Here is a 57496-nt window from a genome sequence, read left to right as displayed (position 1 = left end):
AGCTGCGGGCATTCCCAGATCTCAGCGGGGGTGTGGGCAGCGGCCACGGGATCAGCGGTGGTCAGCCAGATCCCCTGGTACTTCCAATCGTCAAGGGAGTCCACGGTGTACAACAGCAAAGCCGCGCGGCCATCGGACAGACCCGCACCTTGCATGGCGTAGCGGGCGCCATTGAAGTGGAAGATGAAGGGATCGCGGACTGCGGTCACCAAGGGATCGGAGGGCATGGACGCGGCAACGTGCCCGTCCTGCTCCCACGTCACCAGATCGGCAGAACCCCGGGCAATCACCACTTGTGAGTGGCCGCCGTGGTCCTTGACGCCGGAATAGCAGGCAGTGGGCACGCCATCGTCCAGCGTTACGACGCCCGTCCAACAACCCGCAGAATCCGGCCCGCCGGCCTGCGGCGAAAGGGCCACGGGATGCTCCTCCCATCGCACCAAATCAACGGAGCTCATGTGCCCCCAGGTGATCTGCGAGTGCCTCGCGGACAAAGGGTTGTACTGGAAGAACACGTGATACCGGCCGTCGATGCAGCTGATGCCGTTGGGATCGTTGATCCAGCCCTGGGCCGGCCGCGGGTGAAAGCGCGGGAACGCGGGATCCGGGTGTGTGGCAGCAGCAGCCAGGGAGGAAGAGAATGCAAGGTCCGTCAACGGAACCCCTTTCAAAAGCGATGAAAAAGAACCTACTTGCCCGTGCCGGCGGTGAGCCCGTCCTGCAGCGCGCGCTGGCCGAACATGAACACCACCAGCGCGGGAATCATGGAGAGGACTACGCCGGCAAGGACCACCGAGATGCTTCCGGTGCCGAGGTTGCCTTGGAGTGAGACCAGGCCAAGCGGCAGGGTGAAGTTCTGCTCGGAAATGGTCATGATGAGCGGCCTGAAGAACTCGTTCCAGTGGAAGTTGAACGCCAGGATGCCCACGATCGCCAGGCCCGGCATGGCCAACGGCGCGTACACGGAGCGGAAGGTCCGCCAGGGTGAGGCGCCGTCGATCGCGGCCGCTTCAGCGAGCTCACCCGGCAACCCCATGAAGTATTGGCGCATCAGGAAGGTGCCGAACGCCGTCGGGATGGCCGGAATGATCAGTGCCAGCAGCGTGTCGGAAAGTCCGACGCCGCGGATCAGCATGAACACGGGCACGATCGTGACCTGCGCGGGCACCATCATGGTGGCCAGCACGATCGAGAACAGTGCACCGCGTCCGCGAAAGCGAAGGTGTGCAAAGGCGTAGCCGGCCAGGGCTGCGGTGATCATCTGCCCCACCGCGATCAGGCCGGTTACCAGCGCGCTGTTCACTACCAGCGCCACGATGTTGAGCTGCTTGAAAACTTGCTCGTAGGACGTCAGGTCCGGGTTCAGCGGCAGGAACGCCGGCGGCAGCTGGAAGGATTCCGACGGCGGACGCAGCGAGGTGGACAGCGTCCACAAAACCGGTCCCAGGACAAAGACGGACGCGATCAGCAGGACAACGACGCGGATGGCCACAGACCAGTTGCGCTTCTTCCGCGTGACTAGAGGTGCCGTTGTGGTGACACGTTCTTGGATGGTGGTCATGGCGGGCCTCACTGGTAGAAGACGAATCGTTTGCTGAGCCGGAACTGCGCGGCAGTGATGGCCATGATGATCAGGGTCAGGATCACGCCGATCGCTGAGGCCTCTCCGAACTCCAGCCGCTGGAATGCGGACTCGAAAATGACCATGACGGCTGTCCGCGTTGAATCACCGGGTCCGCCGCGGGTGAGGACATAGGGCTGGTCGAACACCTGCAGCGCGTTGATGATGGCCATGACCGAGGCCACCAGGGTGGTGGGGCTCAGCAGCGGCAGGGTGACAAACCAGTGCTTGCGCCAGCCGGTGGCACCGTCGATCGAGGCCGCCTCATACGTCTCCACCGGAATGGAGGCGAGTCCACCGATGAACAGCAGGAACGAGAACCCGAAGTTCTGCCACACATAGACAAGAATCACGACGGCGGCCGACCCGGTTGGCGTCGTCAGCCACGGGACCGCAGGGATGCCAATAAGGGAAAGCAGCCAGTTCACCACGCCGAATTGCTCGTTGAAGAGGTACCGCATAAAGATCGATACCGAGGCTGCTGAGAGGATCAGCGGGAAGAAGAAGGCGGAGCGGAAGAAGACCCGGAGCCATGACGGAAGTTTCTCCTGGACCATGATGGCCAGGCCGAGTGCCAGTCCAAGCTGGAGTGCCACGGCCACCACCACGAACACGATGGTGTTCAGGAACGAAACCCGGACGGTGGGGTCCTGGACTACCTCGGCAAAATTGTCGAAACCCACGAACGTTGGCGCTGAGATGATGTCCCAGCGGAAGAATGCGAGCGCAATCGATGCGACGATCGGCAGCAGGGTGAAGATGCCCATGCCCACGATGGTCGGTGCCAGGAAAGCCCACGGCAGCCAGCGTTGCTGCACGCGGCCACGCTTGGAGACTTGTCCGTCTTTGTGGGCGGCCTGGCGACGGCCCGGCTCGCTCCCCGTGCCCGTAGGCGTACTGGTTGCGGTGCTCATGGCTGCCTCCTCAGGGCGAGTTCGAGGTCACGCTGCATGGAGTTGAGGGCGTCCTTGAGTTGACGCTCGTCTCCACTGACCGCCAGGCTCACGTTTTTCATCAGGGCGGTTTCGACGGCGGCCTGCTGGGGTGGCGCCGGAATGGGACCTGTGGTGGGGAACTTGTCCAGAGTGTCGTAGAAGACCTTCCAGTTCCGTGGACCGGTTCCTGCGTAAAGCTGCTCGTTGACCATGGAGCGTCGCGCGGGTGTGGTGTTGGGCGTGGGGAAGACGATCTGCATCGCTTCGCGGCTGGAGCTGAACTTCACCCATTCCCAGGCTGCGTCCTTATCCTTGGCGGTTTTCATGATCGCGTAGCCGGCCGTGCCGAACTGGTGGCGCTGGCCCCGCCATTTCGGGAAGAACTGGACGTCGAAGTCGTCCTTGGTCATCCCCGCCTCGTGGAGGCCTTGCACCCAATAGCCGCCCGCCGGCGTCGTACCTATCCTGTTGGAGGCGAAGAGGCCGATCAGTGCGCTGCCGCCGCCTTCCTCCGGCCGGACACCCAGTCCATCCTTGACCAGTCCGCGGAGGTAGTCGAAGGATTCGAAGACCCGGGGATCGTCGGCGTTGGGCTCCAGCCATTGGTAGCCGCCGGAGCGGAGGCCTCGGGAGGGGTGGTTGGCGTAGAAGCCGTCCCAGAGCCATTCGCCGCCCGGGGACTTGGTTTCCTTCAGAAAGCTGGTGTCGTTGGCGTAGAGCCACGGCACTACGCCGCCGAAGAGACGGTTGGTCCAGTAGTACGGCGTGAAGTCCTTGGGATTGGCCTTCTTCATCGCAGCGAGGGTGCTGCGGAAATCGGTGTGCGTCCAGTCGTCGGCAGGGCGTTCCAGGCCTGCCTTAGTGAGCGCGGTGGTGTTGTAATACATGTTCGCGGCATTCCAGTCGATGGGGAGCTGGAAAAGGCTGCCCTTGTACATGAACGCTTCCACCAGGCTGGGGTGGACGTCTTCGAAGTACTCCTTCATGTGGTCCGCGTCCCGGCGCAGGTACTCGTCCAGGGGATGGGCGAGCTTTTCCGCGAAGAGTTGGGCGCCTTCGGTTGCCACATACACCACGTCCGGCGGAGTGCCCGCGGCTACCATGGTCAGGATCTTGGTGAAGAAGTCCTTCCAGTCCACGGCCTGGATCGCCTGGACCTTGACCTTGATTTCGGGGTGGACTTTGGCAAAAGCGTCAATGACCTTCTGACGGGCTGCCGCATCTGCCGCGGTGCCCATGATGGCGATGCTGAGGCTGTTGTCTCCGCGGCCGGGGATGTCAGCACCGGTCAAGCGCGGCCACGACGCCGCGGTTACTCCAACAATCCCGGCGCCGAGGGCTGTAAGGGCACTTCTGCGTGTGAACTGACGCAAAGCCCCATTGGTTCCCGACATGTAGCTTCCCTTCCCTAACACGTGTTAGGAAGCTTAAGCCAGGACCTAACACGTGTCAACCGTCACGTGAATGTTGCAAGAATCTCACTTTTGTCCGCCACGCTGGGGCGCCACTCACACGGGCCTTCCAGAGAACTGTGGCACCCTAGACAGAATGAGTTCCCAGCAATTCCGCACCAGCGGGAGGTCGAGCAACCGGCCGGTTCACAAGCCCACTGCAGGCGTAGGAACAGGATTTCTCTTCATCCTGGCTACCATCGCCAGCATGGTGGGCCTGGCCGCGACGTACTACTTCTTTGTGCGCACCACCATGGGCCAGTTCATTGACGAGTCGGCACTGGTAGAAGCCACCGTTTTGGGCGGAACAGCAGGCAGGGCCTCCACGGAATTCCTGGACATGCTCCCCATGATGTCCCTTGCCATCGCTGCGATCATGGTTCTCTTCGTTACCATCGCCCGCCGCCGCTGGAAGGCTGCCGGCATCGCCGTTGCTGCATGTATCGCAGCAAACGCCGCCACGCAGATCCTCAAGTTCCTCATCCCGGACCGGCCCGATCGCGGCGTCCAGACCTTGGAACTGAACTCGCTCCCCTCCGGGCACACCACCCTTGCCGCCTCCGCCGCGGCTGCGGTGTTCCTCATGGTTTCGCCACGATGGCGCCCCTTGGCCGGCTTCCTCGGCAGCACCTTCGCCGTTGCAACCGGCGTCTCCACCCTGATCAACCAATGGCACCGTCCGGCCGATGTGGTCGCAGCCTTCCTTGTGGTCGGCGCCGTCATGCTCCCCGCCGGCTGGCTGATCCTCCGCACGGGCAGCAGTTGGAACGTCTGGAAAGGCTACGGCGAGCACTGGGCCGCGTCGCGACTGTGGGTGTGGCTGACAGTGATCGCCTTGGTGGTGGCAGGCGTTGTGGCCGCGTACTCACTGCTGCAGGTCATGCCCGGCCTGAGCACCGACAGCACCATCGACTACTTCTGGGCCGGCACCGCCTTCATCGTGATCGCCGGCTACCTCTCGGCCTTCGGCGGCACCTGGCTCTTCGGCCTGGCCGCCCGGAAGAACTAGAACCTCTTCACGCACGACGGCGGCGCACCCCCGTGCGCCAACCGCACCACACCAACCACGACGGCGGCGCACCCCCACGCGCCCACCGCACCAGTGGTTGCGGGAGCAGGGAGCGTCAACGGGTGCGAAGTGTCAGGAGCCTAGTCCTCCGGGCCGACGGAATCGAAAAACTTGGGCTCCCCTGGAGAAGCGGAGCCGTGCACCCTGGCCTGTTCCTGAATAAAGTGCCGGTCCTCATCGGTGAGCTGCGTGCCGCCGTGGGCGTCAACCGCACCCCCCTCCCCCGTCTCGCCATTAATGATGGCGGTGACGGTCCGCGGCACAATCATGGTTCCCGGATTGTCGATGAGCCACTGTCGCGTGTCCGGCGAGAGTCGGTCCCAGAATTCTTTGATGTGCACAACAATCAGCACTGCCCTTCATTGGTCGGGGGTGGATTCGTGGAGTGCGCCGGTGCACCGGAGTGATGCCCGGATTGTCAGGGCCGCGTGCCCTCTTCAAGGCTAAGCCCGGTCGGGGCGATCTTGACCGGCCCCGGCCAGATATTTGACCAATGAGGTCGACGCGCCGCCCACCATGGGTTACAGTTAGTCCACTCGATGGACTAACGATGGCACTTCCCAGGAGAACCCCATGTCTTCCACCCTCAAGCCCGCCTCAAACAGCAGAGCTGCTTCTGCGCACATTCCCGGGTCCCGGGACCTCGTGGTCGATTTCATCCGCGTTGCCTGCATGTTTGCCGTGGTTGCCGTCCATCTGCTGATGATGGGAATCAGCGTGGACCCCGCAGGCATTGGCGTAGGCAATCCGCTGACGTCCCTGAGCTGGTTCGCTCAAGGTACGTGGTTCGGCCAGGTCATGCCGCTCTTCTTCGTGGTTGGTGGCTTCGCCTCGCTCACCTCATGGCGGAGCTTACAGCGCAAGGGTGGTGACGCCGGAGACTACCTGCGGAACAGGGTGCTCCGGCTGGTTCGCCCCACGGTTGCCCTCTATGCGTTCCTCACGGTTGCGCTGTGGAGCGCGACGGCGGCGGGCGTGCCAGGCGACCTTCTTTCGGTTATCGCCTCGGGCGCCGGAGTTCAGCTGTGGTTCCTTGCTGCCTACCTGATCTGCCAGGCAATGGTTCCCACCATGGCGAAGCTCCACGGCCTGGCACCCTACCGGACCATCGCGGCGCTGGCCGCGGGCGCCGTCGTCGTCGATGTCCTTCGCTTGGGCTTGGAGCACAATCAGTGGGGCTTCGACTCCAATCCGATCGGGCTGCTGAACATGGTGTTTGTGTGGGGACTTCTGCAGCAGTTGGGCTTCTTTTACGCGGATGGGTTCTTTGACCGCTTTGCCGGCTGGAAGCTGCTGTTGGCAGCAGTTGCTTGCTATGGGGCGTTGGTTCCGCTCACTTACTCGGGTCCCTACCCTGTGGACATGCTGACCAGCCAAAACCCGCCGATGTTCCCGCTGGTGCTGGTGGGCCTGGCGCACGTTCTGCTGGTGAAGGCCGTGTATCCGGTGTTGCAACGCTGCGTGCAGGTGGGCTGGGTGCAGAAAGTCATGTTCGTCGTGGGCAGCCGGGCCATGACCATCTACCTGTGGCACCTGCCGTTGATCATCGCCATGTTCGGGATCGCCTTGGTTCTGCGACTGCCATTCCCCCAGCCCGCCAGCACCGAGTGGTGGCTCAGCCGGCCCCTGTTCTATGTTGCGGCGTGGGCTCTGGTGCTGCTTGTTTCCACGCCCCTGGTCAGGTTGGAGCTGGCCGGCACCGCCTTGGCTCCGGGAGCTTCGCGCCCCTCCATGTGGCGCATTGCAGTCGGAACCATCCTGGCGATCATCCCGCCCTTCGTAGTGATGCGGCAGGGCCTCGATGTCACCAATGCGACGTGGGGCATGGTCCTGTTGGTGATCGCCGTGGCTCTTGTCACCGGGAAAGTCCCCAGCCGGTCATGGAAGTCGACGCATCCTGCCGGACGCACCGAAGCCTGAGCAGCGCGAAAAAACAAGCCTTCACCAGCGCGCTCCTGCGGGGTAGATTCTGCGCTACCGCACCCGGCCACCCAATTACCGGGTCCCCACAGGGAGATGCATGAAATGCATACAAGGCAAAAACCACGCATTGAAACCCGAACCTCTGCCCTCGCGGCAGGAATGGCCACCGTCGCCATTCTTGCCGTAGCAATAACGCCACCCGCCCTGGCTGCCAAAGGGACGGACAGCCAGGCCCTCCGCGATGCCGTCACCGCCCAGGCGATAGTTGGCCACCTCGAAGAACTCCAAGCGATTGCCGATGCCAATGGCGGCACGCGATCAGCAGGGACCACGGGGCATGTGGCTTCGGCAGAGTACATCGAGCAGCAACTGAGGGCGGCAGGCTACGTGCCGCAACGCCAGTACTTCGAATATCTTAAGTTCAACCTGGCCAGTGAATCCTTCGCGCGGGTTACACCTACCCCACGGACGTACACCGAGGATGATTTCGCGGCAATGTCCTACTCGGGTTTCGGTGATGTGACAGCAACGGTGACTCCAGTGGACATTAATCTCACGGGTGACCGTGCGTCTACCAGTGGATGTGAGGCTGCAGACTTCAGCGGGTTCGTGGCAGGAAACATCGCCCTCATCCAGCGCGGAACGTGCCCCTTCAACACCAAGGCCGCGAACGCCCAGGCCGCCGGGGCCGCGGGCGTCATCATCTTTAACCAGGGCGACGCCGATGACAGGCTGTCGCGGCTGGATGGAACGCTTGGTGCTCCGACGGCCGACAACCCCGAAGTGACCGTGCCAACAGTAGGCACAAGCTTCGCTGTGGGCGAGGAACTGGCCGGCCTCACCGGGGCCTCGGTACGGATCGTGGTTGAGGGCACTACGCAGCCGATCGAAACCTTCAACGTCCTGGCAGATACAGCCGGCCGTGCAGACCGCACGGTGGTGGTGGGAGCCCACCTCGATTCCGTGGCTGAAGGCCCCGGAATCAATGACAACGGTTCCGGGTCAGCAGCCATCCTTGAGACGGCCCTCCAGTTTGCTGCGCTCAGAATTTCCCCCGAAAACCGTGTTCGCTTTGCCTGGTGGAGCGGCGAGGAAGACGGCTTGATTGGCTCGGACTATTACGTCTCCCAGCTGAGCAAGAGTGAACTGAAAGCCCATGCCGTCAACCTCAACTTCGACATGGTGGCTTCACCCAACCCGGTCCGGTTCGTCTACGACGGCGACGGCAAACCGCTTGGGACCGCTGGCCCCAACGGCTCGGCGGTGATCGAGAAGGTGTTCCTGGACTACTTCGCATCCCAGGGCCTGGCAACGGAGCCTACCGAGTTTGATGGCCGGTCCGACTACTTCGGATTCATCGAAAACGGTATTCCGGCCGGAGGCCTCTTCACCGGTGCCGAAGAAATCAAGTCAGCGGAGCAGGCGGCAATCTATGGCGGCACGGCAGGGGCCGCCTACGATCCCTGCTACCACCAGGCATGCGATGACATCACCAACATCGACACCGCGGTGTTGGAGCAGATGGCCGACGCTATTGCCCACTCCACGCTGGTCTTCGCGCAAACCCAATCCGCGGTGAACGGCACCGCTAAGGGCACGGGCAACCTGAAGCTCGAGTTCAAGGGCAACCAGGCAGTCCGCTAGTCGCTCTGGATCGATACGACAACGGCCGCGGCGCAGCCCTACGGGGTTGCGCTGCGGCCGATTGCTGTTCGTGCTTTTCGGGAAAGACCTAAGCTTCAGTAGCGGCCTTGGGTGGAGCGGTATCCAACACTCGACGCTTGACGTCCTGACGAGTCGTTTGGGTCTGGAAGCCTGCAGCAGCAAGGCCAGCCCGCCAGTCTCCGTGGCAGGTCGACAACTCTTCGAAGACGGCCCTGATGAGTTCTTTGGGCGGGGGGATGTGTCCATCTCCAGTCTCAGGCCCCCACCGGTCCATCAGCATGAAAAGATTTTCGGAGTCACCAACCACATCAACAAACGGCAGTTGGTGTTTCTGGATATGGAACCAATCCTTGGCGTTCTGGATTAGGCCCACGGTGTGGCTGAAGCCGGCAGAGTACGCCGGAATCAGGTTATGAGCCACGCTGGCCGGCAACTCGGACATATCCTGGCCGTCCATCTCCCAGGCATACTTCATGTAGCGCTCCACCGCGCCCGGGTAAAAGCGGGAAATGGATGTCTGCGGATTGACGGCGAGCGCCAGCGATGTGGGAAAGAACCTCGACAAGGCCAGGCTGGCATAACCACCCGCGGAACTGCCGAAGAACACCAGGTTGTACCCGCCAGTGTCTCTTACAACGCGCCGCACAACATCGGCCAACGTCTCCTGTAGGTCCGGCTGCTCCTTTGAGCCCGCGTACCAACCCAGATTGAAGTCAGCGGATTTACGCAAGCTGGGGTCTGAGATGAAGATGCGGTTGACGGGTAGGCCGGCCGTAACTCCTTGTCCCAGGAACCACGGGAGTCGGACGTCTTTTTCTGCCGCTCCGTGAAAACACACCAAGGTGGTATCGGAGTCGGCAGGGATGTTCAGGATCTCAAGCGGCAAGCCCTGGTGCTGGATCTCAATCTGCCCTGCTGGAACCTCGTCAGCGGAAAGGAAAGTCTGGAGGTCCGGGAAGCTGGCGGGTGTCGGAGTTTGGACAACTGGGTTTTCTGGCACCACGGTAGTCTAGCCGCGACGGCCAAGGACCCCGGAATTCCGTCCCCCCTCCAAGCCTGTCAGTAGTTCCGCCGGTGCTTCAACCTTGGAATTGCGACGGCGAACACCACTGCCGCTGCGAAGCCCAGGACGCCTGTTGCCCAGATCCCTGCTGACAGCGAAATGGCGGCCGTCAGCCCGGAGAGCAACACCGGTCCCCCAGTCGCACCCGAGTCGGCGATGAAGCGCCATATGCCCAGGAAGTGGCTCCGCCCGTTGTCCGGGGAGAAGTCGGCGCCCAGGGTCATAATGAGTCCGGAACTGATGCCGTTGCCGAACCCGATCAACAGCGCAACCAGCAGCAACGGCACAAACCCTGCGGTGAAGGGAATCAGGATCAGGGCCGAGCCCATAATCAGCGTGGATGGGATGGCCACCCACTGCCTGCCCTTCCTGTCCATGAGCTTTCCGGCTGGATAGAACACCAGCATGTCGATCGCACCGGACAGTCCGAACAGCAGTGAAGCGTGGGTCGCATCGAGCCCCAAATGATCCGCCCACAACGGGATGACCACCTGCCGCGAGGCCCGCAGGGCGCTCAGCAACAGGATCCCGAATCCCACGGACAGGAACACGCCCGCATGGGAAACCGCGACGCTCCGCAACGTGGACGCCGGAGGCCGGGTGCCGCCGTCGGACGCTCCGGGAGACACCAGGTCCGGGATGGTGAGCGACAAAGCCGCGGCCGCCATCATGCCCGCAAAGCCCACCCAGTAGGCGCCGCTGATCCCTGCAAACTGCATGACGCCGGCACCAACAAAGGGTCCAATGAAGATGCCGATCCTGGTCACGCCTCCAAGGGTGGAGAGCGCGCGGGCCCGGAAGAGAACCGGGACCGCCTCAGTGAGGAACTTCTGCCGAGCCAGATTGAAGACGCTGGCTGACATACCCACGAGGGTCATGGAGACCGCCAACAGCCACAGGCCGTCGTCAATCTGCGGTGCGAACGCTGCGGCACCCAGCGCGATGGCACCCAAGGCACCGGCGCCAACGATCGACCATCGTTCACCGAACTTCTCCGTGATGATCGAGGCCGGAATGTTGAAAATCCAGGAACCCAGTCCGATCAGGGTCACGATCAAGGCCGAGACTGCGACGGACGCCCCAAGGTCACGGGCCGAAAGGGCAATAACGGGTAAGACCGCCCCTTCACCAATGCAGAAAAGCAGCGCGGGCCCGAAGGCCGGCAAGGCAACACTGCGGAGGCTGAACGTTGGGGTCGTCTGGGTCTTGGTCATCCCTTTCATCCTAGGACTGCCGTAACTGCAGTCGGGCCCAGCATTACGTTCCTCAATGCGCCCCCGGCCGGCAGTGCGGCCCGCAGTTGTTGCGGCTCCGGGAGTCGAAGCCGCAACAACTGCGTACGAAGTGGAATCACCTGCCCCGGGTTACCGCAGGCTGGCTGCCTTCCGGCGTCCACCTGCTGCCAACACGAGCCCCATCAGGAGCATGGCTCCTGCCCACAGAACAAACGTTCCGTTTACTCCGGTAGCCGCCAGTGCTGTGGAACTTCCGACGGCGGTGGAGACTGCCGCGGGCATCGCACCCTGGGTGGAACCAGCGGCGACAATTGTGGCTGCTTGGGTGCCGACACCCGCCGTAACGATCCCGGGGTTACCACCGGGGACGAGGCCACTGGCAGGCGGGTTCACTGCAGGAGGGCTAACAACCGACGGGGTCACAACCGGCGGGTTCACTGCAGGAGGAGCAACAACGGGAGGGGTCACAACCGGAGGCGCAACAACCGGAGGGGTCACAACCGGAGGAGTGACAACCGGAGGATTCACTGTGCCGGTCGAGCCACCACCGACACCCACCGCGGTGGACCCTACGGTGATCGGTGCGCTAATCGGAACGATCACCTGGGTACCGGAGAGGATTCCGCCGTTGCCGGAGGTTGTGCTGCCACCGGTCGTACCGGCAGGAGCACTACCACCACTGGTGCCAGCGTTCGTGGCTGACGAATCACCAAGCACGCCAGCAGACGTGGACCCCAAGTTCACCGGAGCAGTAACCGGGGCAACCACCTGCGTACCGGAGAGAATTCCGCCGTTGCCGGAGGTTGTGCTGCCACCGGTCGTACCGGCAGGAGCACTACCACCACTGGTGCCAGCGTTCGTGGCCGACGAATCACCCAGCACACCGGCAGACGTGGAACCCAGTTCCACCGGAGCAGTAATCGGGGCAACCACCTGTGTCCCCGAAGCAACCCCATCCGAGCCACTTGTCGATGCACCCGAAGAAGACCCAGCGGGAACAGCAGGAGCGGCAGGGGCGGAGGAACCGGAGGTAGCTGCAGAATCGCCAGCTATTCCCACGGCAGTGGCTCCGATGTTAACAGGGACCGATATCGGAGCCACTACCTGAGCGCCGGATGCAATTGACTCTCCCCCCGACGTGGTTGCCTGCGCCGGCGCTTGAGCCGGTGCAGGAGCTGGTGCTGGATTTGATGCCGCTGGGACAGTGGTGGCTGATGAATCCCCCAGAACACCGGCAGACGTAGACCCAACCGTGACGGGCACCGTTACCGGCGCCACCACTTGGGTTCCCGAAGCGATGCCGCCGGAACCGCTTGTCCCGGCGGCCGGCGTCGAACCTGTTGCCGCTGCCGGCGCGGCAGGTGTGGCTGAGCTCGTCGCAGTGGAGCCCCCCAGCAGACCCACTGACGACGAGCCCAGGCTTATGGGCACCGTGACCGGGGCAATGACTTGCGTCCCGGAGCCGATGCTGTTGGAGCCATTGGTAGTAGCGGAAGGCGCCTTGCCCGAACCTCCTGCAGTTCCCGGCGTGGACGCCGTAACTGCTGAATCCCCCAACAGTCCCAGAGAGGTGGCGCCAGTGGTGATCGGCGCTGTAACCGGCGATATGACTTGTGTACCGGAAAGGAGTCCATCTTTCCCGGAGGTGGTGTCCGCAGCATTGGCCGCGGTTGCGCTGAGGACAATCATGCCCCCGGCAAAGCACGTGCCGAGGAGGCACTTGCGTAGGGTCGTATTCATTGTGATCTTCTCCTGAAGGTCTTGTTCCCGAAGGCGTCCGTTGACGGATCGCCCGAATTGCCGTCGGCTGCGTGCTGTTGCGCAGCGGGGCTGGGGAACTAGTCAGGAGATGAGCCGGGATCAAATGAGACCGGCTTTGGATGCTGTTCATCGCTGACCTCAAGAAGGCCGGCGAGGGAATCTGCTGGGATGATCAATGCGCCATGAAGGAAGGCGGCCGCGGGGCTGGGCGGACCATTCTGGGAGTTGCCGGACCCCGCTCCTGCGAGGGCGGCGGGAACTGCACCTGGGCCGGCCGGCAAGCCTACGGGGGCTGCAGGCTCCTGGGTCGAACGGACTTCGACCGCATGTTCCGTGCCCGCGGAACCCAACGTGCGGGAAATGGACTGCGACGGTGCCAACGTGCTGGCTGAACCCAAAGTACTGATTCGAGCAGTGGGTTCGGTTCCCGCAGCTGCACGCTCGTCGACAACGCTTTCGAGCGCTGCCGGCACGTGCGGGGAACCGACTACGGCAGACTCCGGAAGGATGCCCTCGCCTGGTGCCGCGTCTCCTGACGGTGCTGCCGGCGGCACAGTGACGGTGTCCCCGGGCAAAGGTGGAAGGGCCGGCACAGTCGGCGAAATGACGGAGCCGGCCGGGGGAAGCCCTTGGTCAACCACATCGTCCACTACCTCGATGATGGGCTGAACGATGGGCTTGGTGATGTCGGTGACGGGTTCCAGGGCAACAGTTTCCAGTGCATCATTGACCGGCGGAACAACTGCAGAGACTGCCTGGTCCACGGTTCCGGTCACTGGCACCAGTGCGGTATCCACAACGCTTCCGACGGTCTGCCCTGGAACCACCCGGTTGACTGCCGGCACGGCTCCGACGATTTCGTCTACAGCCCCTCCCACGCGCTCCACGGTTGGCGTTACGGCTGGAACAGGAACGGAAACCGGCTGTGAAGCCACCACTGCTTTAAGCGGCGAAGGCAGCGGTACGTCCGGGACCGGAATGCTGATGGTGGAAGCCGTCGCTTGGGCAACAGTTGCTTGTTGAACAGACCCGACGGCGTCCGTAGCCGCTGCTGTAGCAGCACCCACCGTCTTGGTCGTCTTGGCGATGGTGCTGCTCACAGTATCGGTCATTGAGGATAGAGCGGACGACGTGGAGGACGTTATCCCGCCAAGAAGTGATTGGTTATCCGCGGCCCCAGAGTCAGCGCTGGCACCTGTTGCGGAGAGTGTCATCCAGAGTGCCGTTCCGGCTCCAGCGATCATGACAGAGCGGAGAATGGTGGTAGCACGCGGGAATACGCGTGTGCCCTTCATCTCGACACCCCCAGGTAGTCGCGAACCGAATGGTCGCCTTCATCCTAGGACGGGAGTCACCGAATAGTCCATGGCCGGGAGTAAACAAGTGACAAATTTGTAAGGAACCTTGCTACGAAGGATATGAACCTGTTTTGCCTGGTCCAAAGTCGGGGGCAGCCAGCGATGCCCGTCCCTGAGCATTGGTTTCCTGAAGCCTCTTGATGAACCATCGCGACTGTTCAGGGCCATAGGGCAGGACTGGGATGGCCTTGGTGGCATCTGACGGCATGTCCCGAATGGACTGCGTGGCTTGCCGGACAGCAGTGCTCATGGTGTCTGCCATGGTCTTGACGAACTCGTCACTGGCGGGCTTGCCATGACCCGGGACCAGGAACTCGTAGCGGTGGCGGAGGGCCGAGATGTGGCGCAAGGCGTCTGCCCACTCTTCAGGGTATGAGTCCTCGAACGACGGATGCGCCCCCTGCTCCACCAAGTCGCCCACGTAAAGAGTGGTGCTGGTACCGACCAGGAGGTCACCGTCGGTGTGCGCCCGACCCAGGTAAAAGAGCGTGGCGGTGATCCCACCGAGGTCGACAAGCACGGGCTGGTCGTGGACCAGGGCGTTGGGAACAACGACGTCGACGGCGTCACCCTCCCCCGCGGCCATCTCAGGTTCGTTGGTGGCTACGAAACGCCGCTGGTTGTCGGCGTCTTTCTCGATAGTCGCCGCACAGTTGGCGTGTGCCCAAAACTCGGTGACGCCGTCGTCCGCGAAAACGGCGTTGCCGAAGAAGTGGTCGTAATGGGCGTGGGTGTTCACAACCACCAGCGGCAGCTGCGTCTTTTCGCGGACTGCGGCGAGAATCTCCCTGCCTTGGCGAGGGCCGCAGCCGGTGTCAATGACCATGGCAAGTTCAGAGCCCACCACGAGGCCGGTGTTCAGTAAAGACCCCTCGGTTTCCAGGACGTAGTTGTTGGGACCGAGTTCTAGCCAAGCTGACAATTGATTCTCCGTTTACAGTGCAATCCGGCGATGTTCAGGCCTCTACTCTACCCACGGAAAGCTGGGAGGGAGCGGAACATAGGACGGAATCGCAGGCAGGTACCTGTTCAAAATTTCTCGCTGTTCAATGCCATTGAACGAGTTAGAATATTGAACATGGATACAGGCTCGATGTTCCACTCCTTCCAAGAGGTGCTCCGCGAAAGAGGGTGGCGGGTTGATCTGGGTCCGCCGAAGACCAGCGCAGATCTTCCAACCTATCTGCTGTTCTTTTCGCTCGATGGACTCGCTTTCACCCAAACCTGTATCGAAATCGCTCAATACCCCCTGCCGATCAGCCTCATCACGAAGGTTGCTCGCGATGCAGACGCCGACTTCGTACTGGCCCCCAAAATCGGGCCGACCACGAGTTCGGAACTTCGCAGACTCTCCATCAACCACGCCGATCTCACTGGACGGCTGAGTCTTCGTTCTCCCGGCGTAGTACTTGAAGTTGAAGGCCTCCCGGGGGGCAACTCGGATGGGGTGTCCAAAGCCTGGCTTCGAGAGCACAATAAGGGCCGCAGCATTGACCTCACCTCAACGAAAACTGCCCAGCTGGTCTTTTGCATACTTAATTGGCCCAAGCTTCTTGCTGCACCGTCCAGGCTCATTGCTGATGTCGCCGGGGTCTCCCTCGGACTCGTCCCGCGCACCCTCCGCCACCTTGAAGAAATCGAGATGGTGCATGGCCGCCGCTGGATGGGTTCGGGACGGTCAATCATCGCCCACGCTTGGCTGGCTGCCTATCGCAATAGACTCGGTCCGTCGCTGCACATAGCCACAATGGAAACACCGCTTCTTGAGGTTTTGGAGGCCAACACGACTCTCGGAGGGGGATTCGCAGTTCCATGGCTCATCAGGCCGCGCATAGGAGCCGCCTACGTTGCTGAGCTCAGTGACGATTTGGTTCGAGCTTCCAGACTTAGGAAGAGCGAATCGCCAAACGTCGAGGTACGCAAAAAATTCTGGAGAAGCCCGCCAGCCGAATTCCTCGAAGGGCCACATAGAGCCGGCGAACAAAACACGGCGCCGCCCCTCCTTGTGTACGCCGATCTAAGCTCATCACTCGATCAACGTGAACAGGAGGCAGCCCGTGTTTACCTCCAAGAGGAACCTGAACTTCAGTGGCTACGCGGCGGCTCACTTTGATCCGTTGGGCTTGGTTTTAGAGTCCATAATCCAACAAACAGACGTAACCACGGACGACTTCATGGTGGTAGGGGCGGAGGCGCGGAACCTGCTTCATAGAAGCTTCGGGAAGGACCCTGTCAAGCTCAGTACCACGAGCGACATTGACGTCGCACTGACCATGCAGTCGTGGGCTGGCATCGAAAATCTAAGTACCACTTACGAGCTTCTGGACAGTAGCAAGTCAGCGATCCGATTCCGCGTCGAGAACGTCCCCGTAGACGTCATTCCCTTCGGAGTACTGGAGCAACCCAGCGGAGTCGTCCAGACTCCGAAGGGCGACCAGGAAATTAACGTCTTGGGTTACAGAACGGCGTTCAAGGCCTCCGAATGGTTCATTCTTCCAAAAGTGGGCGCTGTGCGTGTCGTGGACCCATCCTTCTATGTCGTCCTGAAACTGGAGGCTTTGGCCGACCGCTCCAAGTGGTACAAGACGAAGGATGCGGAGGACATTGGAACAGCACTCACCTGGTTGGTTCCGACGGCGACCGATGAAACCCACATCTACGACCACGAATTCGATCTACTCGCTGCTTACGGTCATGACATGTCGAAGACTCTGACTGAACTGTTCGGGAGGCATCTGGCATCTGTTCTTGAATTCCAAGAACACGCCAGGCTCATGGACAAGGTCCATGGTCTCGACGTTGACCGGTTTGTCAACGACCTTCACCGCGGACTGTTCCCGGAAATGCTAATCGACAGGCGTTCCGAAGCCGTCGACCGATTCTCGGCGCTGACGAAGGGCCTGGGCTATTAGCGAAATACCTCCGTCGGCGCCAATGGCGCCGACGGAGGTATTTCAGAGGATTGCCGTCATGATGTTCCATCCGGATCCCACCTGAGTGGCATAGATCCAGCCGCCGGATCCGTTGCCACCGTAGAGAACCAGGTCCCCGTTGCTGGCGCGGCCCAGAAGGTCCACGGTGCCGTCTCCGTTGAAGTCGCCGGGAGATTCGATGGCGGTCATGATGTTCCATCCCTGGCCGATCTGGCCTCCTGCAAGCCAACCACCGGAGCCATTGCCCGGGTAAAGCAGAAGCGCTCCGGAGCCGTTGCGCGCCACAACGTCTGCCTTGCCGTCTCCGTTGAAGTCACCCACACCTTCAATGGCCGTCATGACGTTCCAGCCCTGGCCGATCTGGCGGGCAGGAAGCCAACCACCCGAGCCATTGCCCGGGTAGAGCCACAGGACGCCGGCGGAGTCGCGGGCAATAACATCGGCCTTGTAGTCCCCATTGAAATCTCCGGGAGCTTCAATGGCCGTCATGACGTTCCAGCCGGATCCGATTTGTCGGGCAGGAAGCCAACCGCCGGATCCGTTGCCCGGGTAAAGCCACAACCGACCGCTGGAATCGCGGGCCAGAACATCGGCATTGCCGTCGCCGTCAAAGTCACCGGGAGACTCGATAGCGGTCATTGAATTCCAGCCCGAACCGATCTGACGGACGCCGAGCCAGCCGAGGTACCCGTTGCCCGAGTACAGCCACAACCGGCCGCTGGAGTCGCGGGCCAGGACGTCGCTGCGGGAGTCGCCGTCGAAATCGGTGATTTTCCTCCTGTTGACCGGGGCACTGCCACCGTACGTGGCGAGTGCTTTATTCGCATCAACTAGGCCGGCACCGCAGCCGGCAGGGCATCCCGCCGGAAGTGGCCGTGAGGTGGCTTTGAGTTGCTGCTCTATCTGGGCGGGTGTGAGGCTGCTGCCCTCGGCCGAGATCAGCAACGCCGCCAGCCCGGCAACCTGGGGAGCCGCCATGGAGGTTCCCTGCATCCAGGCGTAGGCAGATCCGGCGCTGGCGGTTTTTCCGAAGTTGAAGGTAGACAGGATTCCGTTTTCGGCAGCCTGGCTCATGTCGCCGCCAGGGGCGGTGACGTCCACTGCACTACCGTAGTTTGAGTACTGGGCGCGGGCACCGGAGGCGTTGCTGGCGGCCACGGTGATGACGTTTTCGCAGTTGGCCGGGCTTGCATCGGCAGCGGGACGGTTGGAGTTTCCTGCCGAAACCACAACGGCAGCGCCAGCGTTACGTGCAAAATTAATGGCGTTTTGGTACGTAGCAGAGCAGGGCTTGATACCGCCGAGGCTCAGGTTAATGACACGGGCCGGGTTGGGGTTGGCCGGCGCTCCGGTAACAACTCCGCCCGCGGCCCAAATGATGGCGTCCGCGATGTCGGAGGTGTAGCCGCCGCAATAGCTCAGCGCCCTGACGGGAAGGATCTTCGCATTCGGTGCAACACCGGTGACGCCTTGACCGTTGTTCGCAACAGCGGCGATGATCCCGGCCACATGGGTGCCATGCCAGGACGAGTTCTGAGCCGGACTTCCAACCTCGCACACGCCGGCAGGCTCCCAGTCACCCTGATCGGTGGGGTCCGGGTCACGGCCATCGCCGTCCCGTGCGTCTTCGGCGTAGGAGATCATGTCATAGCCGGGCAGGACGTTCGCATCCAGATCCTCGTGCCGGGTGATCCCACTGTCCACCACGGCAACAACAACGTTCTCGCCCTTGACGTAATCCCAAGCCCCCGCGGCATTGATGCTGTTCGGACCCTTCAGGTTCCACTGCTCGGGGAATCCGGGGTCACTCGCATCAGCGGTGGGATGCATGATGTCATCGGGCTCCGCGTAGGAAATCGATGGATCCGTGCGCAAAGTTTTGACGAATTGGGCAGATTCGGCGGCCGAAAGCGACTTGTCCAGTTTGATGACATGTCCGCCAGCGGCGTTCAGGCGGGAGGTCTCCGCCACAGCGCCAAGGGCGGTGGCGGCTTTGCCTGCAACATCGCGCACTGCTTTGTCGGCGGACTGGGCTGTTGCATCCTTCATTCCCACAATGAACTGATCCGTGGGAGATTCGGGGGCGGGCTTCAGAACCTGGGGCCCTGCTGGAACAATGTCCACGGTGTCTGCTGCGGCTGGCTGGACCGCCAAGCCACCACCGATCAGAAGAGTAGTGAGCGCCAGACCTGCAGCTCTCAGGGACCGGATTCGGGTGTCATTTACCATCGGGGCATCCTTGGGACATCGCAACAAACCCTGAGCGGCTGATTGCGGGCAACTGGAGACCACCAGTTGACCCCCAAGGAATTGTAAGCTGACTCCCGGCTTTAAGTGGTAAGAATCGCAGTTTGTGACTGTGCCGGCGAAGCGAGGCCCATAAAGCCGAGGCTTCAGACACGGCCCTTGACGATGGCGGCGATCAGTTCTTTGCTGCAGCCGACGGCCGCAGCCAAGGCTGCGTAGGACCAGCGGGCCGGGTCTTCCTGGCGGGCGCGGCGAATAAATGCATCCCGCTGCTGCCGATGCCTTTCCGCGAGCGCAAGGGCATCGGCAGCGCGGCGGTGATGCTCGCGGGCCTGTTGAATGCTTGAGTCAGATGACACGGGCCGAAAAGTCGCTCAACAATGTGGGCAACGACGCGTCGAAGCCGGCAATGTCCAGCATGCCCGGATCGGAAGGATCGGCGATGCTGAAGTCAGTGGACGTCAATCCGACCACGGCCAGCCGGGCATCAATCCCGGACCATTCCCGGTACCTGCGCAGAGCCTCATGTGGATGAATGTGTCCTGCCCACGTCTCGTTGTCCGTATAGATGACGAACGTGTCCACCTTGACCTTGTTGGCCATGGCCCACAACATCGGGAGGGCACAGTCGGTACCGCCGAACGGCAGCCCTGAGATCGTGTTGAGAACGTCATCCAGCCTCTGCCGGGACGAAATTGGCAGCGGCGAGATCCCATCCAGTGGCACATTGCGCTGGAACAGACCTTTTTTCGCATTGCTCGAGTTGGACGTAAAGCCGAGAGTGGTGGTCTTCGGCTCCGTTGCTGCTGTCACCAAAGCCATCGCCGCCGAGACTTCCCGGGCTGTAATTGGCAAACCCGAGACGGGCATGGTCATTGAGCCTGATACGTCCAAGGCGAGCAACGTCCGCTTGTTGGCAGGCGTTACGGTGGCAAAGGAAGCATAGAAGGCAGCGTCAAGGGCATCAACTACCTGTCCCACCGGTTCCCACGAGGACTTTCCGCGTGCAGACGAGCCAGAAGCGTAGGTACGGGCAGCCACCAGCACATTGACTGGATGGACCCGGGCGTTACGCAGCCTGGTGCTGTCCGTAAGCTGGCCGGTGACGGCGTCGAGCGTTTCGGACATCGGCGCCAGGAGGCCGAGGCGCGTCAGCCGAGGTAGCTGCCGCATCAGTGCCGTCTGCGGGATGCCGTTATTCAGAAGCTTGGTCCACACAGCCGGTTCCCTCAGGGCAGCGTTTGGCAGCATTTCCCATGACAACTGCGGGTAGTCCTCCAGAAGGGCGACCCATTCGGTGGGCGTCGAGGCAGCCTGAGCCTTCTCGAACCCCTCAATGATCTGCGGGCCATCAGTGCCGCGGCCGCAGATCCAGTCGAAGAGCTGCTTCCGGTCCGCTTCTGCTGTAGAGGGGTGCGCCAGGCGTAGAAGGTCCCTATGCGTCCAGCCGCCGCGCTGCCTGTACTTCACAGCCTGGTAGGCAACCTCGTCCACTGGCTTGGCGACGTACCAGTCAGCAACTGCGCGGCGCAGGCCGCGTCCCCAGCCCCTGAACTGCTCCACATATCCGGCGAAGAGGAACAAATGGGTTCCGGTACGGGCCACCTTGGACAGAGCCGCCAACGCGAGCTGCCGGCCATCCGGATCGCCCAGAGCCGTGGCAGCTGCCAGGCAGAAGAGTGCCGGATTGTTCCGCGGTGCGCGCCCGGCCGTGGAGATCGAGACAACCTCGTCCACAAGTTCGGCGGTCCTTTCGCGAGCCCATCCGAGAACGACGTCGGCGTTTTCCACCGTCAGGGCGTGCTCGGAACCGTAGTATGTGCCGCCGTCGGTGCCAAGTACCAGAAAGCGACGCAGGCGCTCCAAGGGCGCAACTGTGAAGGCATGACCGCCGGCGCTGTTGGGAACCTGGCGTGAATCAGAGGGCTGCGACTGGGGCGTAGCCCGTAGGTTAATTGCGCTTAGTGCATCGGCCACAGTAATCCTCCCATTAGTGAAAGTGGCGGCGGGCATGTTTGTGAGTCCCGGGATGCCCAGCGCTCTACCCATCTGAGCTACCGGAGCGAACTCCGGGCGGGATTCGAACCCGCGACCTTTGGGTCCTATAACAGAGGTAACCGAGTCTCTCCGGCCCGCCGCCACTTTCAGTTTCGCGCGAGTGGACGTGTTGGTAACCGCCGGATCTCTTACCGCCCCGACAAGTCAAGGCGGCAAGGGCAGGGATCGAACCTGCAAACCAGTTAACCGACAATTTCCGGCCCACTCACTAATGGGAGTGTAATGCATTACACCCCTGCGCGGAAGGGGCAAAGCGAGGTAAATCGGAACGGCCGGAAGGCCCTACCCAATGCGTTCGAACACCATGGTCGCCTGAATGCGGTCGCCCCCGCCGATCACGCCCTTACTCCCGCTGCTGGCCGTGGTGATGGTGTGCAACCGGTAGCCCTTGGCGGCTTGATCGTTGATGGCCTTTTCCAAAGAGGGAAGATTGCCGGAACCGGCGCCCCACATTTTCTCTTTCAGGATCACTTGGAGAACGACGTATTGCTGCATTTGCACCACTTCCTTCTTTGCTGGCCAGCCAACTCTTTAGTGGCCGGTTGCGTGTTGCTGGATGGTTGCGTGCAAGGCTACTCGACGCCGGTGGGGAACCTTGGGCTTTCACCCCAGTTCGCGCAGCTTTGCCGTCATTTCACCACCAACATCACCGGTGTTGACAGTGCCCTTGGGCTCGAACAACAATGCCTGGACTTCGTTTTCAGCCTTGGGGCAGTGCTCAATTCCTTTGGGAACCACATAGACATCGTTCGGCCCGAGCTGCACGTCGCCGTCACGGAGCTGAATGGTGAGATTGCCGCTGATGACCATGAACAGTTCATCTGTATCCGGATGGGTGTGCCAGACAAATTCTCCCTGGATCTTCACCACTTTTACGTCGTAGTCGTTGATGCTGGTCAGCCTGTGCGGCTGCCAGTGCTCAGAGATCGAATCAAGGGCGGTATTGATGTTGCGAACCAGATTGGTCATGTTAGTCAGCTCTTTCTTGGGGGTCTTCATTCCGGGCGCCGGGTTTTTTACGCATGCATTCGGGCGCCCTTGACGATCCGGTCAACAACATTCTTGGGTCCACGAATGGCGATCCCCACCAGATCCAGATCCCGGGCAGCGACGGCTGCCACGGCTGCGCGGTTGGCCTCATCGTGACCCGTGGAAAATAGGTCGCGCGTGTACAGTGCGACGGGAATTTCACGGGAAATTGCGCGTTCCCGGGCTGCGGCCAGAAGTTCTGATCCAGCTGCGAGAACCAGGACCGGCTGACGAAGCATGGGAAGGTAGCTGTTGCCGTCCCGGTCCTGGTAGGGCTCCCCTGTCAGGCCAGGGGCACTGGTGGCAATGGCGCTCATGAGGAACGCTGTCACGTTGAGCTCTTGCCATGGCAGAAGGTCCTCACTGAGGACCACCACTACCTTTGTGTCGAAACGAACGGTCGCGGGAGAAGGCGAATCGATGACTGCGGTTGAGTTTTCGTGCATGAACCCAGCATGGCGGCCAACGGGAAGGGCGGTCTTGTACATTTCTTGCATGGGCAACTCAGTACACGCATGGCATCCGGCAGTGCCGTACGTGCGCGAGGTGCTGCATGCCACATTCGAGGACCACAGCTACCCGTCACATACCCATGAGGACTGGACGGTGCTCCTGATCGATAAGGGCGCGGTGACTTACGATCTTGGCCGCACCGAGCATCACGCAGTTCCCGCCTCAATTACCCTGCTACCGCCGCATGTCCCGCACGACGGACGCTCCGCCGTCGGGGGTGAATCATTCCGCAAGCGGGTCCTCTACATGAGTGAGGACTGGCTCCCCGCCAAAGCAGCAGAAGCCGCAGTGGCACAGCCGCTGATGGTTGACCCGCAGACAGTGGCAGCCGTGACCGGCATCCACGCCGCACTGTCCTTGCCGGCAGATGCAATGGAAGCCGAATGCGGCGTCCTCGCCCTTCGGGACACCGTGCGTTCGCACTTGGGAACGCCGTCGTCGCCCGCGCGCGACGCTCCCCTGGCCCGCAAGCTGCGGGAGATGCTGGATGACCGGCTGCTCGACTCATTCACCATTGCAGAGGCCGCTCAATTACTGGGCGCCCATCCCAGCCACCTGGTGCGCGCGTTCTCCAAGGCGTACGGCATCGCCCCCTACCGCTACGTCACGGGTCGCCGCGTGGACCGGGCCAGACGCCTGCTGCTGGATGGCCGCCCGGCAGCAGAAGCAGCCGTCGAGGCGGGCTTCCACGATCAATCCCACCTCACCAGGCACTTCCGGCGTGTTCTCGGGACGACTCCGGGAGCATTCACCGCCTGATCGCCGACCCAAGGTCCGCGGGTCCAAGGTCCGCGGGCCAAGTTCCGCCGGCCCCCACTAGAGGCGCTAGGACCGGTCGTGAAGCGTCACGTGGTAGCCGTCAGGATCGGCGAAGGTGAAGGTGCGGCCAAATGGGCCATCGATTGGCGCCGTGACTATGGTGTGCCCATCGACGAGCAAAGCATCATGGATGGCTTGGACATCAGTGGCGTGCAGCCAGATTGAGGCACCAACACCCGGCTGGTCAACCGACGTCAGGTCCGTCCCGGGGGCGATGGTACGGAGGGCGAAAGCGATCGGCTTTGTGTCAATCACGACGGCGTGGGGCGGGCCTGCCTGCGAGCGGACAAGGCCGAGGTACTGCTCATAGAACGCCTGAGACGCGTCGAGGTCGCGCGTCTGGAGGGAGATGAAGTCGGGGCCTGTAACGGGCATGTGATGCTCCTTTGGTTTCCGTGTCAGTTATCTGACACATCAAAGCTATGTCAGAATACTGACATGAGTCAACGCGGGATCGACCTCACCACCTCGCTGGGGTATCTGCTGAAAGAAGCATCGAGTGCCTTGCGTGCCTCCATGGAAGCGGCCCTGAGGCCACTCGGGATGACGATCACCCACTACTCCTGCCTGGAACTTCTTTCACAACGCCCGGGCCTGTCGAACTCTGAACTGGCCCGGGGCGCGTTCGTCACCCGCCAGTCCATGAACGTGCTGCTCCAGGCGTTGGAACGCGACGGCGACGTAACCCGCCCCGAGGAGGCACGCGTAGGCAAAGTGCTTCCCACGCAACTGACACCGCTGGGCCGTCAGAAACTGGAAAAAGCGAGCGCCGCGGTCCGGGCTGTCGAGAACAAGATGCTCGGTGGTATGGCCCCCGACGAACAAGCCACCGCTTTCCAGGCACTGCAAAGCATGATCCAGTCCCTTCGTGACGAGACCCAGGATGAAAAACATGAGCATCAGTAGAACCATCCGGCTCGGCGTCGCTGCCATGGCAATCGTGGCGCTGCTCAGTGGCTGCACCACCGGGAACCAAGCCACAGACACCCAACCCACCGCCGCGCCGACCTCCGCGGGCACGGTCGCTCCGCGCTCAATGTCCAACGCGGAGGCAGCAGTAGCCCAGATCCCGGGCGCCCAATTTGACGCTGCCCGCGCTTGGGACGGCACCACCGCCTATGTCATTGCAACGCTCTCCGTGACACCCGCCTTCACCGGAGACCCCGCGGCTCTTATTGACTACTCGCTGGCGCAGCTCGCTTCCCAGAACGAGCTGGACCGCGGACGCTTGGTCCGCTTCACCTTCGAAGGACCCGGGCAGGACACCGGGACAACCAAGGCGTTGTTGGCGACGCTGAACATCGACTCGGCAGAGTACGGCGGCGGGTCCTCCTTGGAGCTTGCCAACCAGGACTTGGATGACCGGTACGGCACCTGGCCCGCAACGGTTCCCAGCCTCCCGGCGTCGCTCATTTCATATCGCTGAACCCGACGCATGGATTGCTGTGCCCATCGCAGCCTCCCCTCTTCGCGTCTAGGGTGGATATGCCCCGGGAAAAACCCGGGACAATTTGGGGGATTTAATGCTCAGTACAGATTCACGACGTCGGCACCACCGGTTGCTTTCAGGCACCGCTGTGGTGGTGCTCGCCGCAGTTACGGCCGGCGGGCTTGCCGGGTGCAGGGTTGTGAAGCGGCCGGCGCCACCCTACCCCGAAGTCGAGTGGCAGGGCGCTGCGCCCAGCGGACCCCTTGAAGCCGACCCTTGGGTACAGGCCACGAGGAAGTTTCTCGAGGCTGAGGCCGTGGCCCGCAACATCAACGATTTCTCAATTCCCGAACTCGTCCAGACGGCCAGCAGGGATGTACGAAGCCGCGCAGCCCGGCCGGCATTCGAGGACGTCAAGCAAAGACGACGCCCGGACATTCTTCCCGGACCAACACCGTTCTTGCCCCTATCGGTGACACCGGACTTCAGGGGCAATCCTGACCGGGCGGCGGTAAGGGGTTGCCGGGCATCTGAATGGTCATCGGAGAAGGGCGACGTGCCCGCCGAGTTGAAAGGCTTCGGCGTGGAGTACCGTATGGAGCGCCTGACCGATGGCACCCTGCGCGTTGAGTCCATAGCGGGGATCGCCGACTCGGAATGCTCGGGGGTCAGCCTTCCCATGGCCTTGTTTGTACCGGCGCCGGAGCCCTCTGACGTCACTGACGCGAAGGACATTGTTATCGCTGAACGCACCGACCTCGATCCTGCAGGCAAGTGAGGGTAAGACGCCCACGCATGGGCATTGCCGTCCTGTTGCTGTGCTCTGCACTGTTGGCTGGCTGCACAGTGCCCGGCGACAATTCCGAGCCTCGTCGCAGCACCGCCGAGGCCGAAGCCGAGATTGCCAAAACACCCGGGGTAACGGCGCGTATCGGCAGGGCCTACGACGGATTTACCCCGTACCTTTCGGTGAATGTGGAGCTCTCCGAGGCTTTCGCCGGTGATGAGGCAGCGCTCCTGGACCAGGCCTTGGCCCAGGTATGGTCCCAGGACGAGGATGCCCCGGAGAAATACGTCACGTTGGGCGTGCACGGGGCGGGTCACACGGCCGCAACAACTGCGGCCGCCCTTGAACGCCTGGGGGTCGGCTCCATCGAGTACGCCGGCTCAGCAGTCAGCTTGATGGGTGCGGATCTGGAGGCCCGATACGGCGAGTGGCCGGGTTCCGTACCGAGCGCTTCGGCTGTGCCGAGCCCTTCGGCTGTGCCGAGCCCTTCGGCTGTGCCGAGGGTGGGCCAGGAGCTGGTTCAGGGGACTCCGCGGGCGGGATAGGGCAGTTGCAGGATCCCTTAATTCCTGGGGCTGCGAACCGGCAAGACCCTTGCGATTCGGGTGACACTTGACTCTGACACTGTGGAAGGCGGGAGAACTGGGAACATGTTATCCATCGGAGCTTTCGCGCAGATCGGGCAGGTGACCCACAGGATGCTGCGGCACTGGGACACCGCCGGTCTGCTGGTGCCAGCCCACGTTGACGAGTTCAGCGGCTACCGATCATATGATCCCTCTCAACTTGAGCGTCTGCATCGAATTGTTGCCCTGCGCCAGCTTGGCTTCGGCCTCAACGACATCTCGTCGATTCTTGACCAGGGCGTCGAGGCCGATCGCATCGCAGCGTTGTTGCGGATTCGCCGCGCAGAGGTTGAGCAGGAGTACAGGATCGCTGCCGGCCGACTCGTGGACGTGCAAAGGCGGCTCCATTTCATCGAGAAAGAGAATCACATGTCCCAGATCGAAATCATTGAAAAGCCCCTGCCCGCTGTCCGCCTCGCGGCCCGCCGCGCTGTCGTGGCGGACCAACCAGAGGTGGCAAATGTAGTGGGTCCGGCCTTTGACGCCGTTTCCCGGATCATCGGCGATGAGCGTGGAACCCTGGAGACGCCAGTGGCGTCGTATGAGACGGTCGAAGAGGGCCTGGAAATCATCGCCGGCTACGCCTACAACGGACCCTCGCGCGACGGCATCGAAATTATCGACCTGCCTGCTGTTGAAAACGCCGTCTGCGGCGTCCACCTTGGCTCCATGGAGCACATTGCAGAAAGCTGGCAGGCGCTCCACGCTGAGGTCTTCGCTCGAGGGCTTGTCCACTCAGGTCCCTGCCGCGAAGTATACGTTCGAGCGATTTCAGAGGATCAGTCCGACTGGGTGACCGAGTTGCAGCAGCCTGTTCGGCGGGACTAAGCCTCCTTCTTGTGACGGTCTCTTAGGACTCCGGTGCACTCCTAGGTTTCCGGTGCGCTTCCGGGCTTTTCCTCGCCAACCCAGCGTTCCAGCGCGATGATCGCCTCGCGCAGGGCGTAACCCCTATCGGTCAGCGCGTACGCCCGGGTGTTGTGGCGGAGGGGCAGTCGGGACAGCACTCCGGCGGCCTCTAGCTCGCGGAGTCGGGTCGCGAGCATGTTGGTAGGCACTCCGAGGTCGCGCTGCAGATCGCCGTAACGCTGTGGCCCGTCAAGCAGCCGCTCAACGATGAGCAGAGCCCACCGCGCTCCGACAATGTCGAGGGCGGCGGCGAGTTTGCTCACGCGGTCGGATCGGAGTCCGGCTTCATCCAAAACGGCGAGTAGTGGTAGCCGTCGGGGTCATCGAACTGGCGCTGGTACATGAAGGGATAGTCGTCGGTGTCACCGATCCGGCCGCCGGCTGCGCTGGCACGTTCGATGAGTTCGTCCACCGCTTCCCGGCTGTCGAGGTCGAAGGAGACAGTGACCTTGGAGGGGGTGTCGGGTCCGCCGACCAGCTCCTCGGCGCCGCCGACGCTTGCGTACATCTCCCGGCTGCCGAGCATGAGGTACTGCTCGGACGCGATCTCAAAGCATGACACGTTGTGATCGGACATTTTGGTGTTCAGGGTCCAGCCGAGGGCTGTGTAAAACGCGGTTGCGCGGTCGACGCTGTCAACGGGGCAAGTTATAAAGAGGCTCATGCGGTCATACTTGCAAAATGCAAGTGCCCCGTCAAGACCCTGGGAAAGCGAACCCGGCGCGGCAAATGAACTCTCTGCGGAGACCGTTGCCGGACCGTGAACCGGACAACCATCACTGCAGCACGGTTTGGATCCTTTTCAGGTTTGCAAGCCATGCCACATAGTCTTCGTCGTCCTCACCGAGTTCCGCCCAGACATCGTGCCCATCAGCCTCGGGGTCCGCGATGATGTCCTGAATGGCATTCGCAGCGCGCACATTCAGCGCCGAGGGCGGAGTCGGCCTGCCGGCAGCCCACTCGGCCACGTCAGGATGAACCTCAATGTCGCCATAGCCGCTCAAGAGAGCCAAGACGGCGCCGGCGGCAATGATGCTCTCCGTGGTACCACCCTCAAGTGTTTCCTGAATGAAGGGAAACACGTCCGGCGCTTCCTTGAGATCACCAAACCAATCGAGGGCATCGTCATTGCCGAAACTTCCCGTGGACCAAGCACCCATGCCAAACTCCTCTCGTCGTGAGTCCATCATGACCGAAAATGTCCTCCGATCGGATCCCCGTCGATGTCTCACCTAGATCACTTCACCGCCGGACGTTTGAACGCCTCAGGCCCGCCCAGCGGGCAACCCAGAATGGGAGGCCCGCCTCTGGGGAGGGAGGGGAAAATGCTCGGGGGATCTGAGAGACCGTCACACCCGGACCCGGGGGATGTGAGAGACCGTCACACCCGGACCCGGGGGATGTGAAAGACCGTCACACCCAACCCCGGGGGACCTGATGGAGCGTTTCGCCCAAACCCGGGGGGGGACCTGAGAGACCGTCACGCCCGGACCCGGGGGATGTGAGAGACCGTCACGCCCGGACCCGGGGGATGTGAAAGAGCGTCACGCATAGACCCGGGGGAATGTGAGAGAGGGCGCCTGGGTTACATGTCCGCGAGCGCTCCACCGGGGTTCTCGATTGCGTCAGCCACGTACCGGAGGAAGCCGGCAGCGGTTTCGCCGTCGCATACGCGGTGGTCGAACGCGAGGGTCAGTTCGGTGACCTTGCGGACGGCCAGCTCGCCGTTGACCACCCAGGGCTTGTCGATGATTCGGCCTACGCCCAGCATCGCAACCTCGGGGTAGTTGATGATCGCGGCCGAGCCGTCCACACCGAACACGCCATAGTTGTTCAGGGTGAAGGTGCCTGAGCCCAATTCAGTCGGGGTCGCCTTTCCTTCACGGGCGACGGCGGTGAGCCGGCGGATCTCCGCGTCCAGTTCGCGGGCGCTCAAGCCATGGGCGTTCCGAACGGACGGGACCACGAGTCCGCGGTCGGTCTGGGCTGCGAAGCCGAGGTTGATACCGTCGAAACCGACGATCTCCTGCGAGCCGTCCGAAGCGGTCTCAAAGCGCGTGTTCAAGGCCGGGTACTTTTTTAACCCGGCCGTGACAAAACGAGCAATGAACGCCAACAGACCAGGGGTATCGTGCGGTGCGCGCTTCTTGAGCTCGGCCCGCATCTCCAGCAGCGCGGTCGCGTCCACATCCACCCAAACGGTGGCTTCGGGGATCTCGGAACGGCTGCGGGTCATGTTCGCAGCAACAGCCTTGCGGACGCCGCGAACCTGTGTCCGGGCAGAAACAGTCAAACCAGTCCGGCCGTCAACGGAACCGGCTTGATCCGACGCGGAAACGGAAGCAGCAGACGTCACGGAAGCAGGCTCCGAAACACGGGAGGGAGCTGCGTCAGCAGGGGCAGACTCAGGCGCCGTAATAGCAGCCTCCACATCCCTGCGCATGATCAGCCCACTGGAACCCGAACCCTCAATTGCGTCGAGGGAGACACCGTGATCCCGGGCCATCTTGCGCACGAGCGGTGAGATGACTGCACTGAGCTTGCCAGGAATACGCGTTCCCGCCACGGAAGGCTCCATCACCAGCCCAGCCACTGCCACAGGAGCAGAAACAGGAGATTCGACGACGCCGGCACTCGCCTTACGCGGTCGGGTCCGGCCACCGGTCACTCCCCCGGGCGTTCCGTACCCGATGAGCACATTGCCCGAGCCGGCCTTCTCCTCGGTCCGATACGTCTCGGCAGCAGCTTCCACGTCAGACGAAACGTCAAGACCCGACGACACCGGCGAAGGATCCACAGACCCAGCCGGAGCAGCAACAGGAGCGGCAGCGGGCGAACCAGCAGAAGAACCCACTCGAGAAATCGAGATCAGCGGCTTGCCGACGTCGAGCGTTTGACCGGCTTCACCGTGCAGCTCGGCAACGGTGCCGGCGTAAGGCGAGGGCACCTCAACCATGGACTTGGCGGTCTCAACCTCGGCGATGGGCTGGTCCACCACGATCTCGTCACCCACGGCAACGAGCCAGTTCACCAGTTCGGCCTCGGTGAGTCCTTCGCCGAGGTCGGGCAGTTTGAAGACCTGCATATCTGAGCTCATGGTCAGTCCTCCCATTGAAGATCGTCAACGGCGTCGAGGATGCGGTCGACGCTTGGCAAGTAGTAGTGCTCCAGCTTGGGAGACGGGAACGGGACATCGAAGCCCGTGACGCGAAGGATGGGCGCCGCAAGGTAGTGGAACGCGCGTTCCTGGACGCGGGCCACGATCTCGGAGGACACGGAGGCGAAACCGTGGGCTTCGGCGATCACGACGGCGCGTCCGGTCTTGCGAACGGACGCACAGACTGTTTCGTCGTCGAAGGGGACGAGGGTGCGGACGTCGATGACTTCCAGGGATCGGCCCTCCTCGGCGGCGGCAGCCGCAGCAGCCATCGCGGTGGGGACAGACGGACCGTAGGCGATTAGGGTTGCATCCGTGCCGGGACGGGCAACAGCCGCGCGGCCCTCGGTGGAGGTACCGGCGTCGTGCTCTGCCCTTAGTGCACCCAGGTCCACCTGATCCTTGGACCAGTAAAGCTTTTTGGGTTCCATGAACATGACGGGGTCATCGGAGTCGATGGCTTCGCGGAGCATGCGGTAGCCGTCAGCAACGGTGGCCGGGGTGTAGACCTTCAGGCCGGCGGTGTGCGCGTAGTAGGACTCGGAGGAGTCACAGTGGTGCTCCACTCCCCCGATGCCGCCGGCGTAGGGGACTCGGATGACCATGGGCATTTTGAGCTTGCCCTTGGTGCGGTTGTGCATTTTGGCTACGTGGCTGACGATCTGTTCGAAGGCCGGGTAGGCGAAGGCGTCGAACTGCATTTCGATCACGGGGCGCATGCCGTTGATGGCCATGCCCACGGCCATGCCAACGATGCCGGACTCGGCCAGCGGGGTGTCGAAGCAACGCTGTTCGCCGAATTCGGCCATGAGGCCGTCGGTAATGCGGAAGACGCCTCCCAGCATGCCGACGTCCTCGCCGAAGACCAGAACCGAGGGGTCGGCGCGCATGGCATCGGCCATGGCGGTGTTCAGTGCTTTGGCCATGGTGAGGCTCTGCGGGCCGGTGGCCTCGGCAGTGGCGGCAGCGGAAGCGGCGGCGCTGGCTGTAGCTGCGCTGACGTTGGCGGTGGCGGTGGTGGTGACGGTCATTTTGCGCTCTCCTCTCGTGCGAGTTCGCTGGCGAGCAGCTCGGACTGTTCTTTCAGCTGCGGGGTTTGCTTGGCAAAGACGTACTTGAAGAGGTCCAGAGGCTGGACCGGGACTTCCTCGCCCAGGCCCTCGCGGAGCTGGGTGGCTACGGCTTCTGCATGCTCGGCGATCCGGTTGCCGGCTTCGTCGTCGAGGAGTCCCTTGTCCGTAAGGTACGACTTCATGCGCGTCAGCGGATCCTTGGCCTGCCATTCGGCAACTTCGCTGTCCGGGCGGTAGCGGGTGGCGTCGTCGGCGTTGGTGTGTGCCTGCATGCGGTAGGTGTGGGCTTCGATCAGCAGCGGGCCGGAACCGTCGCGCGCCAGCTTCACGGCGCGGTCCATCACGGCGAGCAGCGCGACGAGGTCGTTGCCGTCAACGCGCTCACCGGCCATGCCGTAGCCAACAGCCTTGTGGGCCAGCGACGGCGCCACGGACTGGTGGCTGAGCGGTACGGAGATCGCGTACTTGTTGTTCTGCACAAAGAAGATCACGGGTAAATGGAAAACGGCGGCGAAGTTCAATGCCTCGTGGAAGTCGCCTTCGCTGGTGGCGCCGTCGCCGCACATGGCCATCACCACCGTGTTTTCACCCCTCAGCTTGGCAGCGTGGGCTACCCCCACGGCGTGCAGCAACTGGGTGGTCAGCGGGGTGCACTGGATTCCTACGTTGTGTTCTTTGGGGTCGTATCCACCGTGCCAGTCGCCACGGAAGATGGTCATCACCTCAACGGGGTCCACCCCGCGGGTCATGACGGCGACGGCGTCCCGGTACGTGGGGAACAGCCAGTCACCTTCGCTAAGGCACATGGCAGCTGCAACCTGGCAGGCTTCCTGGCCGTGGCTGGAGGGGTAAACAGCCATGCGGCCCTGCCGGACCAGGGCAGAGTTCTGGTCGTTGACACGGCGTCCGACGACGAGTTGCTCGTAGGCGGCCATCAATTCGGCGTCGCTTGGCGTGGGGTATTCGTGGCCGGGTTCGGTGCCTTGCTCGTCATGGGAGCGGAGGGTGCCGTCCGGATTAACCATCTGAATCTGGTGCCGGGCGGGAAGCATGTAATCCTCAACGCTGATGCCGAATTTTGTCCGAACGTCAGCAGCTTGGTCCTCTACAGCCGTTTCCGGCGCAGAGTGGTCTGCGTGGATCGTCATTGGTCCGTCCTTCTCTAGCCACTATGTGCTTCCAGTATGTTCCTTGGCTCTCTTTCGTATCCAGCTTTAGCCCAAATCATGGAAGCACTTGCGGTGACTGGGTATTCTGGAAGACGAATTGTAATTGTGAGCTGGGTTACGCGCCTGTGCTGTAGACGAATTGGAGAGCCAATGAGCGAGGCCGAGGCAGAGCAGACTGCCGTACCGCTGGACAGCGTGGACCGGGACATCATCCGGGAACTGACCACCGATGGGCGCATGTCCGTCACGCAGGTTGCCGAAAACGTCCACATCAGCCGCGCGCACGCCTACACCAGGATTGCGCGGCTCACTGGCGAAGGGGTGCTCACGAAGTTCACGGCTCTGGTGGATCCCATCAAGGCCGGCCTGCGGTCCTCCGCTTATGTGACGTTGAAGGTTCAGCAGCACTCGTGGCGCGAGCTGAAGGAACAGCTGCGCGCCATACCCGAGGTCCACCACATCGCCCTGGTAGGAGGAGACTTCGACGTCATCCTTTTGGTCCGGGCGACTGACAACATCCACCTCCGGCGTGTGATCTTCGACCAATTGCAGTCCATGGACGGAGTGCAGGACACCCAGACTTTCCTTGTCTTTGAGGACGTTGATACCCGCTAGGCGCCCTTGGCCGTTCCTGACTGGGAGGGAGCACCCATTTACGAACCTTAGACTGTCCCCGTGCCCCTCAAAACTGCCCCCGCCACACGTGTCATTGGCATAGTTGTGGGGGCGTGCTTTCTGGCAGCGCTGCTCTGGCTGATCGCTGCCTTCCAGTTCTTCTACAACCCACCACAGGCAACGCCACACCGAACAGACGCGATCGTTGTGCTGGGCGGCATGAGTAAGGAACGGCTGCCCGTGGCCCAGAAGCTGCAGCATAAACTGGATATACCCGTTCTGGTTGTCTCAACCACAGGTTTGGCCGGCAATGTGGAGGGCGACGCGCTGTGCGATGAGGAGTCGGGCGATTCCGACCTGGTGTGCTTCCGTCCTTCGCCGCTCAACACCAGGGGTGAGGCTGAAGCGCTGCGGACATTGATTGCAGACCACGGATGGAAGTCCGTGACCGTGGTGACGTCTGAGTACCACGTGATGCGCGCCGGCACACTGATTGAACAATGCACGTCCGCCGAGGTGCAGATGGTTGGGTCCCAGCCCGAGCTATCGGCGGGCGCCTGGCTGGACCGTTTTGTGGTTGAAACGGGCGGGCTGATCGACACGTGGGTGCGACCGGAGTGCAATCAAGGGTAATTCCTGGTCCGCCTACTGGCCGGGGACTACCCGCCGGGCGGATGTGACAAGGGCCGTAAGACCGCATGCAAAGCCGCCGTTTTGTTTGTCAAACGGCATCAAGTGTCTTGCAAAGTTTTTGGGGACTTGAAGGTTTTGGTCAAGCTATTGAGTTTCCGGGATACAACAAACATCCTTTTGCCATAGGTCCAAGGTCTCACCCTACGAGCCCAAGGATCCTCCGTGGCCACTTTTAGAGCAGAGCCGACGACAACCTTTCCTCCACGCAGGTCCCGTCACCTTATGGCGAGCCTTATGGCAGCCGTAATTCTGGTGTTCGGCGTCCTTCACGCGTCCCCGGCCCAAGCTGCACCAACTCCCGTTTATCCCATCAGCGGTTACTTCATCTACGGCAGTACGAGCGACGCAAATAACCTCAAGAAGCTCACAGACATAAAATCGGTGGGGGGTGACACAGTTATCACCTTCGGCTCCCTGCTAAAGCCCGCAACGTTGTCTACCATCCCAGCCGGGTGCACAATCTCAGGCGCCAACTGTGCCAAGGCTGCTGCTGCCGGTGTCAGCGTAAACCGCTACTTCACCTACTCAGACAACAGTTCGTGGGGGTCACCTGCCCTGCTGTGTGGGCGCGACAAGACCTTGACCAACGGCACCACCAGATACACGATACTGCTGCTGCCGAGCGAAGGAAGCGGTTGCAGCTCCCCTTCAAATACCTATGACGTGGTCGTAATAACGGGCGGACAGTCTTCAATCTCGATATCACTCGGAAAGATTGCCACAGAGCTGGGCATGAAGTATTACGCCGGCCTGCCCGCGCCGGTCAAGCGAACTGACATTACATACCTACCAGATCTCTCCTACCAGGCAACGTTTTCGCTTTTCACGGCCCGTTTCCTGCTCTATCAAGACAAAGTTAATGACGTCCCCGGTCTGGCAGGTTTTTACCACCATACGGAGATGCCACTCAGCAATGGAGCCGTATGGGATGCCGTCTTGAAGGTATACGAAATCCAGAACTCCAGGATTGCTCAATACCAGCCAACTCGTTCGGCACTGGTCAGCCCATACATTGACTCACGCAGCGCCTTTTCCGGCAAAGTCACGGTTGATCAAGCACGCGAAGCAGTCCGCAACATTGCCGACACCGCCGACGGCGTCGATCTCGCCATCGCTGTCCAAGACGGCATGGGTACCGGCAAGGGTGCAGCATTCTTCGGAAGTGAGTCCGGAAACAGCGTGGACCAGTATGCCGCCGCGATAGTGGGCAGCGGCACGTGGGGTGGCAAGTACTTGGCACCATCACGGGATTACTTTGCGGCCATGGCCGAAGGTGTTGAGGGTACCGGGGTGGAGCTGTGGGCGAATCTGGAAGGAATGGCACCTGCGACTTCGCAGAATCCCTGCGACAACAGCCTGCGCGGTCAGACAACCAAGTCAAGAATGGACAAACAACTCCAGCAGTTGGGCAACACCCCGAGGAAGGTCATTTCCTTCATGTGGGATCCATACTTCACCTGCAGTGGGACGTACGCCCCGATGCTGGAGCGGCTGAAGACAACCAGCAACACTCCCGTGATTACGGACTCCATTTTTTACGGGAACGGCGACGTGCTGGTAACCGGGCACAACCTGAGTGGCGGGACGATACAGGTTAAATGGACGGATGCATATGGGAGGGTGTTCGACAAGACCGTAACCGCTACGAGCTACAACGCCACGTATGGCAAGCAAGTAGGAATCAACCCACTTCTTGAATCTGTGACAGCAAAGCTTGGCAGCACTTCTTTGGGCTCGGGCAAGAACTACTTCATCAACGTGACCAATGGCTCGGGGGTGAAAAACGACGCCCTCTATTCTGATCGGGGTTGATGTTGCCTGGGCGGCCGCCCACCGTTCCGGTGGTGCGGCCGCCCTCGCCTTCAGACTCAAGTTGGGCTCCTAACGGGCGGCATTTTGAGGCGCTGGTCAGATGGTCGGATGTGCCACTGGAGTCCCCGGATGCAAGAATTGACTGTGACCCTGTCTCGTTTCAACGCACCTGAGGAGTGATGAAGTGACGAACTCTGCTTCCCGAGCAGATGCCCTTTCGCCTTCGCCGCGCCACATGCGACGCCGTCGTTTCAGGGGGGACGTTCCGGCCGCGCTCCTTCCCGGGCACCAGCCCAGGGAAGCAACAGCGGCACGTACGCGGCCCGCTGTTGCCAATCAAACAACTCAGGCAACTCAAACCACTCAAGCAGCTCAAGCAGCACCGTCGCCCCGGCCCGCGGTCAAATCATCTGCACGAATTGCACCAAAGTCTCCCCCGACCCCGTTCAAAGACCCCGATCTTCGTCGCAAACGACTCGTAGCCCTCGCAGTTGTGACGCTTGTCTCCCTGGCGATTCCTATTCTGGCTCTGACCTTGATGTTTGGTCGCTAAGCAACAAGTTGCGTCATACGTAATTAAGGACCTCGACGGACGGTGCGATAGCATCGGCTGGTCAGCCACTGCCTTTCTCGGGGGAATCCATGCCCATCGTCATGCCAATTTTCGGTACACGTCCGGAAGCCATCAAAATGGCTCCGATCGTCACCGCCTTTCAAGAGTCTGAAGACTTCGAGTGCGTGGTGACCGTCACTGGTCAGCACCGTGAGATGCTGGACCAGGTCAACGAGTTGTTTGGAATCGTCCCGGACCACGACCTGAACATCCTGCAGCAACGTCAATCGTTGTCCGCCATCATGACCCGCACGATTGACGGCCTGGACAAGCTTTTTGCGGCGAACAAGCCCGACGCAGTCATTGTCCAAGGTGACACGACTACATCCACAGCCGGGGCCATCGCTGCCTTTTATCACGGCATTCCCGTGGTGCACGTGGAGGCTGGACTCCGAAGCGGCGATCTCTTCTCGCCGTTCCCTGAAGAAGCAAACCGCAAAATTACGAGCCAGATTTCCAGCCTGCATCTGGCCCCGACCAGTGTCAGCCGTGCCAACCTGCTGGCTGAAGGCATTTCCGAAAGCGACATCGTCGTCACCGGCAACTCGGTCATTGATGCGCTCCTGACCACAGTTGATAAGCACATCCCGTTCTCCGATCCGCAATTGGAAGAGCTGGCGGCCAGCGGCCGACGAATCCTTCTCGTCACGACCCACCGCCGCGAGAACCAAGGCGATGCCATGCGCGGCGTGGGACGAGCTTTGGCCCGTATTGCAGAAGCAGAGCCGGAACTCGTGATCGTACTGCCTGCCCATAAGAACCCTGTGGTTCGCGAAGCAGTTCTGCCGGCCTTGGAAGGCAAGAAGAACGTCATCGTCACTGAGCCCCTGGCCTACGGCGAATTCACCCGGATGCTCTCCTTGGCGCACATCGTGCTCACAGACTCCGGTGGAGTGCAGGAAGAGGCGCCGAGCCTCGGCAAGCCGGTTCTGGTCATGCGCGACAACACAGAGAGGCCCGAAGCGGTCGACGCCGGAACAGTAACGCTTATCGGCACGGACGAAGAAAAGATCGTCAAGGAAGTCGACCGGCTCCTGAACCAGCAAGATGCATTCGACGCAATGGCAAATGCTGTCAACCCCTACGGTGATGGCAAGGCTGCTGAACGAACAGTTGCTGCTGTGGCCCAACTCCTCGGGAACGGTTCACGCATTCCTGACTTCGTAAGCTGATTAATTGCTGCCCTGGCTGGGAATCCCAGCCAGGGCAGACGCCTATCCCCTAAGGGGGTAGCAACTTTTGCCTCCGGGCGGCTTACATGCAAAGCCCCGCGCTGCATGTGACACCTTCTCCTGGCGGCGCTCACCTAAGATAGTGCTCGAATGTGGCCGTTCAGGGCAGATAGCTCGACTATGGCGTAAGGAATCGCATGACCACCCACACAGTAGATCTCGACGTCGTTCGTCGCCAGACGTTCGGAGAGATGTTCAGGACGAGGTCAACGGACCGCGCACTGGCTGACGAAATCATCGGTGGCACGCTCAGCATTCGTCCGCACCCTGCGTGGAATTTCGAAGATGGCGTCGACTGGAAAGCAGATCCGTTCGGGCAACGGAATTGGCGGGCGCAACTCCACATGCTGCGGTGGCTGGAACCGGTCCGCCGGATTGCCCTGGCTGGAGACCGCGAAGCACAGGCGTTTTGGCTCAAAACATGCAAATCTTGGATTGAAGCCAACCCTCAGTCGGATCCCAAGGTGAGGGACCAGCAGGGCAACTTCGTCAGTTATGCGTGGGCTGACATGGTGGAGGCACTGCGTGCAATGGTCCTGACTTTCGGCCTGCCGTTGATCCATGAGGGCGAAAATCAATGGCTGATCGAGTCCATTCACGCGCACGGCCTATGGCTCGCAGACTCCAAACATCTCGGTCATTCAAATCATGCCCTGCACCAACATCAGGCTCTCTTCGTCATCGGCTCAGCTTTCGGAAACGCGGAATGGACCGAACTGGCAGTTCAGCGCCTCTCGAGCTTGTTCGAAGAAAACTATGACGAACAAGGCGTAAATATCGAAGGGGCGATCGGATACCACAAAAATAATCTTGTGTGGTGGGAAGAGGCCTTCAAGCGCCTGGATATGGAAGGCGTGCCTCGTCCTGCGTCTGCTGAGAGACTGAACCTCGCCTACCTCGAACTCGCGCATGCGACAAAACCCGATGGCACTTTCGAATTGATTGGTGACACTGAAGCCACCACTCCGGGCGCTTTGTCGTCCCCTGAATTGGATTACGTTAAGTCGGAAGGTGCTACGGGACAACCGCCCGCTGAGCTGACCAAGATCTACCAGAAGGGGTATGTCTTCGGACGCAGCGGTTGGGGCGATCACGAACGTGACTTCAAGAAGGAAACGTTCTATTCCTTGTCCTTCGGCAAGGCCAACCGCGTACATGGTCACCAAGATGGCGCTTCCCTGACCCTTCACTCAAACGGGCACCCTTGGCTGGTGGACGCCGGTAAGTACGCATACAAAAAAGATGCAATGCGTGACTATTGCCTGTCCAGGCTTGGACACAACGTGGTGGAAGTCGAAGACAGGGTATATAACCCCAAGGCCGAAGTGGCCCTTAGTAGATCATTCACCAGCGATGAAGTTGACGACTTCACTTTCACGGATTCCGGGTATAAGGGCGTGGAATTGAAGCGCCGAGTGGTCTACTGCCGTGGCGGCGAGTTTTTTCTCGTCATAGACAACGTCTTCAGTGCCGATGAAGTCTCAGCCAGGCAGCGCTGGCACCTTGACACTGAGACTGCGACGGAGGACGTTCCGGGCGGCCTGCGTTTGGACCGCGACGGCGGGTCTGCCTTCCTTCTTTGGAAGGGCAACGCACCCGCCATCTCTACGGTGAAGGGTTCAGAAGAACCCTTCGACGGCTGGATGTCCAGGAAATGGATGGAGAAACTGCCAACCCAAGTCGTGTCCGCGACGCAGAGCGGACGTCGCTTCCGGTTCATCACAATCATTGCTGCACCTCAGTCGGGCAAGTTCTCCGTAAAGAAAATGGATGCCACAGGGGGTCGAATAGCGCTGAGTGCGCTCTCGGGACGCTATCAGTTCAACCTGATCGTGGAAGAAGACCGCGCTTCGGTATCCCTCGGGGAGGAAGGAACTATTTCCTCCGAACTGGATGACGTGAGGTCGGCTTGGCTCAAAACCATGGACCTTTGTCGCGACGCAGAAGTAGTGTGGGCAGCTCCCAAACCAGATGACGGGCTCTTCACTTCGAGGTACTGGGGCCGGTTGAAGGCATGGGTTACCCAGCAGGACAACACTCGAAGTGCGCGTCTGGAAGCTCTAACCATCCTTCTCAACATCCTCCTGGACGCCCCGGACAACACAAGTGACGATCAAGGTTTACGCACTGGCATCGTTGATCTCCTGGGGAACGACCTCACCGGGGAAATCGAGCTGAACAACAGCGCTCTGGGCGTGATGCGTGAACCATTGATTGCTTGGACGGGCCTAGATCTTCGTTCAAAGACCTATGGCCGCCAAATCCAGACCATCAATTCCCCGAGTGAGATCGGATTCGAGGACGGCGAGAAGTCAAAGATTTACTCCGCCAATCTGGGAGGCCTTGTCCTTCCCTTCGCAGTAGGACGGGGGCCGTCTGATCTCCTTTCCGTCAGGTTCCACGGCGCGATCAACAGGACCAAGACGACATTGCCTTTCTTCCAAGGACTGACCTCCGAGCTCATGGAAGGGGGAAACCACGCCGTATTCCAAGATCCATCGCTGGACCTCAACAAGAACATGACCCTCTCCTGGTACCTCGGCGATGGCAGCATCAACGTCCATAGGTTCATGGCCGAGTGCATCCGAGAGCTTCAGCGCGAAACAGACGCCACGCGTATCCTCTTGTCCGGCAGCTCAGGCGGCGGATTCACAGCACTTCAGGTTGCCGCCTACCTTCCTGACTCCGTCGCCCTGGTCTTCAACCCCCAGACGGACGTAAAAGAGTACTTCCGGACAAGCGCCGACGTCGCACTTTCCACGTGCCTGAAATCCGACGTCGATGTGGAAGAGGCACGCGCGTTCAGGCTTTCCACGTCGGTGGTCGAGACATATGCCATGCTTGAACAGCTCCCCCGCATCCTCTATGTGCAAAACACTGGCGATACGCATCACGTCACAAAACACCGTAATCCGTTCCGTTTAATGCTGGAATCTGAACACAGCAACCACGAAGACCGGATCGAATTCGTTGATGTTGAGTGGGGCCCAGGGCACGTGGCGGCTAATGCTGAGCTTTATGCCCATTTCCGCTCAGCTGCCCTGGAGCACTTTCCGACGGGTGCCAGTTCCGTAACCAACTGATGCAACACATTTGCACCGACCAGATTTCGTTGACCTAGGAAACACGTTGCACATTAAGAGAAGACTCAGTTCAGACAAGACCATCGGCCTTTCCGCGATTGCGGGTTTTGCCTTCCTATTCATTGGCACGTTGCTGGCCCTCTTGCCACAGGCAGTGTCGACGACAAGCGCAGTGGCTATCATCACTCTGTTTGTCGTGGCTATTGTGGCCTTCAGCTTTGCCAGCACCGGCTTGATTGGAAGACTGAAGGAAAACCGCCGCCTGCAGCGGGAGTCCCAAGCGTCAGTCAAGAAATACCTGCTGACTTTGCAGCGACAGTTGGCGGATGTGACGCAGGCCCAAAGTGCCTCAACAGCACAACTGTCTGACCTGAAGGAGGCATACGGCGCGTCCACAGCACAGTTAGCTGAACTGAAAAAGACCCACCGCGCTTCGATGGCAGCGTTGACCAAGCAAGTCGAGGGCACAACGAAGACAGTTTCCGTCGCCGACCCTGAACTTGAGGCAGAGCGTGAGCGCTTGCTGCAGCTCGTCGAAAACCACAAGTCTGAACTGGAAGAAAAGGTCCAGGAAGTCGAAGTCCGCCACCTCGAACGTCAGTTCAACCTCGTGGCGCTCGACGGCAGCAACTGGCATTTGTTCTCCGGTTCCGAGGTCAAGAAACTTGCCGAGACGCAGTTCAACGCAAAGCCCTTGGCGGTCTACGAGATGCTCGAAGCCCATGCCTGTTTCGACAAGATCAACATGACGTCGCTGCGCGGCCTCGCAAGTGAGCTGCGCAAGCTCGGTTACACAGCCAAGAGTCAACACGTCCTGCGGGTGGTCCTTGACCGCAAGCCCAATGAGAAATTGGCCAGTGCCATCTCTTTGCGTGATGAAGAGGTCAAAATCTTCACTGGTGCCTACAAGCCCGCGCCGCAAGGACCGTACGAGCGCTTCGCACCGAAACCGAACTGCATACTGCACGTAGTGGGCAAAGTTCTCCCTACGACGCAATCGGGATATACGTTGCGAACACACTATACGGCTCTGGCCCAGATCCAGTCAGGGCTGGAAGTCCACGTGTGCAACCAGGTGGGTGACGCAGTGAATGCGGACGTAGCGGAGCAGGTGGAACTCGACGGCGTCACTTACCACCTCCCTACGGGACCTATTCGTGTGAACACGCCCTTGACTACTTGGCTCAGCGCCAACGTGGAGGAACTCGCACGAGTGGTGTCGGAAGTGCGTCCTGCTGTCCTCCATGCCCACTCGGACTTCTTCAATGCACTGTCCGCAAGGGCTGTCGGAGACTACTTCGAGATTCCGGTGATCTACGAAAGCCGCGGCTTCTGGGAGGAGTCCTGGCTTTCCCGAATGGCCCAAGCCAGCGGGATCGAAGACATCGAGGCTTTCAGCAGTCGATGGGGCACTCCTGACACCTATGCATGGCGTCGGGAACGCGAGCGGGATTGCCGGGAAGCGGCTGACCATGTGTTCACCCTCGCCGAAGTCATGAAACGCCGTATAACAGCTGAAGGTTGCCCGGAGGACAAGACCTCCGTAGTGCCAAACGCAGTCAGCGGGGATCAATTCCCGGTTCAAACGAGAAATGCTGAATTGGCCGGCGAACTAGGTATTCAGAGCGACGAAATCGTCATCGGCTACATTTCATCTCTGGTCGAGTACGAGGGAGTACCCGTACTTATCGAAGCATTCAACCAATTGCGTGAGCGCCTCAACGTCCCTGTCCGACTTTTGGTGGTGGGCGATGGGCCAGTCCTCGACGCCCTTAAGACCACAGCGGCGTCGCTCGGGCTCCATGACGCTCTCTTCACAGGACGCGTCCCACATGATGACATCCTGGACTATTACGGTCTCATCGATATCTTTGTTGTTCCACGCACAGCAGCTGCCGTTTGCCAGCTGGTCACGCCCCTGAAGCCCTTTGAGGCTTTTGCCACCGGACGAACGATCGTCATGTCGGATGTCGATGCGCTTAAGGAGATTGCTGAGGCAAGTGGCTCGGCTGCTCTGTTCGAAGCCGGCAACAGTGGCTCTCTCGCCGACGTACTTTTCGAGCTTGTTTCAAGCCCGGAGACTCGGAGCCAGATGGCGGCAGCCGGTGCGGCTTGGGTACGCGAAAGCCGCTCGTGGGAGGCCAACGCGGCAGTCTACAACCACCAGTATGCGAATCTTGCAGCGAATGCAATCCGCGTCTGAATTGCTGTTCCAGCAATTAGCTGACGCTGATATTGAGGCACTTGCGCAATGCGTAGCGTCAAGCCACCGCCCCGACCTATCGAATGCTGTTTGGTTCGACAGCCTCGTCGGCGACTCAGACTCGGATATTGTCAGCAATAGCTGGAAGGCCGGAGACTATGCCCGGCTTGATCTATCGCTGCCACTTTCCTGGGATTCTCTTTGTGCGGAAGACAGAAGCTGGGGCTCCCAGCTGCACGGGTGGAAATTCATGGACAGACCAATTCAGCAGTTCATCCGTACTGGTGAAAGGGCGTACCTTCAATGGTGCCTCGACCGCGCTGTCTCCTGGTCGGATAGGTATTCCGGCCAGGAGACGGACAACCCAATTGTCTGGTACAACATGGCCCTTGGTCAGCGGGCCCTTCGGCTCGCGGGCCTCATCTATCTTGGGGCAAAGAATGGCATGGCTGTCCAGGAAATGCGTTCCCTGCTCAGTGCCGTAGACAGGCACAGACTCGAGTTCTCCTTGGAGAGCTCTTTCAATCCCCGGACCAACCACGGCTATTTTGTGGCGATTGGTCAAACCGTACTTGGCGCAGCCCTTGAAGTTGTTCCCGAGATGAGCGGCCTGGCTGAGGAAGGCCGCCATCGGCTGGCCGTCATGATCCGCACACAATTCCTACCGGACGGCGGCCACAGCGAACACTCCCCCGAATATCATCGAATGCTGATGCAGTCATTTCAGATTGCCGTCGATAATGGTCTGATCGATGATAGGGAGCTTACGGGCCGACTGCGGAAAGCTGCCGACTTGCTGGGCTGGATGATCCAGCCAAATGGCTCATTGGTCCCGCTCGGCGATACTCCTCACATCAACATGGTGGATGGAAGTCATCCTCTCACCCTCAGCCCCGAAACGAACTTCCTGATGTCGAAAGGCTCATCCGGTCAAGCTTGTTCAACGGACTTGGGTGTATTTCCGGAGTCAGGCTATGCCTTCGTGCGGTCGCCTCAGCCGCAAGGCGGAGCCAGCCAACCAACCTCCTCTTATCTGGCATTTACGGCAGCCTTTCACAGTAGGGCACACAAACACGCGGACGATCTCAACTTCGTCTGGTATGACCGCGGGCAAGAGATCCTGGTCGAAGGTGGTCGGTACGGGTACGGACCACAACTGCCCGCTGACTCGCCTCTTCGCGCGGACGGCTTTTACTACGCCGATCCCTTCCGACGCTTTGTGGAGTCCACATTGGCCCATAACACGGTAACGGCCAACGGCCGGAACCATGACCGCCGTCGGGCCCCAGTGGGTTCTGGTCTGGGATCGTGCGTCCAAGTAGGCGACATGTTTATCCTGCACGGCCGAATGGACCATGGAGGCTGGACCCACCGGAGGACACTTGAGTTCAGGCCTGGCTATGGGCTAACTGTTACAGATGACGTGCAATCCACGGACGCCGTCAAGCGGGACTACCAGGCCTGGTTCAATCTTTCTGGGGCCTTGCAAGTACAAGAGTCCGCGACGGCAAGCCTGGCATGGTCGCCAGTCGGTGGAAAATGGCAACTCACATTAGAGACGGAACCGGGCACTACGCTTCATGGCCCCGTCCGTGAGTCCGACAACCCCCTCCGAGGATGGCGGTCCGTCGAGGACGGAACCCGCGAGGGTGTTTGGTCCATATGCCTTGAGGCAAAAAATACGCGGCATCACGTATTCAGAAGCACATTCACCTTGGACAGCGTCATCTAGGTTTCATCTGGAATCTACACCGATTGCGACGCTGTGGTTTGCCGGTCCACGACTGGCTATCAGTGAGTTTGCACGTTCGCCGCGGCGGGATCGCCTACAAGCACGTCTGGTTGTTAAGGCGCCATCAACGTCAGGCTGCAATAGTGTGACTGTAATTTCCGTCTGAACATCCGCCCTGTCGGTTCCAACAGGTAACGTTGGTCTTTGGTAATTCCAACCTAACAAATGGGGAACTCATGGGCTCAGCCACCGGCTATGTAACAAATGAATATGAGGTTGGTTTGCCGCCACTTCGTATGGAGCGTAAGGCGATTTGGGATTACTACCGAATCGAATTCCTGCCCAACGGCTATCCTGGCCGCCGTACTGATGGCGTGCTGATGGCGCATCCCATTTATGGCCCGTATGTCATCACGGACTATTTGATCCAGTATGGGCTCACTGATGACCCGGCATTCCTCAAGGCCGCCATTCAGGTGGCAGACGTCTCCGTCGCCATGATGGAGCCGCTGCACGACGGGTTGGTATTCAACTACGACGAGGAAAGATCCAAGGTTTCCAGCAAAAAGGGGACCTGGTACAGCGGCCTCACGCAGTCCCGTTACGTAGATGTCCTGAGCAAGCTCCAGGCCTACCCCGGCACCGAACGCTTCCGTGAACCACTAAAGGCTGTTTTGAACAGCTTGACCATCCCTGTCCAGGACGGCGGCGTGGCCCGCTACACCGCCGACGGGGGACTGATTATCGAAGAGTACCCCGCCACGTTCCCGAACTGCACACTCAACGGTTGGACCACAGCGACGTGCATCCTGTTGGACGTCGCGAAGTCCACGAACGACGACCGCGACTGGGCGGTGTTCAACAAGTCCGTGCGAGGCATGGAAAGCATCATCAGCCTCTACGACGTCCCGGAACTCGCGAACTCCCGATACAAACTCGAAGGTGACGCCACGTTCCAGCTCACAGCCACTGGCAGCGACGTGCAAGTCACCGATTGTCAGGTAGTGGTTCCCTCTGCAGGCATCTTCGCCGCGAACATAGAAGGGGACCAGGCCGGGGAAGCGCTCAAAGCGGGCCCATTGAACATTCGCGACGGCAAGTTGGGCAGGGTCAAAGTCCATTTGAGTAGGTTCTCCTGGCCTGCGCCCAACAGGCTTTTGCTGAAAGTCAGCGCTGAACGTGCAACACAGGTCAAGGTGGCTATCGGGGAGACAACCTACAATCCCTTTGGGAGCGTGCCGAAGGTGACCGGTCAGAAGCACCTTCAAGAGTTCGCTCTGGCGCCCGGCGAGAACCTTGTTGAGGTTCCGGTGCCCTGGATTGCTGCGGAGATGATTGCGCACCCCACGAACTTCTCCAAAAAGCTCACCGGTCGGCAGTTTAACGTTTATCACTATTATGTGGTCGATGCCGAGAGCAATTCTGTGGGCGTCATTGACGGAAATGCGGAACAGCCCGTGAGATCCGATTTCAATGGTGATCGTAAAGCCGACGTTCTTGCGCGAGACACGGCTGGTGTGCTCTGGCTCTATCCCGGTAACGGCTCCGGCGGCTGGCTGCCACGTGTACAGGTGGGACAAGGCTGGAACGTCATGAACGCCCTCGTGGCTCCCGGCGACTTCGACGGAGACGGCAGCGCCGATGTCTTGGCTCGTGACGGAGGCGGGGCGTTGTGGCTCTACCCAGGCAACGGCTCCGGCAACTGGCTCCCTCGTGTGCAGGTCGGCAGCGGCTGGGAAGGCATGACCGCAATTGAGGCAATTGACTTCCATGGTGACGGATTCGCTGATGTCGTAGCCCGTGCCCGCGATGGCGCGCTCTGGGTATATCGAGGAGATGGCAAGGGCGGTTGGTTGCCCCGGATGTGGGCAGGTTCGGGCTGGAGCGGAATGTCCGAGATTACCGGCGTAGCTGACTTCAACGGTGATGGGATCTCTGATCTGGTAGCCCGCGACGGCGCCGGCACTCTGTTTCTTTACCCGCCCAACGGCTATGGAAGCTGGCTCCAAAAGCAGACCGTTGGACAGGGCTGGAACAGCATGAATTCGCTCGTCGGTCCCGGCGACTTCAACGGAGACGGCAGGGCCGATATTCTCGCCCGCAACGCAGCCGGAGAACTCTGGCTGTACGCAGGCCACGGCGGAGCAGCCTGGTCTACCGCGAGCAAAGTCGGCTCAGGATGGAACGGCATGAACGCCATCCTGTAGTTAACTCGCCACTGAATTATTGTCAACGGCCAATCCTGATCCGATCAGGGTTGGCCGTTGGTGTATCAGCTATAGAATTCAAACACCGACGCTGTTGAGCGTGACGACTTATGGGGGACTTTATGTCTGTTTCTTTGGACGAACCGCGCGCTTCAAAGAAGGAAAATCAGCGACGGCAGCGCCGGGCGGGGGCTACGATTGTCGCCGCCGGTTTGGCGTTAGCGTTATGTCTGCTAACTACAGAGCCGGCCACCGCAGACGCAGTCACGGACCGCTTCACTGTCGGGCAGTGGCCCACCTCAATTGCGGTAAACCCTGTAACAGATACGGCCTATGTCGCCTCGTACAGTGGCGTACACAGCGTTGGTGCTGGCGGAGCCAAAGCAATCTATTCCAACCCCGCTGACCACGTTGTAGTTAACTCCACCACGAACAAAATATATGTCAGTGCGTCGGGGTCCATCGCTGTGATTGATGGGGCAACGCTCGCAGTTACTGAGATCCCGGTCGATTCGGTGGCGGGCGTTTTGGCTGTGAACGAGAAAACCAACCAGATATACGTAAGTACCGACAACGGCCTCGTTATTCTCGACGGCGTCACCAACGCTGCCAAGCCTGTACCTGGTTCCGATTCCGCCCAAGACATCATCGTCAATACAGCCACTAATAAGGCTTACGCTCTCTCCGGTGGGACCATCAAGGTGATCGATGGCAGTGGGAAGATCACTTCCACGGTGTCTATTGGGGCCGATGGTTTTCTCGCCGTGGCAGTCAACCCGACGAAGAACAAGATATACGCAACTAGCGCACCAAAATATGGATCCAGTTTGAAAGTCATTGATGGAGCAAGTAATGCGATCCAGGGCTCCATCGCGTCGAGCGGTCCGCTCGGAACATTGGCCGTGAACGCAGTGACCGACAAAATTTATGTGGGCTCCGGAGACTCCTCCAGCGTCTCCGTCAAGGTAATGGATGGCGGCACCCTGACTCAAACCGCGACGATACCCACCGCAAGCCAGGTGCGGAACATCGTGGTCAACCCCTCAAACAACAAGATCTACGCCACCATGCTTGTGCGGGGTGTCACCGTCATTGAGGGAGGGAACAATAGAGGCAGTGTTGTATACACCGGATGGGACCCTGGACAAGCGGCCGTGAACCCCAATAACAACAAGGTATACGTGGTCAACACAGCCAGCTCGGGCAATCAATACAGACAGTATTCGGTGGCTGTCATTGATGGGGATGCGGCCAGATCCGTCAAGAACGACTTCAACGGGGACGGTAAAACCGACATCCTGGCGAGGGACACGGCTGGGCTGCTGTGGCTTTACCCAGGCAACGGCTCAGGTGGATGGTTGCCGCGAGTCCAGGTTGGACAGGGCTGGAACGTGATGACTTCCCTCGTCGCACCTGGCGATTTTGATGACGATGGCAATGCCGACGTTTTAGCGCGTGACGGGGCGGGGCTGCTGTGGTTCTACCCAGGCAACGGTAATGGAGGTTGGCGGCCGCGCGTACAGGTAGGCCATGGCTGGGAGGAGATGAATGCAGTTGAGGGCGTCGACTTTTACGGCGATGGCTTCATAGACCTCATTGCGAGAAACCGCTCCGGAAACTTGTATCAGTACGTTGCAGATGGAAAGGCCAGGTTTTTGCATCCTGCCTGGGCCGGTTCTGGCTTCACCAGCGCAGCGGGTCTCTCGGAAATCACCGGGACAGACGACTTCAACTCTGACGGCCTCGGAGACCTGATTGCCCGCGACGGCACCGGGGCACTTTGGTTGTACCCCGCCAGTGGATACGGCAGCTGGCTCCCCAAGAGGCAGATCGGCCAGGGTTGGAACTCCATGAACTCGTTGGTTGGGCCCGGTGATTTCAACGGCGACGGCAAGGCCGACATCCTGGCACGCAACGCGGCGGGCGAACTGTGGCTCTACGCGGGTAGCGGGGGCGCCGCTTGGCCCACGGCCACAAAGGTGGGCACCGGCTGGAATGGCATGACGGCCATCCTTTAACTCACTCAGCCTGCGAAGGTACAGGGCGGCTGACCCATGGAAGATCAGGGCCAGCCGCCCCGCATACCACCGAGAAACCCCACCACATCCGCAGCCACGCGTTCCGGGCATTCCCACAGCACCAAATGCCCGGTCTCCTCGTAAACTTTCAAGCTCGATCCCGGTATGCGCCGAGCCAAAGTCTCCTGATGATGGCGCGGAACCAGGTGGTCATGGGCGCCCCAGAGAATCAGGGCAGGGGCGGAGATGGTCCCCGATTCCGTTGGCGGCACGGCTTCGTAGAATCCCCGCAGCGTCTCCTTCCACACCGATGCCGGCATCGCGAGGCCGTCCTGCACCCGGTCTTCAATATAGGACGCAGGAACCGTGTGCAGGAGCCGATACCAGGACAACGTTTCCCGGACCCACTCCTCTGAAATCGGATCAGCCAAGGATTCCACTTCTGCGGCGAACGGCGGCTTCCCTTGCAGGCTCAACGGTGACCCCACCAGAGTCAGCGAAGCCACCAACGCCGGGTGCATCACCGCTAGTTGTTGGGCAACATATCCCCCGCTGGAAGAACCCAGCACGTGGGCACGGATAAGACCCAAGGCATCGGACAGAGCCAGAACATCTTCGGCCACTTGGACCAACGAGTAACCGCCCGAAGGCTTCTCGGCAAGACCATGCCCACGAAGATCCGGGGCCACCACTACTACGTCCGGAAGCGCGGCAATCAGCCGCTCAAAACTCCGCCAGGACTCACCCCAGGCGTGCAACAGCAGCAACGCTATGCCGCCGTCGTCGACTGTTTGTTCAAGGCGACCCTGCACGAAACAGGGGACGCTGATACCCGTGCTGAGTTTGACAGTCCTGACCTCGGACTCCATGGGGCCAGCGTACGCTCAACGCTCCTCTTGGACGAGGGCAGGAGAGCACTCGGGAAATCACCAGCTTCCGAAGCTATGGTTGGAAAGTCCCGCCTGGTCCCCCATCAGGCGGGACACTTGCGTTCCGGAGCCTTGCAGTGCTCCAATGCGGCCGCCAAGCGGAATTGCCCGTCAAAGCCGCATTGAGGCGGGTCTGAAGAAACTTCAAAGTATGCTGGCGCCGACGAGGAAAACACAATGCATTGGGGACGGTATGACTCTTGGATTGATAATTGCCGGGACCATAATTCTCCTCACTGCATGCCTGTTCTTGCTGCTGGCGATGTTGTACGTCACACGGCTGGTGGGCAGAACACGAAAAGCCCTCGCGCTACATGACAATGCCCACGTCATTTCTGAACTCAGGGATGAAGAAACGGCCCGTACCGCTCTGCAGGGCAAGCTCGCCCTTTGGTTTATGGCCATCTTGCCCGTCACCGTCATTTACCTCGCTTGGTTCGGACCAGTCCTCCTATTTGCAGCCATGCTTCCTCGCCAGCCTTAGACGGCGGAGAAGAGTGCCACAGAAGGCTGGACCAGCCGCCGTCGAGGTTTGCTGCTGAGCCTGACAGTCGTCATGACTTGTCGCGGCGGGGAACCGGCTGCGGCGGGACGGCAGGGTCCGACGCCGGTATGCAGAACCTCAGCCCGTCGCCCCAAAATCCGTCGTTAATGCAGTGCAGGGGCACGTGTTCGTCGCCGATACGAAGCGTCGGATTGCGCAAGCGTTTTGAGGAGCTAAAGGTCAGTTCGACTGCACCGTCGGGTGAGGCGCAGCTGTAGGCTGCGTTCCACGGACTCAGATCTTCGCAGGCATCGAGTTTCCGCGATACGCCGTCCCGGTCCACGTACTCCCAGATCTTGTCCGACTTCTCACCGACCTGGATGACAGAGTTCGGAACGGACCGTGCGTAGTCCCGCGTAAAAGGCCGCTCATCGCAACCCGCTGCTGTCAGTGTCAGCAACGCAAGCAGCGCAAACCCTGCTTTAAGTCCCCCACGCATTCGCAAGTCCCCCCAGTCACTGTGCGCGAACTAAATGTCTGCCCGGCCTGATGGGGTTGGTTCGGGCGAACCGCGCAGCTTACGGAGTTGCTTGGCCCTATATTCGGCGATGGACAACCTGACCGCATAAATGGCAAGTCCACCGCCCAGAGCGGTCAGGAACAGCGCACCCCACATGGGGCCCTGCCCTTGTCCCAGCGGAGCCAGCAACAGCACTACTGAGAAGACTGTGAGTATGCCGGCAAACACCGCGAGAACGGCCATACCCCACCACGTGCCCACCTGGGCTTGTCCGCTGCCGGGCGTGAAGCCGATCTCGTCGGCCGGATAACTGTGCAGCCCGCCCGTGCGGGTGTTGCGGAGGACCCGCTTCTCCCCTGCTGCCACCGCCGCCTGGTGCTCGGCATACACAGCATCGCGATGATCCCGGTCCGAAGTCATGATCCGTCTGTCCTTCAATGTCAGTTGTCCTGTCTTCACCACATGCTGGTGTTGGCCGTGATGAGCCCGATCAGCGCCAACAGAGGAACTGCAGCAACAATGGGGCCGGCAACCAGTATCCACGTCGTCCCCGGATACCGACGATATTGTCTCCCGCGCAGCTTGGTAACCCAGAGAGCAGCGTAGATGGCACTGGCGATCACGTAAGGGATCGTCAGCAGGAGCGTTCCCAGGCCCAGCCAAACAATTGCCTGAAGGGCGCTTCGCCCGCCTTCGCTGTACATGTCGAAAGATCCGGAGGTCGCCGTAGTTACGAGAAGCATAGTCATCAACAGCAGAAGCCCGGCGCAGAACAGCAGGACTTTGCGGAACGTCGTGGCCCATGCCGGCAGCGGCGCAACCTGGACCTGCCCCGGCTGAAACGGGAAATAGTTTGGAGGGTAAGGATTCTGAGGCTCCATGGGGCTCTCTTCCTGATGAGCTTCTGGCGGCGGGACGGTGAGGGGCTAGACCGGGTGAACGTGCACAATGATCACTTGCACGCCCTTCGCGCCGTCGTACCGGAGGTCGTACTGGACACGGAGGCCGGTTGCAGTGCCCGCCGACAATGAAAAGTCGCTTTCTTCATCCGTCCGCTGGGACATTGATTCGATCCAGCCTTCTGCTGACTCGCCGGGTATCCCGTAGCGGGCCACCCCGTCACGAATCAGGGTTGTGAAGTCCTCGAATGATTTTGCGGTGAGGAAGAACGTGACCTCCCGGAAGTCCGGTCCGTTATTCATCCCGTTGAGCCGGAGACGATCAGTTTTAGCGCTGATCAGACCTGAGGGTGCTTGGATCGTCAGCTCCATGGTGCCCTCTTTAATGAGGACATCCGGAGCCTGGCTGCTTCCGTCTTCGAGCCCGACACTCTCTTTGGTCAGCTTCCCAGAGGACATGTCCAAGCGTGCCGACTTCGATTTTTTGATGTCGTCAATTCCGGCCGGATCAAGATGCGAAAACGCCGTGACTGAGTGTGACGGTGACCCTGTTGAGGCAGGGCCTGGCACAGCCACCCCGCAGCCAGTCAACACCAGCAGCATGAGCAGGAAAAAGCCTGTCAAGGCCTTCATGCAGGTCCCCCAAGAGTTTGTGCGGTCACTTTAGTAAATCATCCGCCGGGGTGGACAGTGAACTCCGCTCGAAGGCGGCAGCTCCCAACAGCATCACCGGCAATGACTATTCCTGGCTCTTGCTGAATACCAAGGACACGTTTTGGCCGCCAAAGCCAAAGGAATTGGAGAGGGCCGCGCTTTGCGTGCCGTAGCGCGATGAAACGGCAATATCCAGGCCGATCTGCGGGTCAACGTTCCCTTGGTGGAGGTTACGGGTGGGCGGGACAACATCTTCCGCAATGCTTTTGATGGTCAGGATCGCTTCAACTGCTCCTGCGGCGCCAAAGAGGTGACCCAAAGACGCTTTTGGTGCCGTCACACAGGCCGCATCGCCGAAGACCGTCCTGATGGCTTTTGCTTCTGCGAGATCACCCACAGGTGTTCCCGTAGCATGTGCGTTGATGTGCCCAATGTCTGCTGCATCCAAGCCTGCATTGTCGAGGGCCTTGCGGATGGCGGTGACTTGGCCCGCTCCATCTTCCGCAGGCGAAGTCATATGGAAGGCGTCGGAGGCGATTCCGACTCCGCGGAGGACAGCGTGGACCTTGGCGCCCCGGGCCTGAGCATGTTCAGCGCTTTCAAGAACGAGGATGCCGGCCCCTTCGCCGAGGACGAAACCGTCGCGGTCGGCTGCGAACGGACGCGAGGCGGAGCCTGCGTCGGCGGTACGCGTTGACATCGCCTGCGTTTGAAGAAAGGCCGCGACCGTTATGGGCGTGATGGCAGCCTCGGTTCCGCCTGCTATGACCACGTCGGCTTCACCCGAGCGAATCAGCCGGGCGGCCTGGACCAATGCTTTGGCGCCGGAGGAACACGCGGAGACGGGAGTGTAGGAACCCGCCCTGGCCCCATAGTGAATACTCAACGCCGCAGCCGGTCCATTGGGCATCAGCATTGGCACGGTTCGTGGTGAGACGCGACGCTGGCCACGGCTTTCAAGAATGTCGTCCTGCTGGAGCAAGGTGCCTATACCTCCAACCCCGGTCCCCACAACCACCGCGAGCTTGGTGCCATCAACGGTGGGACTGCCGGCGTCCGCCCATGCTTCGGCGGCCGCAACCATGGCTGCCTGCTGAACCCGATCCAGCCGCTTCGCCGCCACGGGCATCAATGCAGTGGCCGGATCTTCCGCCATGGGCGCCGCGATCGAAACCGAGAGGCCGGAATCTTGCAGGAAGTCCAGGCTCACATCGCGGATACCCGAGCTTCCCGCGAGAAGGGACTCCCACGTTGTCCTGACGTTCCCGCCCAAGGGGGTAGAAGCCCCCAAGCCCGTGACTGCAATATCAGTTGCACGCATAACAAACACTCCACTCGTAATTTTGTATGTCATACAAGATAAGCACTTAGTTGTATCAAGTACAATTTTTTGAGTGGAAGACGCAGGCAAAAGAAGACGCCGCCCGCAAGGGCCATCGCAGGCCCGGGGCCATTCAACCCGGCAGCACATTTTGGACAGCGCCGTGAAGCTGTACCTCTCCAGAGCCGACAGGGAAGTCAGCGTGGCCGCCATCGCGGCCGATGCCGGCGCTTTCCCCAACCAAGTGACCTACTATTTCGGCTCGAAGGACTCACTGTTTATCCACGCCGCCTTCCTGGCCCTACTGCACGACGCCGAACGGGTTGAGACGGTGGGCCTGTCGGTAGAAAGCCCGGCCTCGTTCCGCAACGCCATGGCCAGGACCGTACTGATACTGCCCTCAATGCCCCTCGTGGTGCGTGCGCTTGCGGTGGGAACATCGCGTCCGGACCTTTCCGCCGTCGTCGATCAGCATTTGAACCTGCTCTTCCGACAGTCAGAGCGGTACCTGACCCGCCTGCTGAAGCAACGGAACTGGGAGCTCGAGCGCCCCTTGCCGGTTGAGACGAGGACGTTCTGGAGTACAGCATTTGGTGCGACGCTCCTTTCGCAAGCAGGCGTCACAGGAAGCGGCAATGATTTGGACCTGGCAGGAACGCTGACCGTACGAACCATTGGGAACTGAGCCCGAGCGGACCCGGCAGGGCATATTCCCGATTTAGTAAGGTTACTTAGCGTCCTGTACCATCTGTTCCCATGAACAGCCCGGCGCAGTCCCAAACCTCAAAACTCAAGCAGTCGATCACTGGCCCGCTTCTTTTCCTCTTTATCCTCGGCGATGTCTTGGGCGCGGGCATTTACGCCCTGGTGGGGAAAGTCGCGGGTGAGGTAGGAGGTGCCGTGTGGATTCCCTTGGCGCTGGCACTGTTCCTGGCCATGCTGACCGCCGCCTCGTACGCGGAGCTCGTGACCAAGTACCCGAAGGCCGGCGGCGCTGCCGTCTTTGCTGAACGGGCTTTCAAAGTGCCCCTGGTTTCATTCCTGGTGGGCTTTTCAATGTTGGCAGCCGGGGTGACCAGCGCAGCAGGGCTGAGCCTCGCGTTCGCCGGGGACTACCTGAAGCCCTTCTTGGACATACCCGCCACGCCCACGGCCCTGGTATTTCTGTTGTTGATCGCTCTCCTGAACGCCCGCGGCGTCAAAGAATCCGTCAGGGCGAACGTGGTCATGACCATCATTGAAGTATCAGGACTGGTGCTGGTCATAGTCCTAGTGGGATTGATGTTCGGCCGGGGAGACGGTGATGCTTCCCGCGTTGTCGAGTTCAACCCTGCGGTGACCCCCGGGGCAGGAATCCTTGCCGCATCGCTGTTGGCGTACTACTCGTTCGTGGGTTTTGAGACCTCTGCCAACGTTGCCGAAGAGGTCCGGGACGTCCACCGTGTATACCCCAAAGCACTGTTCGGGGCATTGCTGACCGCCGGGGCCATCTACATCCTGATTGGCGTTGCTTCCTCCATAGCCCTGCCTGCCAGTGACTTGAACAGTTCCTCGGGCCCCTTGCTGCAGGTTGTCCAAGCCACAGGCTTTGGGGTGCCCGACTGGCTCTTCGGCCTGGTTGCACTCATCGCCGTCGCCAACGGTGCGCTGCTGACCATGATCATGGCCAGTCGTCTGGCTTTTGGCATGGCGGAACAATCACTGCTCCCGGCAGGATTGGGGCGGGTCCTCCCCCAGCGGCGCACGCCCTGGGTTGCCATCGTTGTCACCACGCTGGCAGCAATGGCTTTGACCGCCACCGGAGACCTCGGCTCACTCGCCGAAACCGTGGTCTTGCTGCTGTTGTTCGTGTTCATCAGCACCAACGTCGCCGTCCTGGTCCTGCGCAAAGACAGGGTCGAACACAAGCATTTCCGCGTGCCGGTGGTCATTCCTTGGCTGGCCTTGGCTTCGTGTGTCCTCCTGCTGTTCCAGCAAGGCCCGGAAATCTGGTTGCGTGCAGCCATCCTCCTGGCGATCGGTCTCGTCCTCTTTTTCGTGACGCGCTGGACCCAGGCGCGCAAGCGGACCGGGAAGCTTGCGGCGAACCGGCACCCCGAGGCAGAGAAGGAATCCCTGGAGTCCTAGAAGCCTCCGGTGAACCCTCGAGGGTCCATCGACTACCCTGATCCAGAAGCCGAACCTGAAGAGGCGGAAACCAGCGAAACATAAACATCGAGGAGCTCCGTGCCAACCGACATCCCCTGGAACCGTGGCGAGTGGACCAACCAGCCGGCCGCCGTCGTCGAGCAGGCAGGTGACCTGCTGGTGACCGCCGTCGAAAGCAGCGACGCTTGGCGCGTCACGTCCTACGGTTTCATCCACGACACAGAGCACGCACTCCTTGCCCCTTTTCCGCAGGACAGCGCCATGGAGGTTGAGTTTACGGCCGGGTTCTCCGAACAGTTCGACCAAGCGGGCATCTTCGTCCGCGTCAGCGCCGAACGCTGGATCAAAGCAGGAGTCGAATTCGCCGACGGCGCCGCTCAAGTGGGCGCGGTGGTGACGGATGGCTTCTCGGACTGGTCCTTGGCGCCCGTTCCGGAATGGAACGGCGGGCGGGTTCGCATGAGGGTCAGCCGCTCGGGCGACGCACTCACCATCCGGGCCGCTACAGGCGGGAACGAGCTCCAGCTGGTGCGGGTGGTGCCATTTGCCCCTGATCTGGTCGCAACCGCCGGGCCTTTCACGTGCGCACCAACACGCGCAGGCTTGACCATTCCCTTTCACTCCTGGCGGGCCACCCCAGCGGACAGCAACCTCCACTGACGCGGCAGGTGCGGAACGGGCTTGCGGGTCCAATCGTTCATGAGATTATGGAGATTACTGCGGCCTGCAACTGATCAGTGCCGCCACTCAGTTGGCTCCGTAACAAGCCTATGGGGGGCACATCACGGTGGAAGATACTGCAAGTCTTTGGCGTACTGACCCCACGACGTTTCGCGACGTCGTGGTCAACCGTCGAGCCATTGAAGCTGCTTTGGCGGGCGAGTGCCCTCCGGTGGAGCGCGTCAGGTACCTGGCCCTCCTCGGCCGGGACGCCGAGGCCCTCGACGAAGGCTTCAAACTGCTGCCCCATACCGATGACCGCCGTGAGTTATTGCTGATACTTGCCCAGGTCAATCAGCGGCAGTACCGCTGGCACGATGCAGCAGTCCTCCACGAAAGGGCACTGCGAACAGTGCGGTCTCCCGGAGATGAGGCCTACGTTCGTCACCACATCGGCCGGCGACTCTTCGATGAAGCCCGCTTCCGTTCTGCTGCAGATGAATTTCAATGGGCAGCCGATTTGTACCGAGTGGCCGGGCATCCCGACCTTGCCGAGGACAACCGCCAAGCCATGCGCCATGCCCTCCAGGTCCACAGCGCCGAGCGCGGCATGGAACGTTCAGCGTTCGACCTCTCCTAAGACCAGCCCCAACAGAATCAGCACTCCCGGCAAGTGGGTATCCCTTGCCTGGGACCTGCCGCTCAAGCAGCTTCCGCAACGGCTTTCCGACCTCAACCGGCTTTGGCACCGGCCTGATGTAGCCTAGTAAGTAAGCTGACTAATTGTGAAAGCCTGGGGGTGCCTGAATGCCTGATATGGAACGATGGCCAACCAGCCGGCTG

General features: G+C 60.8%; 55 protein-coding genes (2 of these 55 cut by a window edge). 26 read left to right on the top strand and 29 right to left on the bottom strand.

The genetic code is table 11. The annotated features are described in order from the left end of the window. The 4 genes in view from BLQ01_RS01220 to BLQ01_RS01205 are tightly spaced (at most 32 nt apart) and all read right to left on the bottom strand, a layout consistent with a single transcriptional unit that may run on beyond the window. Window positions 1–656, bottom strand: the 5' end (the start) of a protein-coding gene (locus BLQ01_RS01220) for a glycoside hydrolase family 32 protein (RefSeq protein ID WP_091549801.1). The gene continues 811 nt to the left of window position 1, outside the view; 656 of the gene's 1467 nt are visible here — the first part of the coding sequence; it begins with the start codon at window positions 654–656; the stop codon falls past the left edge of the window. Window positions 657–688: 32 nt separating this feature from the next. Then, a complete protein-coding gene (locus tag BLQ01_RS01215) occupies window positions 689–1561 on the bottom strand; it encodes a carbohydrate ABC transporter permease (protein WP_091549800.1) in 873 nt (290 codons plus the stop codon). Window positions 1562–1569: 8 nt separating this feature from the next. Then, complete coding sequence (locus BLQ01_RS01210; RefSeq protein ID WP_026541182.1) at window positions 1570–2535, bottom strand: carbohydrate ABC transporter permease; 966 nt, start codon at window positions 2533–2535, stop codon at window positions 1570–1572. After that, entirely contained in the window at window positions 2532–3950 is a 1419-nt protein-coding gene (locus BLQ01_RS01205; protein ID WP_091549799.1) for an ABC transporter substrate-binding protein, read from the bottom strand. Before BLQ01_RS01205 ends, BLQ01_RS01210 begins: the two co-directional genes overlap by 4 nt. Window positions 3951–4104: 154 nt before the next feature. Between BLQ01_RS01205 and BLQ01_RS01200 the strand changes: the two genes are divergently transcribed. Continuing rightward, window positions 4105–5016, top strand: a complete 912-nt coding sequence (locus tag BLQ01_RS01200; RefSeq protein ID WP_254779118.1) for a phosphatase PAP2 family protein — start codon at window positions 4105–4107, stop codon at window positions 5014–5016. 140 nt (window positions 5017–5156) lie between these two features. Here the strand turns inward: BLQ01_RS01200 and BLQ01_RS01195 are convergent, their stop codons facing one another. After that, window positions 5157–5429: a hypothetical protein gene (locus BLQ01_RS01195; protein WP_091549797.1), complete on the bottom strand. Its 273-nt coding sequence runs from the start codon at window positions 5427–5429 to the stop codon at window positions 5157–5159. A gap of 220 nt (window positions 5430–5649) precedes the next feature. Between BLQ01_RS01195 and BLQ01_RS01190 the strand changes: the two genes are divergently transcribed. Further along, a complete protein-coding gene (locus tag BLQ01_RS01190; RefSeq protein ID WP_091549796.1) occupies window positions 5650–6996 on the top strand; it encodes an acyltransferase family protein in 1347 nt (448 codons plus the stop codon). Window positions 6997–7101: 105 nt separating this feature from the next. Then, window positions 7102–8643, top strand: coding sequence for a M28 family peptidase (locus BLQ01_RS01185; RefSeq protein WP_091549795.1), 1542 nt, complete (start codon window positions 7102–7104; stop codon window positions 8641–8643). A gap of 88 nt (window positions 8644–8731) precedes the next feature. Here the strand turns inward: BLQ01_RS01185 and BLQ01_RS01180 are convergent, their stop codons facing one another. The 5 genes from BLQ01_RS01180 to BLQ01_RS01160 form a co-directional block, all read right to left on the bottom strand. Further along, window positions 8732–9664, bottom strand: coding sequence for a hypothetical protein (locus tag BLQ01_RS01180; RefSeq protein ID WP_139183422.1), 933 nt, complete (start codon window positions 9662–9664; stop codon window positions 8732–8734). A gap of 59 nt (window positions 9665–9723) precedes the next feature. Next, window positions 9724–10941, bottom strand: coding sequence for an MFS transporter (locus BLQ01_RS01175; RefSeq protein ID WP_091549793.1), 1218 nt, complete (start codon window positions 10939–10941; stop codon window positions 9724–9726). A 150-nt stretch (window positions 10942–11091) separates the two neighbouring features. Next, entirely contained in the window at window positions 11092–12702 is a 1611-nt protein-coding gene (locus BLQ01_RS22260) for a cell wall anchor protein (RefSeq protein ID WP_175493315.1), read from the bottom strand. A 98-nt stretch (window positions 12703–12800) separates the two neighbouring features. Next, window positions 12801–13823, bottom strand: a complete 1023-nt coding sequence (locus BLQ01_RS01165; protein WP_091549791.1) for a hypothetical protein — start codon at window positions 13821–13823, stop codon at window positions 12801–12803. A gap of 307 nt (window positions 13824–14130) precedes the next feature. Then, the gene (locus tag BLQ01_RS01160; RefSeq protein ID WP_051421556.1) at window positions 14131–15003 is read right to left on the bottom strand and encodes an MBL fold metallo-hydrolase; all 873 of its coding nucleotides are present in this window, start codon (window positions 15001–15003) and stop codon (window positions 14131–14133) included. A 156-nt stretch (window positions 15004–15159) separates the two neighbouring features. On the opposite strand from BLQ01_RS01160, the gene BLQ01_RS01155 reads away from it, so the two are divergent. Together BLQ01_RS01155 and BLQ01_RS01150 are read left to right on the top strand one after the other, a co-directional pair. Beyond that, window positions 15160–16194, top strand: a complete 1035-nt coding sequence (locus BLQ01_RS01155; RefSeq protein WP_175493314.1) for a type IV toxin-antitoxin system AbiEi family antitoxin — start codon at window positions 15160–15162, stop codon at window positions 16192–16194. Further along, window positions 16139–16993, top strand: a complete 855-nt coding sequence (locus tag BLQ01_RS01150; RefSeq protein WP_091549789.1) for a hypothetical protein — start codon at window positions 16139–16141, stop codon at window positions 16991–16993. Before BLQ01_RS01155 ends, BLQ01_RS01150 begins: the two co-directional genes overlap by 56 nt. 42 nt (window positions 16994–17035) lie before the next feature. Here BLQ01_RS01150 and BLQ01_RS01145 read toward each other — a convergent pair whose 3' ends face one another. The 6 genes from BLQ01_RS01145 to BLQ01_RS01120 all read right to left on the bottom strand — a co-directional run bounded on the left by BLQ01_RS01145 (window position 17036) and on the right by BLQ01_RS01120 (window position 22794). Continuing rightward, entirely contained in the window at window positions 17036–19243 is a 2208-nt protein-coding gene (locus tag BLQ01_RS01145; RefSeq protein WP_091549788.1) for a S8 family serine peptidase, read from the bottom strand. A 164-nt stretch (window positions 19244–19407) separates the two neighbouring features. After that, on the bottom strand, window positions 19408–19620 hold the full coding sequence (locus BLQ01_RS01140) for a hypothetical protein (protein WP_026541193.1): 213 nt from the start codon (window positions 19618–19620) through the stop codon (window positions 19408–19410). Then, window positions 19610–21238, bottom strand: a complete 1629-nt coding sequence (locus tag BLQ01_RS01135) for a TROVE domain-containing protein (RefSeq protein WP_254779115.1) — start codon at window positions 21236–21238, stop codon at window positions 19610–19612. Before BLQ01_RS01135 ends, BLQ01_RS01140 begins: the two co-directional genes overlap by 11 nt. Window positions 21239–21601: 363 nt before the next feature. Then, a complete protein-coding gene (locus tag BLQ01_RS01130) occupies window positions 21602–21814 on the bottom strand; it encodes a DUF4177 domain-containing protein (RefSeq protein WP_011775776.1) in 213 nt (70 codons plus the stop codon). 108 nt (window positions 21815–21922) lie between these two features. Continuing rightward, the gene (locus tag BLQ01_RS01125; RefSeq protein ID WP_091549786.1) at window positions 21923–22288 is read right to left on the bottom strand and encodes a cupin domain-containing protein; all 366 of its coding nucleotides are present in this window, start codon (window positions 22286–22288) and stop codon (window positions 21923–21925) included. A 47-nt stretch (window positions 22289–22335) separates the two neighbouring features. Then, a complete protein-coding gene (locus BLQ01_RS01120) occupies window positions 22336–22794 on the bottom strand; it encodes a DUF2000 family protein (RefSeq protein ID WP_091549785.1) in 459 nt (152 codons plus the stop codon). Window positions 22795–22843: 49 nt separating this feature from the next. On the opposite strand from BLQ01_RS01120, the gene BLQ01_RS01115 reads away from it, so the two are divergent. Then, complete coding sequence (locus BLQ01_RS01115; RefSeq protein ID WP_026541197.1) at window positions 22844–23620, top strand: helix-turn-helix transcriptional regulator; 777 nt, start codon at window positions 22844–22846, stop codon at window positions 23618–23620. A 66-nt stretch (window positions 23621–23686) separates the two neighbouring features. Here the strand turns inward: BLQ01_RS01115 and BLQ01_RS01110 are convergent, their stop codons facing one another. Beyond that, window positions 23687–24055 (bottom strand): VOC family protein, encoded by a 369-nt coding sequence (locus BLQ01_RS01110; RefSeq protein WP_091549783.1) that lies wholly within the window; start codon window positions 24053–24055, stop codon window positions 23687–23689. Window positions 24056–24118: 63 nt separating this feature from the next. Between BLQ01_RS01110 and BLQ01_RS01105 the strand changes: the two genes are divergently transcribed. From BLQ01_RS01105 to BLQ01_RS01085, 5 genes are all read left to right on the top strand, one after another. Beyond that, complete coding sequence (locus BLQ01_RS01105) at window positions 24119–24586, top strand: MarR family winged helix-turn-helix transcriptional regulator (protein ID WP_091549782.1); 468 nt, start codon at window positions 24119–24121, stop codon at window positions 24584–24586. Continuing rightward, entirely contained in the window at window positions 24573–25106 is a 534-nt protein-coding gene (locus BLQ01_RS01100; protein ID WP_091549781.1) for a hypothetical protein, read from the top strand. Before BLQ01_RS01105 ends, BLQ01_RS01100 begins: the two co-directional genes overlap by 14 nt. A gap of 97 nt (window positions 25107–25203) precedes the next feature. Beyond that, window positions 25204–25887, top strand: coding sequence for a hypothetical protein (locus BLQ01_RS01095; RefSeq protein WP_254779112.1), 684 nt, complete (start codon window positions 25204–25206; stop codon window positions 25885–25887). Between the two features lie 17 nt (window positions 25888–25904). Next, entirely contained in the window at window positions 25905–26441 is a 537-nt protein-coding gene (locus BLQ01_RS01090) for a hypothetical protein (RefSeq protein ID WP_091549780.1), read from the top strand. 105 nt (window positions 26442–26546) lie between these two features. Next, window positions 26547–27350, top strand: coding sequence for a MerR family transcriptional regulator (locus tag BLQ01_RS01085; protein ID WP_091549779.1), 804 nt, complete (start codon window positions 26547–26549; stop codon window positions 27348–27350). A 41-nt stretch (window positions 27351–27391) separates the two neighbouring features. Here BLQ01_RS01085 and BLQ01_RS01080 read toward each other — a convergent pair whose 3' ends face one another. The 6 genes from BLQ01_RS01080 to pdhA all read right to left on the bottom strand — a co-directional run bounded on the left by BLQ01_RS01080 (window position 27392) and on the right by pdhA (window position 32809). Further along, a complete protein-coding gene (locus BLQ01_RS01080) occupies window positions 27392–27694 on the bottom strand; it encodes a winged helix-turn-helix transcriptional regulator (RefSeq protein ID WP_091549778.1) in 303 nt (100 codons plus the stop codon). Further along, window positions 27691–28095 carry a VOC family protein gene (locus BLQ01_RS01075; protein ID WP_091549777.1) on the bottom strand — a complete coding sequence of 135 codons (405 nt, stop codon included), beginning with the start codon at window positions 28093–28095 and terminating at the stop codon, window positions 27691–27693. The genes BLQ01_RS01080 and BLQ01_RS01075 overlap by 4 nt, the downstream gene beginning before the upstream one ends. Window positions 28096–28207: 112 nt before the next feature. Further along, window positions 28208–28591, bottom strand: a complete 384-nt coding sequence (locus BLQ01_RS01070; protein ID WP_091549776.1) for a DUF4259 domain-containing protein — start codon at window positions 28589–28591, stop codon at window positions 28208–28210. Window positions 28592–29016: 425 nt separating this feature from the next. Then, window positions 29017–30528, bottom strand: coding sequence for a dihydrolipoamide acetyltransferase family protein (locus tag BLQ01_RS01065; RefSeq protein ID WP_254779109.1), 1512 nt, complete (start codon window positions 30526–30528; stop codon window positions 29017–29019). Window positions 30529–30530: 2 nt separating this feature from the next. Then, window positions 30531–31619 (bottom strand): alpha-ketoacid dehydrogenase subunit beta, encoded by a 1089-nt coding sequence (locus tag BLQ01_RS01060; protein WP_091549774.1) that lies wholly within the window; start codon window positions 31617–31619, stop codon window positions 30531–30533. Continuing rightward, window positions 31616–32809, bottom strand: coding sequence for a pyruvate dehydrogenase (acetyl-transferring) E1 component subunit alpha (gene pdhA, locus BLQ01_RS01055; protein ID WP_026541211.1), 1194 nt, complete (start codon window positions 32807–32809; stop codon window positions 31616–31618). Before pdhA ends, BLQ01_RS01060 begins: the two co-directional genes overlap by 4 nt. 171 nt (window positions 32810–32980) lie before the next feature. Here pdhA and BLQ01_RS01050 point away from each other — a divergent pair, with 171 nt between their 5' ends. The 9 genes from BLQ01_RS01050 (at window position 32981) to BLQ01_RS01010 (ending at window position 49038) form a co-directional block, all read left to right on the top strand. Beyond that, window positions 32981–33445 carry an Lrp/AsnC family transcriptional regulator gene (locus BLQ01_RS01050; protein WP_026541212.1) on the top strand — a complete coding sequence of 155 codons (465 nt, stop codon included), beginning with the start codon at window positions 32981–32983 and terminating at the stop codon, window positions 33443–33445. 60 nt (window positions 33446–33505) lie between these two features. Then, window positions 33506–34078 (top strand): YdcF family protein, encoded by a 573-nt coding sequence (locus BLQ01_RS01045; RefSeq protein ID WP_254779106.1) that lies wholly within the window; start codon window positions 33506–33508, stop codon window positions 34076–34078. A 294-nt stretch (window positions 34079–34372) separates the two neighbouring features. Beyond that, window positions 34373–35950 carry a hypothetical protein gene (locus BLQ01_RS01040; RefSeq protein WP_091549773.1) on the top strand — a complete coding sequence of 526 codons (1578 nt, stop codon included), beginning with the start codon at window positions 34373–34375 and terminating at the stop codon, window positions 35948–35950. 642 nt (window positions 35951–36592) lie between these two features. Then, window positions 36593–37735: a non-hydrolyzing UDP-N-acetylglucosamine 2-epimerase gene (gene wecB, locus BLQ01_RS01035; RefSeq protein ID WP_091549772.1), complete on the top strand. Its 1143-nt coding sequence runs from the start codon at window positions 36593–36595 to the stop codon at window positions 37733–37735. 197 nt (window positions 37736–37932) lie between these two features. Next, the gene (locus tag BLQ01_RS01030) at window positions 37933–40878 is read left to right on the top strand and encodes a heparinase II/III domain-containing protein (protein ID WP_091549771.1); all 2946 of its coding nucleotides are present in this window, start codon (window positions 37933–37935) and stop codon (window positions 40876–40878) included. 172 nt (window positions 40879–41050) lie between these two features. Next, window positions 41051–43081, top strand: a complete 2031-nt coding sequence (locus BLQ01_RS01025; protein WP_139183419.1) for a glycosyltransferase — start codon at window positions 41051–41053, stop codon at window positions 43079–43081. After that, window positions 43065–44813 carry a heparinase II/III domain-containing protein gene (locus tag BLQ01_RS01020; protein ID WP_254779210.1) on the top strand — a complete coding sequence of 583 codons (1749 nt, stop codon included), beginning with the start codon at window positions 43065–43067 and terminating at the stop codon, window positions 44811–44813. Before BLQ01_RS01025 ends, BLQ01_RS01020 begins: the two co-directional genes overlap by 17 nt. 380 nt (window positions 44814–45193) lie before the next feature. Then, window positions 45194–47020: an FG-GAP-like repeat-containing protein gene (locus BLQ01_RS01015; protein WP_254779103.1), complete on the top strand. Its 1827-nt coding sequence runs from the start codon at window positions 45194–45196 to the stop codon at window positions 47018–47020. Between the two features lie 122 nt (window positions 47021–47142). Then, window positions 47143–49038, top strand: a complete 1896-nt coding sequence (locus tag BLQ01_RS01010; RefSeq protein WP_175493312.1) for an FG-GAP-like repeat-containing protein — start codon at window positions 47143–47145, stop codon at window positions 49036–49038. Between the two features lie 44 nt (window positions 49039–49082). Here the strand turns inward: BLQ01_RS01010 and BLQ01_RS01005 are convergent, their stop codons facing one another. Next, window positions 49083–49907, bottom strand: coding sequence for an alpha/beta fold hydrolase (locus BLQ01_RS01005; protein ID WP_091549767.1), 825 nt, complete (start codon window positions 49905–49907; stop codon window positions 49083–49085). 253 nt (window positions 49908–50160) lie between these two features. On the opposite strand from BLQ01_RS01005, the gene BLQ01_RS01000 reads away from it, so the two are divergent. Continuing rightward, window positions 50161–50451: a hypothetical protein gene (locus tag BLQ01_RS01000; protein ID WP_139183417.1), complete on the top strand. Its 291-nt coding sequence runs from the start codon at window positions 50161–50163 to the stop codon at window positions 50449–50451. Between the two features lie 70 nt (window positions 50452–50521). Here the strand turns inward: BLQ01_RS01000 and BLQ01_RS00995 are convergent, their stop codons facing one another. From BLQ01_RS00995 to BLQ01_RS00975, 5 genes are all read right to left on the bottom strand, one after another. Then, window positions 50522–50950 carry a hypothetical protein gene (locus BLQ01_RS00995; protein ID WP_091549765.1) on the bottom strand — a complete coding sequence of 143 codons (429 nt, stop codon included), beginning with the start codon at window positions 50948–50950 and terminating at the stop codon, window positions 50522–50524. A gap of 30 nt (window positions 50951–50980) precedes the next feature. After that, entirely contained in the window at window positions 50981–51391 is a 411-nt protein-coding gene (locus tag BLQ01_RS00990; RefSeq protein ID WP_091549764.1) for a hypothetical protein, read from the bottom strand. Between the two features lie 35 nt (window positions 51392–51426). Continuing rightward, entirely contained in the window at window positions 51427–51852 is a 426-nt protein-coding gene (locus BLQ01_RS00985; protein WP_026541231.1) for a hypothetical protein, read from the bottom strand. A gap of 45 nt (window positions 51853–51897) precedes the next feature. Beyond that, window positions 51898–52503, bottom strand: a complete 606-nt coding sequence (locus BLQ01_RS00980; RefSeq protein WP_091549763.1) for a hypothetical protein — start codon at window positions 52501–52503, stop codon at window positions 51898–51900. 106 nt (window positions 52504–52609) lie between these two features. Beyond that, window positions 52610–53845 carry a beta-ketoacyl-[acyl-carrier-protein] synthase family protein gene (locus BLQ01_RS00975; protein WP_091549762.1) on the bottom strand — a complete coding sequence of 412 codons (1236 nt, stop codon included), beginning with the start codon at window positions 53843–53845 and terminating at the stop codon, window positions 52610–52612. 73 nt (window positions 53846–53918) lie between these two features. On the opposite strand from BLQ01_RS00975, the gene BLQ01_RS00970 reads away from it, so the two are divergent. The 5 genes from BLQ01_RS00970 to BLQ01_RS00950 form a co-directional block, all read left to right on the top strand. After that, on the top strand, window positions 53919–54530 hold the full coding sequence (locus BLQ01_RS00970) for a TetR/AcrR family transcriptional regulator C-terminal domain-containing protein (RefSeq protein ID WP_091549761.1): 612 nt from the start codon (window positions 53919–53921) through the stop codon (window positions 54528–54530). Between the two features lie 71 nt (window positions 54531–54601). After that, entirely contained in the window at window positions 54602–55972 is a 1371-nt protein-coding gene (locus tag BLQ01_RS00965; RefSeq protein ID WP_091549760.1) for an APC family permease, read from the top strand. A gap of 99 nt (window positions 55973–56071) precedes the next feature. Next, window positions 56072–56653, top strand: a complete 582-nt coding sequence (locus BLQ01_RS00960; RefSeq protein ID WP_091549759.1) for a DUF1349 domain-containing protein — start codon at window positions 56072–56074, stop codon at window positions 56651–56653. A gap of 127 nt (window positions 56654–56780) precedes the next feature. Further along, window positions 56781–57293 (top strand): hypothetical protein, encoded by a 513-nt coding sequence (locus BLQ01_RS00955; protein ID WP_026541236.1) that lies wholly within the window; start codon window positions 56781–56783, stop codon window positions 57291–57293. 176 nt (window positions 57294–57469) lie between these two features. Next, window positions 57470–57496, top strand: the beginning of a protein-coding gene (locus tag BLQ01_RS00950; RefSeq protein WP_223943581.1) for a MarR family winged helix-turn-helix transcriptional regulator. The gene runs 381 nt beyond the window's last position; only the first 27 of its 408 coding nucleotides appear in the window; it begins with the start codon at window positions 57470–57472; its stop codon lies off the right edge, out of view.

This window comes from Arthrobacter sp. UNCCL28, assembly GCF_900102805.1.
GTDB classification, from domain to species: Bacteria; Actinomycetota; Actinomycetes; order Actinomycetales; family Micrococcaceae; genus Arthrobacter; species Arthrobacter nicotinovorans_A.
Note: the sequence above shows the minus strand (reverse complement) of the source record. Positions and strands in the feature narration are given on the sequence as shown.

Coding starts and splice junctions, on each gene's coding strand:
- BLQ01_RS01215 (WP_091549800.1), bottom strand. CDS start 1,561: ATGACCACCATCCAAGAACGTGTCACCACAACGGCACCTCTAGTCACG.
- BLQ01_RS01210 (WP_026541182.1), bottom strand. CDS start 2,535: ATGAGCACCGCAACCAGTACGCCTACGGGCACGGGGAGCGAGCCGGGC.
- BLQ01_RS01205 (WP_091549799.1), bottom strand. CDS start 3,950: ATGTCGGGAACCAATGGGGCTTTGCGTCAGTTCACACGCAGAAGTGCC.
- BLQ01_RS01200 (WP_254779118.1), top strand. CDS start 4,105: ATGAGTTCCCAGCAATTCCGCACCAGCGGGAGGTCGAGCAACCGGCCG.
- BLQ01_RS01190 (WP_091549796.1), top strand. CDS start 5,650: ATGTCTTCCACCCTCAAGCCCGCCTCAAACAGCAGAGCTGCTTCTGCG.
- BLQ01_RS01185 (WP_091549795.1), top strand. CDS start 7,102: ATGCATACAAGGCAAAAACCACGCATTGAAACCCGAACCTCTGCCCTC.
- BLQ01_RS01175 (WP_091549793.1), bottom strand. CDS start 10,941: ATGACCAAGACCCAGACGACCCCAACGTTCAGCCTCCGCAGTGTTGCC.
- BLQ01_RS22260 (WP_175493315.1), bottom strand. CDS start 12,702: ATGAATACGACCCTACGCAAGTGCCTCCTCGGCACGTGCTTTGCCGGG.
- BLQ01_RS01155 (WP_175493314.1), top strand. CDS start 15,160: ATGGATACAGGCTCGATGTTCCACTCCTTCCAAGAGGTGCTCCGCGAA.
- BLQ01_RS01145 (WP_091549788.1), bottom strand. CDS start 19,243: ATGGTAAATGACACCCGAATCCGGTCCCTGAGAGCTGCAGGTCTGGCG.
- BLQ01_RS01130 (WP_011775776.1), bottom strand. CDS start 21,814: ATGCAGCAATACGTCGTTCTCCAAGTGATCCTGAAAGAGAAAATGTGG.
- BLQ01_RS01125 (WP_091549786.1), bottom strand. CDS start 22,288: ATGACCAATCTGGTTCGCAACATCAATACCGCCCTTGATTCGATCTCT.
- BLQ01_RS01120 (WP_091549785.1), bottom strand. CDS start 22,794: ATGCACGAAAACTCAACCGCAGTCATCGATTCGCCTTCTCCCGCGACC.
- BLQ01_RS01115 (WP_026541197.1), top strand. CDS start 22,844: ATGGGCAACTCAGTACACGCATGGCATCCGGCAGTGCCGTACGTGCGC.
- BLQ01_RS01110 (WP_091549783.1), bottom strand. CDS start 24,055: ATGCCCGTTACAGGCCCCGACTTCATCTCCCTCCAGACGCGCGACCTC.
- BLQ01_RS01105 (WP_091549782.1), top strand. CDS start 24,119: ATGAGTCAACGCGGGATCGACCTCACCACCTCGCTGGGGTATCTGCTG.
- BLQ01_RS01100 (WP_091549781.1), top strand. CDS start 24,573: ATGAGCATCAGTAGAACCATCCGGCTCGGCGTCGCTGCCATGGCAATC.
- BLQ01_RS01095 (WP_254779112.1), top strand. CDS start 25,204: ATGCTCAGTACAGATTCACGACGTCGGCACCACCGGTTGCTTTCAGGC.
- BLQ01_RS01090 (WP_091549780.1), top strand. CDS start 25,905: ATGGGCATTGCCGTCCTGTTGCTGTGCTCTGCACTGTTGGCTGGCTGC.
- BLQ01_RS01085 (WP_091549779.1), top strand. CDS start 26,547: ATGTTATCCATCGGAGCTTTCGCGCAGATCGGGCAGGTGACCCACAGG.
- BLQ01_RS01075 (WP_091549777.1), bottom strand. CDS start 28,095: ATGAGCCTCTTTATAACTTGCCCCGTTGACAGCGTCGACCGCGCAACC.
- BLQ01_RS01070 (WP_091549776.1), bottom strand. CDS start 28,591: ATGGGTGCTTGGTCCACGGGAAGTTTCGGCAATGACGATGCCCTCGAT.
- BLQ01_RS01065 (WP_254779109.1), bottom strand. CDS start 30,528: ATGAGCTCAGATATGCAGGTCTTCAAACTGCCCGACCTCGGCGAAGGA.
- BLQ01_RS01060 (WP_091549774.1), bottom strand. CDS start 31,619: ATGACCGTCACCACCACCGCCACCGCCAACGTCAGCGCAGCTACAGCC.
- pdhA (WP_026541211.1), bottom strand. CDS start 32,809: ATGACGATCCACGCAGACCACTCTGCGCCGGAAACGGCTGTAGAGGAC.
- BLQ01_RS01050 (WP_026541212.1), top strand. CDS start 32,981: ATGAGCGAGGCCGAGGCAGAGCAGACTGCCGTACCGCTGGACAGCGTG.
- BLQ01_RS01040 (WP_091549773.1), top strand. CDS start 34,373: ATGGCAGCCGTAATTCTGGTGTTCGGCGTCCTTCACGCGTCCCCGGCC.
- wecB (WP_091549772.1), top strand. CDS start 36,593: ATGCCCATCGTCATGCCAATTTTCGGTACACGTCCGGAAGCCATCAAA.
- BLQ01_RS01030 (WP_091549771.1), top strand. CDS start 37,933: ATGACCACCCACACAGTAGATCTCGACGTCGTTCGTCGCCAGACGTTC.
- BLQ01_RS01020 (WP_254779210.1), top strand. CDS start 43,065: ATGCAATCCGCGTCTGAATTGCTGTTCCAGCAATTAGCTGACGCTGAT.
- BLQ01_RS01015 (WP_254779103.1), top strand. CDS start 45,194: ATGGCGCATCCCATTTATGGCCCGTATGTCATCACGGACTATTTGATC.
- BLQ01_RS01010 (WP_175493312.1), top strand. CDS start 47,143: ATGTCTGTTTCTTTGGACGAACCGCGCGCTTCAAAGAAGGAAAATCAG.
- BLQ01_RS01005 (WP_091549767.1), bottom strand. CDS start 49,907: ATGGAGTCCGAGGTCAGGACTGTCAAACTCAGCACGGGTATCAGCGTC.
- BLQ01_RS01000 (WP_139183417.1), top strand. CDS start 50,161: ATGACTCTTGGATTGATAATTGCCGGGACCATAATTCTCCTCACTGCA.
- BLQ01_RS00995 (WP_091549765.1), bottom strand. CDS start 50,950: ATGCGTGGGGGACTTAAAGCAGGGTTTGCGCTGCTTGCGTTGCTGACA.
- BLQ01_RS00990 (WP_091549764.1), bottom strand. CDS start 51,391: ATGACTTCGGACCGGGATCATCGCGATGCTGTGTATGCCGAGCACCAG.
- BLQ01_RS00985 (WP_026541231.1), bottom strand. CDS start 51,852: ATGGAGCCTCAGAATCCTTACCCTCCAAACTATTTCCCGTTTCAGCCG.
- BLQ01_RS00980 (WP_091549763.1), bottom strand. CDS start 52,503: ATGAAGGCCTTGACAGGCTTTTTCCTGCTCATGCTGCTGGTGTTGACT.
- BLQ01_RS00975 (WP_091549762.1), bottom strand. CDS start 53,845: ATGCGTGCAACTGATATTGCAGTCACGGGCTTGGGGGCTTCTACCCCC.
- BLQ01_RS00965 (WP_091549760.1), top strand. CDS start 54,602: ATGAACAGCCCGGCGCAGTCCCAAACCTCAAAACTCAAGCAGTCGATC.